49 protein-coding genes, 1 tRNA gene and 1 pseudogene (1 of these 51 running past the window's edge) are annotated in these 57,671 nt (G+C 39.9%); 36 read left to right on the top strand and 15 right to left on the bottom strand.

The window, feature by feature from the left end; genetic code table 11:
- From nirB to AC3WR0_RS19570, 7 genes are all read left to right on the top strand, one after another.
- On the top strand, positions 1-2,304 hold the 3' portion of the coding sequence (gene nirB / locus AC3WR0_RS19600; protein WP_492553893.1) for a nitrite reductase large subunit NirB. The gene continues 111 nt to the left of window position 1, outside the view; 2,304 of the gene's 2,415 nt are visible here — the last part of the coding sequence; its start codon lies beyond the left edge, outside the window; the stop codon is at positions 2,302-2,304.
- Between the two features lie 18 nt (positions 2,305-2,322).
- Positions 2,323-2,643 carry a nitrite reductase small subunit NirD gene (gene nirD, locus AC3WR0_RS19595; RefSeq protein ID WP_492553892.1) on the top strand — a complete coding sequence of 107 codons (321 nt, stop codon included), beginning with the start codon at positions 2,323-2,325 and terminating at the stop codon, positions 2,641-2,643.
- Between the two features lie 29 nt (positions 2,644-2,672).
- Entirely contained in the window at positions 2,673-4,106 is a 1,434-nt protein-coding gene (gene cobA, locus AC3WR0_RS19590; RefSeq protein ID WP_492553891.1) for a uroporphyrinogen-III C-methyltransferase, read from the top strand.
- Between the two features lie 61 nt (positions 4,107-4,167).
- Positions 4,168-4,785 (top strand): precorrin-2 dehydrogenase/sirohydrochlorin ferrochelatase family protein, encoded by a 618-nt coding sequence (locus AC3WR0_RS19585; RefSeq protein WP_492553890.1) that lies wholly within the window; start codon positions 4,168-4,170, stop codon positions 4,783-4,785.
- A gap of 144 nt (positions 4,786-4,929) precedes the next feature.
- Entirely contained in the window at positions 4,930-5,142 is a 213-nt protein-coding gene (locus AC3WR0_RS19580; RefSeq protein ID WP_492553889.1) for a hypothetical protein, read from the top strand.
- A gap of 633 nt (positions 5,143-5,775) precedes the next feature.
- Positions 5,776-7,053: an isocitrate lyase gene (aceA, locus tag AC3WR0_RS19575; protein ID WP_492553888.1), complete on the top strand. Its 1,278-nt coding sequence runs from the start codon at positions 5,776-5,778 to the stop codon at positions 7,051-7,053.
- A 350-nt stretch (positions 7,054-7,403) separates the two neighbouring features.
- Positions 7,404-7,850, top strand: a complete 447-nt coding sequence (locus AC3WR0_RS19570) for a YueI family protein (RefSeq protein ID WP_492553887.1) — start codon at positions 7,404-7,406, stop codon at positions 7,848-7,850.
- A gap of 335 nt (positions 7,851-8,185) precedes the next feature.
- Here AC3WR0_RS19570 and AC3WR0_RS19565 read toward each other — a convergent pair whose 3' ends face one another.
- Positions 8,186-8,539, bottom strand: coding sequence for a cupin domain-containing protein (locus tag AC3WR0_RS19565; protein WP_492553886.1), 354 nt, complete (start codon positions 8,537-8,539; stop codon positions 8,186-8,188).
- Positions 8,540-8,674: 135 nt separating this feature from the next.
- Between AC3WR0_RS19565 and gatC the strand changes: the two genes are divergently transcribed.
- The 8 genes and pseudogenes from gatC (at position 8,675) to AC3WR0_RS19525 (ending at position 16,930) form a co-directional block, all read left to right on the top strand.
- Positions 8,675-8,968: an Asp-tRNA(Asn)/Glu-tRNA(Gln) amidotransferase subunit GatC gene (gene gatC, locus AC3WR0_RS19560; protein WP_492553885.1), complete on the top strand. Its 294-nt coding sequence runs from the start codon at positions 8,675-8,677 to the stop codon at positions 8,966-8,968.
- Positions 8,969-8,980: 12 nt separating this feature from the next.
- The gene (gatA, locus tag AC3WR0_RS19555; protein WP_492553884.1) at positions 8,981-10,426 is read left to right on the top strand and encodes an Asp-tRNA(Asn)/Glu-tRNA(Gln) amidotransferase subunit GatA; all 1,446 of its coding nucleotides are present in this window, start codon (positions 8,981-8,983) and stop codon (positions 10,424-10,426) included.
- A 12-nt stretch (positions 10,427-10,438) separates the two neighbouring features.
- Positions 10,439-11,869: an Asp-tRNA(Asn)/Glu-tRNA(Gln) amidotransferase subunit GatB gene (gene gatB / locus AC3WR0_RS19550; RefSeq protein WP_492553883.1), complete on the top strand. Its 1,431-nt coding sequence runs from the start codon at positions 10,439-10,441 to the stop codon at positions 11,867-11,869.
- Positions 11,870-12,080: 211 nt separating this feature from the next.
- A tRNA-Pro gene (locus AC3WR0_RS19545) sits at positions 12,081-12,154 on the top strand.
- A gap of 394 nt (positions 12,155-12,548) precedes the next feature.
- Positions 12,549-14,039 carry a glycerol kinase GlpK gene (gene glpK, locus AC3WR0_RS19540; protein ID WP_492553882.1) on the top strand — a complete coding sequence of 497 codons (1,491 nt, stop codon included), beginning with the start codon at positions 12,549-12,551 and terminating at the stop codon, positions 14,037-14,039.
- A 161-nt stretch (positions 14,040-14,200) separates the two neighbouring features.
- Positions 14,201-15,865 (top strand): glycerol-3-phosphate dehydrogenase/oxidase, encoded by a 1,665-nt coding sequence (locus AC3WR0_RS19535; RefSeq protein WP_492553881.1) that lies wholly within the window; start codon positions 14,201-14,203, stop codon positions 15,863-15,865.
- A 245-nt stretch (positions 15,866-16,110) separates the two neighbouring features.
- A pseudogene (locus tag AC3WR0_RS19530) lies at positions 16,111-16,367 on the top strand (transposase zinc-binding domain-containing protein); the annotation flags it as partial.
- Positions 16,368-16,621: 254 nt separating this feature from the next.
- Positions 16,622-16,930, top strand: coding sequence for an MGMT family protein (locus tag AC3WR0_RS19525; protein ID WP_492553880.1), 309 nt, complete (start codon positions 16,622-16,624; stop codon positions 16,928-16,930).
- 144 nt (positions 16,931-17,074) lie between these two features.
- Here the strand turns inward: AC3WR0_RS19525 and AC3WR0_RS19520 are convergent, their stop codons facing one another.
- Positions 17,075-17,686: an alpha/beta hydrolase gene (locus AC3WR0_RS19520; protein ID WP_492553879.1), complete on the bottom strand. Its 612-nt coding sequence runs from the start codon at positions 17,684-17,686 to the stop codon at positions 17,075-17,077.
- Between the two features lie 271 nt (positions 17,687-17,957).
- Positions 17,958-19,436 carry a sodium/proline symporter PutP gene (gene putP / locus AC3WR0_RS19515; RefSeq protein ID WP_492553878.1) on the bottom strand — a complete coding sequence of 493 codons (1,479 nt, stop codon included), beginning with the start codon at positions 19,434-19,436 and terminating at the stop codon, positions 17,958-17,960.
- A 223-nt stretch (positions 19,437-19,659) separates the two neighbouring features.
- Here putP and AC3WR0_RS19510 point away from each other — a divergent pair, with 223 nt between their 5' ends.
- Both AC3WR0_RS19510 and AC3WR0_RS19505 read left to right on the top strand, forming a co-directional pair.
- A complete protein-coding gene (locus tag AC3WR0_RS19510) occupies positions 19,660-20,037 on the top strand; it encodes a thioredoxin family protein (RefSeq protein WP_492553877.1) in 378 nt (125 codons plus the stop codon).
- A 10-nt stretch (positions 20,038-20,047) separates the two neighbouring features.
- Positions 20,048-20,215: a hypothetical protein gene (locus AC3WR0_RS19505; protein ID WP_492553876.1), complete on the top strand. Its 168-nt coding sequence runs from the start codon at positions 20,048-20,050 to the stop codon at positions 20,213-20,215.
- 44 nt (positions 20,216-20,259) lie between these two features.
- Here the strand turns inward: AC3WR0_RS19505 and plsY are convergent, their stop codons facing one another.
- Complete coding sequence (plsY, locus tag AC3WR0_RS19500; RefSeq protein ID WP_492553875.1) at positions 20,260-20,877, bottom strand: glycerol-3-phosphate 1-O-acyltransferase PlsY; 618 nt, start codon at positions 20,875-20,877, stop codon at positions 20,260-20,262.
- Positions 20,878-21,316: 439 nt separating this feature from the next.
- On the opposite strand from plsY, the gene AC3WR0_RS19495 reads away from it, so the two are divergent.
- Positions 21,317-22,090 carry a class I SAM-dependent methyltransferase gene (locus AC3WR0_RS19495; protein WP_492553874.1) on the top strand — a complete coding sequence of 258 codons (774 nt, stop codon included), beginning with the start codon at positions 21,317-21,319 and terminating at the stop codon, positions 22,088-22,090.
- A gap of 335 nt (positions 22,091-22,425) precedes the next feature.
- Here AC3WR0_RS19495 and AC3WR0_RS19490 read toward each other — a convergent pair whose 3' ends face one another.
- Positions 22,426-22,869 (bottom strand): Lrp/AsnC family transcriptional regulator, encoded by a 444-nt coding sequence (locus AC3WR0_RS19490; RefSeq protein WP_492553873.1) that lies wholly within the window; start codon positions 22,867-22,869, stop codon positions 22,426-22,428.
- A 120-nt stretch (positions 22,870-22,989) separates the two neighbouring features.
- Between AC3WR0_RS19490 and AC3WR0_RS19485 the strand changes: the two genes are divergently transcribed.
- The 6 genes from AC3WR0_RS19485 (at position 22,990) to AC3WR0_RS19460 (ending at position 28,243) form a co-directional block, all read left to right on the top strand.
- A complete protein-coding gene (locus tag AC3WR0_RS19485; protein ID WP_492553872.1) occupies positions 22,990-23,469 on the top strand; it encodes a carboxymuconolactone decarboxylase family protein in 480 nt (159 codons plus the stop codon).
- A complete protein-coding gene (locus tag AC3WR0_RS19480) occupies positions 23,469-24,014 on the top strand; it encodes a cysteine hydrolase family protein (protein ID WP_492553871.1) in 546 nt (181 codons plus the stop codon). Before AC3WR0_RS19485 ends, AC3WR0_RS19480 begins: the two co-directional genes overlap by 1 nt.
- 90 nt (positions 24,015-24,104) lie before the next feature.
- The gene (locus AC3WR0_RS19475; protein WP_492553870.1) at positions 24,105-24,617 is read left to right on the top strand and encodes a DUF3231 family protein; all 513 of its coding nucleotides are present in this window, start codon (positions 24,105-24,107) and stop codon (positions 24,615-24,617) included.
- Between the two features lie 230 nt (positions 24,618-24,847).
- Complete coding sequence (locus AC3WR0_RS19470) at positions 24,848-25,789, top strand: diacylglycerol kinase (RefSeq protein ID WP_492553869.1); 942 nt, start codon at positions 24,848-24,850, stop codon at positions 25,787-25,789.
- 369 nt (positions 25,790-26,158) lie between these two features.
- Entirely contained in the window at positions 26,159-26,710 is a 552-nt protein-coding gene (locus AC3WR0_RS19465) for a cysteine hydrolase family protein (protein WP_492553868.1), read from the top strand.
- 63 nt (positions 26,711-26,773) lie between these two features.
- A complete protein-coding gene (locus tag AC3WR0_RS19460) occupies positions 26,774-28,243 on the top strand; it encodes a nicotinate phosphoribosyltransferase (protein WP_492553867.1) in 1,470 nt (489 codons plus the stop codon).
- Between the two features lie 74 nt (positions 28,244-28,317).
- On the opposite strand, the gene AC3WR0_RS19455 is transcribed toward AC3WR0_RS19460, so the two are convergent.
- Positions 28,318-30,051, bottom strand: coding sequence for a methyl-accepting chemotaxis protein (locus tag AC3WR0_RS19455; RefSeq protein WP_492553866.1), 1,734 nt, complete (start codon positions 30,049-30,051; stop codon positions 28,318-28,320).
- Positions 30,052-30,202: 151 nt separating this feature from the next.
- Between AC3WR0_RS19455 and rlmD the strand changes: the two genes are divergently transcribed.
- From rlmD to AC3WR0_RS19440, 3 genes are all read left to right on the top strand, one after another.
- On the top strand, positions 30,203-31,573 hold the full coding sequence (rlmD, locus tag AC3WR0_RS19450) for a 23S rRNA (uracil(1939)-C(5))-methyltransferase RlmD (protein ID WP_492553865.1): 1,371 nt from the start codon (positions 30,203-30,205) through the stop codon (positions 31,571-31,573).
- Between the two features lie 183 nt (positions 31,574-31,756).
- Positions 31,757-32,245, top strand: a complete 489-nt coding sequence (locus AC3WR0_RS19445; RefSeq protein ID WP_492553864.1) for a pyridoxamine 5'-phosphate oxidase family protein — start codon at positions 31,757-31,759, stop codon at positions 32,243-32,245.
- A gap of 636 nt (positions 32,246-32,881) precedes the next feature.
- Positions 32,882-33,859, top strand: coding sequence for a tRNA dihydrouridine synthase (locus AC3WR0_RS19440; RefSeq protein ID WP_492553863.1), 978 nt, complete (start codon positions 32,882-32,884; stop codon positions 33,857-33,859).
- A gap of 682 nt (positions 33,860-34,541) precedes the next feature.
- Here the strand turns inward: AC3WR0_RS19440 and AC3WR0_RS19435 are convergent.
- The gene (locus AC3WR0_RS19435) at positions 34,542-35,051 is read right to left on the bottom strand and encodes a ferritin (protein ID WP_492553862.1); all 510 of its coding nucleotides are present in this window, start codon (positions 35,049-35,051) and stop codon (positions 34,542-34,544) included.
- A 429-nt stretch (positions 35,052-35,480) separates the two neighbouring features.
- On the bottom strand, positions 35,481-37,532 hold the full coding sequence (locus tag AC3WR0_RS19430) for a S9 family peptidase (protein ID WP_492553861.1): 2,052 nt from the start codon (positions 37,530-37,532) through the stop codon (positions 35,481-35,483).
- Positions 37,533-37,990: 458 nt separating this feature from the next.
- On the opposite strand from AC3WR0_RS19430, the gene AC3WR0_RS19425 reads away from it, so the two are divergent.
- The 6 genes from AC3WR0_RS19425 (at position 37,991) to abc-f (ending at position 47,269) form a co-directional block, all read left to right on the top strand.
- Complete coding sequence (locus AC3WR0_RS19425; RefSeq protein ID WP_492553860.1) at positions 37,991-40,036, top strand: DUF4179 domain-containing protein; 2,046 nt, start codon at positions 37,991-37,993, stop codon at positions 40,034-40,036.
- 329 nt (positions 40,037-40,365) lie between these two features.
- Positions 40,366-41,493 (top strand): SGNH/GDSL hydrolase family protein, encoded by a 1,128-nt coding sequence (locus tag AC3WR0_RS19420; RefSeq protein WP_492553859.1) that lies wholly within the window; start codon positions 40,366-40,368, stop codon positions 41,491-41,493.
- A 46-nt stretch (positions 41,494-41,539) separates the two neighbouring features.
- Positions 41,540-42,040 (top strand): YehS family protein, encoded by a 501-nt coding sequence (locus tag AC3WR0_RS19415; protein WP_492553858.1) that lies wholly within the window; start codon positions 41,540-41,542, stop codon positions 42,038-42,040.
- A gap of 27 nt (positions 42,041-42,067) precedes the next feature.
- Entirely contained in the window at positions 42,068-42,775 is a 708-nt protein-coding gene (locus AC3WR0_RS19410) for a M48 family metallopeptidase (RefSeq protein WP_492553857.1), read from the top strand.
- 158 nt (positions 42,776-42,933) lie between these two features.
- Complete coding sequence (locus AC3WR0_RS19405; protein ID WP_492553856.1) at positions 42,934-44,595, top strand: SWIM zinc finger family protein; 1,662 nt, start codon at positions 42,934-42,936, stop codon at positions 44,593-44,595.
- A gap of 754 nt (positions 44,596-45,349) precedes the next feature.
- A complete protein-coding gene (gene abc-f / locus AC3WR0_RS19400) occupies positions 45,350-47,269 on the top strand; it encodes a ribosomal protection-like ABC-F family protein (RefSeq protein ID WP_492553855.1) in 1,920 nt (639 codons plus the stop codon).
- 358 nt (positions 47,270-47,627) lie between these two features.
- Here abc-f and AC3WR0_RS19395 read toward each other — a convergent pair whose 3' ends face one another.
- From AC3WR0_RS19395 to AC3WR0_RS19365, 7 genes are all read right to left on the bottom strand, one after another.
- The gene (locus AC3WR0_RS19395; protein WP_492553854.1) at positions 47,628-49,154 is read right to left on the bottom strand and encodes a glycine betaine uptake BCCT transporter; all 1,527 of its coding nucleotides are present in this window, start codon (positions 49,152-49,154) and stop codon (positions 47,628-47,630) included.
- Positions 49,155-49,226: 72 nt separating this feature from the next.
- Entirely contained in the window at positions 49,227-49,895 is a 669-nt protein-coding gene (locus AC3WR0_RS19390) for a hypothetical protein (RefSeq protein ID WP_492553853.1), read from the bottom strand.
- 523 nt (positions 49,896-50,418) lie between these two features.
- A complete protein-coding gene (locus tag AC3WR0_RS19385; protein WP_492553852.1) occupies positions 50,419-50,919 on the bottom strand; it encodes an aldose epimerase family protein in 501 nt (166 codons plus the stop codon).
- 2 nt (positions 50,920-50,921) lie between these two features.
- Complete coding sequence (locus tag AC3WR0_RS19380) at positions 50,922-51,215, bottom strand: hypothetical protein (RefSeq protein ID WP_492553851.1); 294 nt, start codon at positions 51,213-51,215, stop codon at positions 50,922-50,924.
- A 94-nt stretch (positions 51,216-51,309) separates the two neighbouring features.
- Positions 51,310-52,077 carry an ABC transporter permease gene (locus AC3WR0_RS19375; protein WP_492553850.1) on the bottom strand — a complete coding sequence of 256 codons (768 nt, stop codon included), beginning with the start codon at positions 52,075-52,077 and terminating at the stop codon, positions 51,310-51,312.
- Between the two features lies 1 nt (position 52,078).
- Entirely contained in the window at positions 52,079-52,708 is a 630-nt protein-coding gene (locus tag AC3WR0_RS19370) for an ABC transporter ATP-binding protein (RefSeq protein ID WP_492553849.1), read from the bottom strand.
- 229 nt (positions 52,709-52,937) lie between these two features.
- Positions 52,938-53,783 carry an aldose epimerase family protein gene (locus AC3WR0_RS19365; protein ID WP_492553848.1) on the bottom strand — a complete coding sequence of 282 codons (846 nt, stop codon included), beginning with the start codon at positions 53,781-53,783 and terminating at the stop codon, positions 52,938-52,940.
- Positions 53,784-53,963: 180 nt separating this feature from the next.
- On the opposite strand from AC3WR0_RS19365, the gene AC3WR0_RS19360 reads away from it, so the two are divergent.
- The 3 genes from AC3WR0_RS19360 (at position 53,964) to AC3WR0_RS19350 (ending at position 57,540) form a co-directional block, all read left to right on the top strand.
- Entirely contained in the window at positions 53,964-54,107 is a 144-nt protein-coding gene (locus AC3WR0_RS19360; protein ID WP_492553847.1) for a hypothetical protein, read from the top strand.
- Between the two features lie 170 nt (positions 54,108-54,277).
- On the top strand, positions 54,278-55,738 hold the full coding sequence (locus AC3WR0_RS19355; protein WP_492553846.1) for a protein adenylyltransferase SelO: 1,461 nt from the start codon (positions 54,278-54,280) through the stop codon (positions 55,736-55,738).
- Between the two features lie 242 nt (positions 55,739-55,980).
- Positions 55,981-57,540 carry an alkaline phosphatase family protein gene (locus AC3WR0_RS19350; protein ID WP_492553845.1) on the top strand — a complete coding sequence of 520 codons (1,560 nt, stop codon included), beginning with the start codon at positions 55,981-55,983 and terminating at the stop codon, positions 57,538-57,540.
- Positions 57,541-57,671: the final 131 nt, after the last annotated feature.

Below are 57,671 nucleotides of genomic sequence, written 5' to 3'. Positions count from 1 at the left end.
GAACCACATCCAAATTACAATAGAATAAAATTGTCCACTCTTCTTCAGGGGGACACAAATTTTAATGACATTATTATGAACCCGCTTGATTGGTACGAGAAAAACAATATTAATCTATATACTGGCGAAGCGGTTACTGAAATTAGTACAGAAGACAAAACGGTTTTTACAGATGCAGGACGAAAAGTAGAATTTGATGAGCTTATAATTGCCACTGGCTCAAATTCTATTATATTACCTATTCCAGGTGCGGAGAAAGAAGGAGTAACTGGTTTTCGAGATATAGATGATTGTGAAAAGATGATCAAAGTCTCAGGCAGCTATAAAAAAGCAGCTGTTATCGGCGGAGGACTTTTAGGTCTTGAAGCAGCAAGAGGGCTGTTAAACCTCGGAATGGAAGTTAAAGTAATTCACTTAATGGCCGACCTAATGGAACGGCAGCTAGACCCAACTGCTTCCGGGATGCTGAAAAAGGAATTGGAAGCTCAGGGAATGGAATTTTTAATGGAAAAACAAACGATTGAAATCCTTGGGGATGACCGTGTAACAGGGCTTCGCTTTAAAGATGGATCCGAAATAGATGTCGACCTCGTGGTGATGGCAATTGGAATAAGGGCAAACACTGCAGTAGCCAAGGAAAGTGGCATTTATGGCAATCGCGGTATTGTTGTGAATGACTTCATGGAAACAAATATACCGAACGTATACGCAGTGGGGGAATGTGCCGAACACCGTGAAATTGTTTATGGACTCGTCGCTCCTTTATATGAACAGGGAAAGGTTCTTGCAGCCCGCCTTTGCGGCAAGGAAAGTGCTCCATACCAAGGATCTGTAACAGGAACAGGTTTAAAGGTTTCAGGTGTTGACCTGTATTCTGCTGGTGAAATCCAGGATGATGAAACGACAAAAGCAATCAAGGTCCACAATGAATTCGATGGTGTATATAAGAAAATTTTAATTAGGGACAACAAGATTGTCGGCATTGTGCTATACGGCGATACAAACGACAGCAATAAGCTGTTCAGAATTCTTTCCAAAAAAGAAGATATCAGCGGCATGACAAGCGTTTCTCTTCTTCAGTCGGAAAATAGCGGTGAAGAGGGAGAAAATATAGCAGCGATGCCAGAGGATGAGTTGGTTTGCGGCTGTAACGGCGTAACAAAAGGTACAATTGTAGAAGCCATACACACTCAAGGCTTGACCTCGGTCGATCAGGTAAGCAGCTGTACAAATGCCGGACGCTCTTGTGGAAGATGCAAAGGGATGGTTGGAAAGATTCTTTCTCATACCTTAGGAGATTCCTTTAAAGCAGATCTTCAAAAAATCAGCCTTTGCGGTTGTACCACGTTAACTCGCGACGAAGTAGTAGCGGAGATGAAGGAAAAAGGCTTAACAAGTATTAAAGAAGTCATGAATGTCCTGGGTTGGAAAAATGAAGAGGGCTGTACAAAATGCCGTCCTGCCCTTAACTATTACCTGGGCATGATTTATATGGATGAGTACAAGGATGACCGTGATTCCCGCCTTGTTAATGAAAAAATGCACGCTAATATTCAAAAGGATGGAACATATTCTGTTGTTCCAAGAATGTATGGCGGTGTGACAACTGCCGAAGATTTGAAAAAGATTGGCGAGGTTGCGGAGAAATATAATGTTCCGCTTGTAAAATTAACTGGCGGACAGAGAATTGGGCTTTTTGGAGTAAAAAAAGAAGACCTGCCAGCCATTTGGGAAGAGTTAGGAATGCCTTCTGGCTACGCTTACGGCAAAACACTGCGTACCGTTAAAACTTGCGTGGGTGCTCAATTCTGCCGATACGGCACACAGGATTCCATGTCAATTGGAATCAGGCTGGAGAAAAAATTTGAACGCCTTGATACTCCACACAAAGTAAAAATGGGTGTATCTGCTTGCCCAAGGAACTGTGCAGAGGCTGGTATTAAAGATATCGGTGTTATCGGTATTGATGGCGGCTGGGAAATGTATGTTGCGGGAAATGGCGGTGTCGACCTGAGAGCAGGTGATCTATTGTGTACCGTGAAAAATGAAGATGAAGTGATGGAAATGGCCGGTGCCTATCTCCAATACTATCGTGAAACCGCAAGCTACATGGAAAGAACTTCTAAATGGCTGGACCGGGTGGGACTCAAGCATGTGCAAGAGGTGCTTGCAGACGAAAAAACACGTAACGCCCTGAATGAACGAATGGATAAAACACTTCAAAAATACATCGAGCCATGGAATGATGCCATCGAGCATGAACAAATACTTGAAAAGTATTATAAAGTTACTGAGAAAAATTAATAGACGGGAGTGGCTAGTATGATAGAAACAATGACAAGAGTAGCAGCTGCAAGGTATTCTGAACTTGCAGCCCGCTCCGGAAAAGAAGTTAGGATCGGTAACAAAAGAATTGCTCTTTTTAAACTGACAAACGGCGATGTTAGAGCGATTGAAAACCAAAGCCCGCATCCAAAGGGCGGGGTTCTTTCAGAAGGTCTTGTCAGCGGTGAATTTGTCTTTTGCCCGGTTTATGACTGGAAAATCTCTTTAATTGATGGTAAAGTTCAGGCACCGGATACTGGACAGGTTAAAACATATGAGGTATTGATAGAAGATAATCAAGTTTATATATTGCTATAAAATAAACACCAGGCAGGAGTGCTATCAGGATGAAAACAGGAAAAGTATTTTTAGTGGGAGCAGGACCGGGGGACGTATCACTAATTACCGTTAAAGGAATGGAGTCAATCAAGCAGGCAGAAGTCATTTTATATGACAGGCTGGCAAATCCAAAGCTTTTGGACTTTGCGCCCGCAGACTGCGAACTCATTTATTGCGGTAAATTGCCGGACCGCCATATTTTACGCCAGGAGGGAATTAACAGCCTTCTGGTGGAAAAAGCGCTCGAAGGCAAAATAGTAGTCCGCCTAAAAGGCGGAGACCCAGGTGTCTTTGGCCGGGTTGGCGAAGAAGCACAATCCCTTGTTGAATTTAATATCCCATTTGAAATCGTTCCTGGTATTTCATCCGGCATTGCCGCTCCCCTTTATGCCGGCATACCTGTTACACACAGAGAATTTGCTGAATCCTTTGCCGTTGTTACTGCACACGATAAATCGAAGGAAGGAAAGCCGCTTTTGGATTGGGAAGGACTTGCTCGCGGAGTAGATACAATCGCTTTTTACATGGGTGTTGGTAATCTTCCTTTTATCTGCGAGAACCTGATTCAGCACGGAAAAGCAGCTGAGACACCTGTTATTTTAATTCAGTGGGGAACCTTCGGACGACAAAAAACACTCCAGGGAACACTAGTTGACATTGCTGAAAAAGCTGTTAAAGAACAGTTCAGAAATCCTTCGATCATCCTGGTTGGTGAGGTAATTTCCCTTCGCAAAAAATTAAAATGGTTTGAGAATAAGCCTCTTTATGGCCGGCAGATCCTTTTTGCCAGAACTAGTACAGGTCAAAGCAGCCTGGCGAAAGAGCTGATGGAACAGGGAGCCGATGTTATCGAATTTCCTAAATGGAAAAGAGAATCGGTTGCTGCTGATTTAGGTAAAGCAATTGCAGCGGACAAAATATTATTTACTTCCACTGAAAGTGCTGAAGAGTTTTTTAAACAGCTTATAGAAAAAGATATGGATGTACGCAGGATTACTGCTGAATTCTATGTACTTTCAGGAAAAACGAAAAGATTTTTAAATAGTCGAGGATTTGTGGCAAAGGTTGTGGAAGAAGTCCCTGGATCAGGAAATCTCCTTGTTGTTGGTGATGCTTCCATTTTGAATACAACCCAGTATGGAAGCTTTGGGCCTCTTATTACTGTAAAAAAAGAAATTGACCAAAGCTACAATTTTCTTTTTAAAAGAATGCTTGAAGAAGCTGAGGTAAACACAGTATTGTTTCCTAGCGCTGCATCCGTCAAGCCTTTCCTTAAGGAGATTGAATCTGCAGGCCTCAATGTAGACGAATTGCTTGCAGGAGCGGAAGTTGCTTGCCTTGGGAATGAAACTAGGAAAGAACTTGGAGCGGCTGGATTGAAGGTGGGCATTATACCTGCGGAGCCGACAAAGGATAGCCTGATTAAAAGCCTTCAATATTAGTAGTTATGATGTGTGAGATTTAATGATAGACTTATTTCTTTTAGAAAAGCTAGGTGGCAAAATGAATTCACAGTATCCTATTATGCTCCATTTAAAAGAAAGGAAGGCAGTTGTGATTGGGGGCGGTAATGTCGCCGAGAACAAAGTAAGAGGGCTTCTGGATAGTGGCGCACATGTAAAAGTCGTGAGCCCTGAGATAACGGTGGGGCTTGATGAACTTCACAAGTCTGCTGAAATTATTTGGTTTCCTAAAAAATTTTCCCCTGAAGACCTTGAGGGTGCCTTCCTTGTTTTTGCTGCGACCAATAATAAGGAGGTTAATCAATTAGTCGGCCATTATGCGAGCAGTAAACAGCTTGTGTTGATTGCGGATGACCCCGCAAAATCCGATTTTCAGCTCCCGGCAACAGTAAGGCGCGGACATTTATGCCTGGCTGTTTCAACGGGTGGGGCGAGTCCTGTTCTGGCAAAAAAGATTCGCGATCATTTGGCGGAGGAATACGATGAACGGTACGAGGCCTACCTTGACTTTCTTTTTCATGCCAGACAGCAGATTATAAAGGAGATCAAGGATTCTGGGGTTAAGAGAAAACTACTGGCGGCGTTGGCCGAAGGACATTTCCTAAATAGTAACAGCAGGGAAGAAGACTTTTTAAAACTGTATCAGCAATTCCGCTAAGCACTCACCTTCATTGGAGAGTGTTTTTTAGTCCCAAGGAGTCATTTGTCCTAAGCACATTTTTATCATTCCTTCTGATATAAGCAATGATATTAACTGTAACTCATACGATAAAGAAATACCCTTTGAAAGAGGTGAACAAAAATGACTTATACGATTGTAACAGGCCCGCATCATGGACAATCAGGAGCTTGTAAAGCCAAGTATTATCAAAACTCTACTCCTTATAATCTGACCTCTAAGATACCCTCCCAATACCAATCTTCCTTCCACAACCCAATTATCCCATCTATACAGCAGGCTTATGGAGGTCCTTACGGAAGGCCGCCAGGAACTTACTATCCTACTTATTATTAAAAACAGATTGTGTTACCCCGTGGCGTGTGTCAATTCACACGTCATTTCTTTTGATATTTGTTCCAACTTTTTATTTAAATTTAACCAAAAACTGCTGTTAAGAAGACTTTTAACCCCATATTTACTTCCTGTGATTCCCCTCAAAGCCCGCTCCGTCGCCAGATTGGACTCCTGTCGAAAAACTAAAATAAAAAATTCTAAAAATTTTATTCAAATTAGTTTCCTTTTTGAAAACTCTGTTATATAATACAAACATATAAAACATACTGTATTATAACAGGGGGTGAGGAAAAGAAACGAGTTATATAAATAGGGCAATGCACAATCATTGAGCGCTGTTACAAAACAGAAAGCAAGGCTGAAAATTTTTATAAAAGGAACAGACTTTATACCACTACATCTTCAGAGAGACATCTCCTTTAAATCATCACCGAATTCGAGCAGTTTTTTAGATTTTGGAATGTAATTTTTCCATAATGCAAAAAAACTGATTGAAAATGGCACATGCCTATACTTCTGCTTACCTACACCTTGAAAACCACCTTTAGATCAGACTGTGGAAGAGGGATAACATTTTCAACTTCAGCAGGGCAATTAAAAATTGTTAAATTAATATATTAGGAGGAAAATCAAATGACAAATTCAAGAGCTCAACAATTACAGGAAAATTGGGAAATGGATGCGCGCTGGATGGGAGTAACCCGTCCTTATACTGCCGAGGATGTTATCAAACTCCGTGGCTCTATTGATATCGAACATACATTGGCTCGCAAGGGATCCGAAAAGCTTTGGAAGCTTCTTAAAGAGGAAGATTACATCAATGCTCTTGGAGCTTTGACTGGCAACCAGGCTGTTCAGCAGGTAAAGGCTGGCCTAAAGGCTATATACTTAAGTGGGTGGCAGGTTGCTGCGGATGCCAACCTATCAGGCCATATGTACCCTGATCAAAGCTTATATCCAGCAAACAGTGTTCCAAATGTCGTTAAAAAAATTAATCAGGCACTTCAGCGTGCTGACCAAATTCACCATTCTGAGGGTGACAACTCTGTTGATTGGTTTGCACCAATTGTTGCTGATGCTGAAGCAGGTTTTGGCGGCCAATTAAACTGTTTTGAGCTAATGAAGGGCATGATTGAAGCTGGGGCATCTGGTGTTCACTTTGAAGATCAGCTTTCTTCCGAGAAAAAGTGCGGACATCTTGGAGGAAAAGTACTGCTTCCTACACAAACTGCCGTACGCAACCTGATTGCAGCCCGCCTGGCTGCTGACGTAATGGGCGTACCAACTGTTCTTGTTGCCCGTACAGATGCAAATGCTGCTGATTTGATTACCAGTGATATAGATCCTGTAGATGCTCCATTCATTACAGGAGAACGTACAGCGGAAGGATTTTTCCGTGCAAAAGCAGGATTGGATCAGGCAATTGCAAGAGGCTTGGCCTACGCTCCATATGCAGATTTAATCTGGTGTGAAACTTCCGAGCCAAACATTGAGGAAGCCCGTCGTTTTGCAGAAGCAATCCATGAACAGTTCCCTGGCAAAATGCTTGCTTACAACTGCTCTCCATCATTTAACTGGCAAAAGAAACTGGATGCAGAAACCATCGCTCAATTCCAGCAGGAGCTTGGACAAATGGGCTACAAGTTCCAATTCGTTACACTTGCAGGCTTCCATGCTCTAAACCACAGCATGTTTGAACTTGCACGCGGCTATAAAGAGCGCGGTATGGCAGCTTACTCTGAGCTTCAGCAGGCTGAGTTTGCCAGTGAGCAGCACGGATACACAGCAACCAGGCACCAGCGTGAAGTGGGAACAGGCTATTTTGACCAGGTTTCCATGGTTATCTCTGGCGGAACATCTTCAACAACTGCACTGAAGGGATCAACCGAAGAAGCCCAATTCACTGCGTAATATAAACCAAATAGGCCTTCTCCTTAGGGAGAGGGCTTTTTTAATGGAAACAATGATTGAAGTTCAAAACTTAGTGAATAGGCCGCTAAAACTTATCGATAAAGGCCAAAAACCACAAAAATTTATCGATAGAATTGATCGCGCCTAACAAACAGGTTAGTACTTTTGTAGGTAAACAGCAAAGTAAGGTATTATAATCAAGCTAGTGTAAAAATGTCTCAAACGGGTTGCCCAATTCATTAATCAAGTTGAGAAAGCCTCACTTTTCCACTGCATGTAACGATACTTTTTGCGCACGCTTAATAAAGAAGATTCATACATAGTATTAGTTCCGTTAAGGAGTTGAAGAGATGGGGAAACAGACAGTTGATGAGATTTTGCAGCAGGGGATCCATGGGCAAAAGGAAATTAAGCCCGAGGAAAGGCGCAAATTTTTAGGCACACTGAGGGAAAGAATTATTTTGGTGCTTACCCAAAGCCAGGTAAGAGAACCAGGTGTGTATGGGGAAGTTGAGCAGCAGATGAAAACCAATCCGAATGCCCTTCTTTTTCTAAATGGAAACATGGACTACCATGAATTTTCAAAGTATAGAAAGATGGCAGATAAGAATAAAATCAAATACAAAATCGTAGCGAACAAAGAACACGAAACCGATATTGGGCTTGTTCTGGCGATGGAACATGCTATTGATAAGGAAGAAATCTATGTAAAAAAAGTCGAGACTCCAACGCAAAAACCTGTTAAAAAGAAAAACGTTTTTTCACTTTTTAGGAAAATGTTCAAAAATAACTCTTAGTTTTTATTTTTCTCCTTATTTTAGCTGGCTGCGGATTAGAAAACCAAGGGCTTCAACACTATTATCAAAAAGACATTGAGAGGGTTACAAAGGATGTTATTGTGGATGGAAACTCAGGGATACAAAAGTCTTTTCTCGGAAAAATATTAAATTCAATCCACACAAAAATTTTAAAAAAGGAAGGCCTTTTGCTAGTTTATTACGCTTTTTCAAAGAGAAAAATAGATCTTCCAATTAGGAAGGCCTTTAGTATGATACTAAACCTGAAATTAAGTCTTTTGTAGAAGATTATTTACAATAAGTTGTAAAAGCTTGAGGAACAAATCCCCAAGCTTTTACTTTTTCAAATATTGTTCTGGGTTTAAGTCCGGGCCTTCAATTATAATAGCTGCCATTCCTGTTTCTGAACCGGATTCATGGTTTTCACCAGCTGTCCAGAACACGGCAGTTCCTTTTGAAACTGGAACTTTATCTTCCCCTTCAACCCTGACCCAGCCTTCTCCGTCCACTACTAAAAAAAGCTGCGGACCAACTGCTTCATGCATCCCAAGTACACTCACTGCATCAAAATGCATGCAGCCTGCAGAGGTAAAACCTTCTTTACGAATAATTGGTGTAATCCCCACATTTTTGCTATCGAATGCCTGTATGTCTCTGCGCATTTCACGATCAAACCGATAAAATTCCATTTTCTCAACTCCTATATTCCACATTATTCCTTTTTTTTTACGGCCTTTGGCCACCTTGAATCCCAATTGCGTTGCAGTAGCGAGGAAAACTCTGTTATTATCATTAATAATAATGACAGAACAGGAGGGAGAAAAATGTCCCGAATTACGATTGAAGAAGTAAAGCATGTGGCTAACCTGGCGCGGCTGGCAATAACGGAGGAAGAAGCAGAAATGTACAGGAAACAGCTGGATGAAATTATTCATTTTGCGGAACTGATAAACGAGCTGGATACAGAGAATGTTGAGCCTACCTCTCATGTGCTAGATATGAAAAATGTCCTTCGTGAAGATGTTCCGGTGAAAGGCCTTCCGAGGGAAGAGGTACTTAAGAATGTTCCAGAGCATCAGGACGGCTATATAAAGGTCCCATCCATTATGGGAGAATAGGGAGGGAAAGCAGTGGGTTTATTTGAACAAAGTGCAGCTGATCTGCATGAACTATTACATAAAAAAGAAATCCGAGTTTCAGACCTAGTGGATGAATCCTATAAACGGATCAGCGCGGTCGACTCAAAGGTACAGGCCTTTTTAACACTTGATGAAGAACGTGCAAGAGTATCTGCCAAAGAGTTAGATGGGAAATCACCTCAAGGTTTGCTGGCTGGGTTGCCAATCGGCATTAAGGATAATATTGTTACGAAGAATCTTCGGACAACCTGTGCAAGTAAAATCCTTGGCAGCTTTGATCCAATATATAATGCAACAGTTGTTGAAAAGCTCGAAAAGGCAGGAACCATTACGATCGGAAAATTGAACATGGATGAGTTTGCGATGGGATCTTCCAATGAAAACTCAGCCTTTCAAAAAACACGCAACCCATGGAACCTGGAAACCGTTCCTGGAGGTTCCTCTGGTGGATCGGCGGCAGCTGTGGCTGCTGGAGAAGTACTTTTTTCGCTTGGATCGGATACAGGCGGATCCATCCGCCAGCCAGCCGCCTTTTGTGGAGTGGTTGGGTTGAAGCCTACTTATGGAAGGGTATCCCGTTTTGGGCTTGTAGCATTTGCTTCATCTCTTGACCAAATTGGACCAATTACGCGTACAGTTGAAGATAATGCCTACCTGTTAAAGGCAATTTCCGGATTGGATCCCATGGATTCTACCTCTGCGCCAGTGAATGTTCCTGATTTTTCTGCAGCTTTGACGGGGGATATTAAAGGATTAAAAATTGCTGTTCCTAGGGAATATCTTGGTGAAGGTGTAAGGGAAGCTTCAAGACAGTCCGTTCTGGATGCCTTAAAAGTGCTTGAAGGAATGGGCGCTGTATGGGAGGAAGTCTCTCTCCCTCACTCGAAGTATGCCCTGGCCACTTATTATCTGCTGTCATCGTCCGAAGCGTCCGCCAACCTGGCGAGGTTTGACGGGGTACGTTACGGTTATCGTTCTAGTAATGCAGATAATCTCCTGGATTTATATAAAAACACAAGGGCAGAAGGCTTCGGTGACGAAGTAAAACGGCGGATTATGCTAGGCACCTTTGCTCTGAGTTCTGGTTATTATGACGCCTACTATAAAAAAGCTCAAAAGGTAAGAACATTAATTAAAAAAGACTTTGATGATGTGTTAAGCAAGTATGATGTCATTATTGGGCCAACAACTCCAACTCCTGCTTTTAAAGTTGGAGAAAATACGGAAGACCCTCTGACCATGTATGCGAATGATATTCTGACAATACCAGTTAACCTGGCAGGGGTTCCTGCTATATCCGTTCCATGCGGATTTTCGGAAGGATTGCCTCTTGGATTGCAAATCATAGGAAAACATTTCGATGAAGCTACAGTTTACAGAACTGCTCATGCTTTTGAACAGTCAACAGACTTTTATAAACAAAGACCGGTGTTATAGGGGGTGAAGGAAATGGAATTTGAAACAGTAATTGGTCTCGAGGTTCACGTTGAATTAAAAACAGATTCAAAGATTTTTTCTGCCAGCCCTAACCACTTTGGGGCGGAGCCAAATACAAATGTTACGGTAATTGATCTTGGTTATCCAGGTGTTCTGCCAGTTTTGAATAAAAAGGTAGTTGAATTTGGAATGAAGGCATCAATGGCACTGAATTGTGAGGTTGCCAGCCACACTAAATTTGACCGTAAAAACTATTTTTATCCTGATAATCCTAAAGCCTATCAGATTTCTCAATTTGATAAGCCGATTGGCGAACACGGCTGGATCGAGATTGAAACAGAAAACGGCGGGAAAAAGAGAATCGGCATCACTAGAATCCATTTGGAAGAGGATGCAGGAAAGCTCTCACACGGCAAGGGGTATTCGCTCGTTGATTACAACAGACAAGGAACCCCTCTTATTGAGATAGTTTCTGAGCCGGATATCCGCACCCCGGAGGAAGCGTATGCTTATCTTGAAAAGTTAAAGTCTATTATCCAGTACACAGGTGTATCGGATTGTAAAATGGAAGAGGGATCACTTCGCTGTGATGCGAATATTTCCATACGTCCAGTTGGACAGAAAGAATTCGGTACAAAGACCGAGTTGAAAAACCTGAACTCTTTTAACTTTGTAAAGAGAGGTCTTGAATTCGAGGAAAAGAGACAGCGTGAGGTTGTTCTTTCCGGTGGGAATATTGATCAGGAAACCCGCCGATATGATGAAGCAACTAATTCTACGATTCTCATGAGGGTAAAAGAAGGATCCGATGACTATCGTTATTTTCCGGAACCTGATTTACTCGATCTCTTTATTGATGACGAATGGAAAGCAAGAATACAGGCCGAAATCCCTGAGCTTCCGGATCAACGTCAAAAGCGGTATATGGATGAGCTGGGATTGCCAGCCTATGATGCAGGAGTACTCACAGCTACTAAAGAGATGGCGGACTTTTTTGAAGCCACCGTTGATGCCGGTGCTGAGGCAAAGCAGGCCTCAAACTGGATCATGGGTGAATTATCAGCCTATCTAAACGCTGAACAAAAAGAATTGCAGGACATAAGGCTTAAGCCAGAAGGTCTTGCGGAAATGATTAAGCTTATAGAGAACGGCACCATCTCCAGCAAAATCGCTAAGCAGGTCTTCAAAGAACTATTGGAGGAAGGCGGAAGTGCAGAGGAAATCGTTAAATCCAAAGGACTTGTACAGATTTCCGATGAAGGAGCACTTCTTAAAATTATTGGGGAAATTATCGATGCGAACCCGCAATCTGTTGATGATTTTAAAAGCGGTAAGGGAAAAGCAGCAGGCTTTCTGGTTGGTCAAATCATGAAAGCAACAAAAGGGCAGGCAAATCCTCAGCTTGTAAACAAGCTGTTAAATCAGGAACTGGCTAAAAGGTAATTTATAAAAGCTGTCGAAAAAGTGATGAACTTACTTCGACAGTTTTTTTCTATTTCCCGGGAAAAATAGATGATTAAATCAACTTTAAATCAAAAATTAATCAAACGTTTGATTAAATTTGTGTATGAGGATTTAGATTGAAAATTGTCAGCTTTTGCTTTCAAAAGGGTATTAAAAATGGAAACTGGGCAGTGATATAATTAAATAGTAGCGGGATATAGCTCAGCTTGGCAGAGCACTAGCATGGGGTGCTAGGGGTCGCAGGTTCAATTCCTGTTATCCCGATAAATTATCTAAATCCACTCTCCATTTGACTAAATGGGGGGTGGTTTTTTATAAAGGGAGGAGGATGATAATGGAAGTATTCAGACAGAAAGGCACTTTGGTTTCACCAAACTGTCCGGATGAACCGCTTATTCAGACTAGAAATCCCTCTGGTTTCCCTAAACTGTCCGAATGAACCGCTGATACAGACAGGAAGGTGCTTCGATTTCCCTATACTGTCTGAATGAACCGCCGATTCAGACAGAAAGGTAGAAATGCCATTTTATTTGGTTTCTAATGCATTTGGGGAAAAAGGTAAAATTGCACATGATCCCAAATCTGCTAAGCTGAATAGTTAAGTTAATAGTAAATATTTTTCTAGGTATCTATTAAAATTAGAAATGAGGGACGTATCATGGAAAAGTACATTTTATCTTTGGATCAGGGGACTACAAGCTCTCGGGCCATACTTTTTAATCAAAAAGGAGAAATTTTTCACACTGCGCAAAGAGAATTCACACAGTATTTTCCAAAACCGGGTTGGGTTGAGCATGATGCAAGTGAAATTTGGGGTTCTATTCTAGCCGTTATCGCATCCTGCCTTTCCGAAGCAGATGTAAAACCAGAGCAAGTAGCTGGTATAGGAATTACAAACCAGCGTGAAACAACAGTTGTCTGGGATAAGGAAACAGGTAAACCTATTTACAATGCTATCGTGTGGCAATCACGCCAGACAAGCGGGATTTGTGATGAATTAAAGGCTGCCGGCCATAATGATCTCTTCCGTGAAAAAACAGGTCTCCTTATTGATGCCTATTTCTCCGGTACAAAAGTAAAATGGATTCTTGATAATGTGGAGGGAGCACGGGAAAAAGCTGAAGCGGGAAAACTCCTTTTCGGTACGATCGATACATGGCTTATCTGGAAATTATCTGGAGGGAAAGCGCATGTTACCGATTATACCAACGCTTCCCGGACCCTCATGTTTAATATCTATGACCTTAAATGGGATGACGAGCTGCTTTCAATACTGAATGTGCCAAAGCAAATGCTTCCTGAAGTTCGTCAGTCTTCGGAAGTATATGCTAAGACAGCAGACTATCACTTCTTTGGCCAGGAAGTGCCAATTGCCGGAGCAGCTGGTGACCAGCAAGCAGCATTATTCGGCCAGGCATGTTTCGAGTCTGGGATGGCAAAAAACACATATGGCACTGGCTGTTTTATGCTTATGAATACGGGAGAGAAGCCGGTTCCTTCCAAGCATGGTTTGTTGACTACCATTGCGTGGGGATTGAATGGAAAAGTAGAATATGCACTAGAAGGAAGTATATTTGTTGCTGGTTCTGCAATTCAGTGGCTGCGTGATGGACTAAGAATGTTTAGAAATGCCGCTGACAGTGAGGAATACGCAGCAAGAGTAGAATCTACTGACGGCGTCTACGTTGTTCCTGCATTTGTAGGCCTTGGAACTCCCTATTGGGATAGTGATGTCAGGGGAGCAGTATTCGGCCTTACTCGTGGCACATCCAAGGAGCATTTTGTACGTGCAACTCTTGAATCACTCGCATACCAAACAAAGGATGTATTATCCGCAATGGAATCAGATTCTGGAATCGAATTGAAAACACTGCGTGTGGATGGTGGGGCAGTTAAGAATAATTTCCTAATGGAATTCCAAAGCAATATATTAAATGTTCCTGTTCAACGTCCGCAAATTAATGAAACAACTGCACTTGGTGCTGCATATCTTGCTGGTCTTGCGGTTGGTTTCTGGAGTGGTCAGGAGGAAATTGCAAAACAGTGGGCAATTGATAAATCATTTGATCCTAAAATGGAAGAAGCAACAAGAACCGGCCTCTATGATGGTTGGAAAAAAGCCATCAATGCAACAATGGCATTTAAATAAAAGCTGCATTTTAAATGACAGTACAGTATTGTTATGATATACTTAAATTAAGTTAATAACTGGTTGGAGATTTGGAGAGGCCATGGAAACATTTTGAGAAAAATGTATTCTATGGCCTCTTTTTGTTCTTCTTTCGCTTTACTCTCAGGGGGGATTAAACAATGGACTTTACAAATAATAATCGGGAAGAAATAAAGGAAGCAATGGCTCAAATACATCAGGATGTACTCATTATCGGAGGGGGCATTACTGGAGCTGGCATCGCTTTGGATGCTTCTTCTAGGGGAATGAAAACTGCTCTAGTGGAGATGCAGGACTTTGCTGCGGGTACATCTAGCAGATCAACGAAACTCGTGCACGGAGGATTGCGCTATTTAAAACAACTGCAGGTTGGTGTGGTTGCTGAAGTAGGAAAAGAAAGGGCGATTGTTTATGAAAACGGCCCTCATGTAACAACTCCTGAATGGATGTTATTGCCGTTTCACGAAGGAGGGACATTCGGTAAATACAGCACTTCTCTTGGTTTAAAAGTCTATGATTTTCTGGCAGGAGTAAAAAGATCCGAGCGTAGGAAAATGCTATCAAGAAAAGAAACCCTTGAACGTGCTCCACTTGTAAAAAAAGAAGGTCTTATTGGCGGTGGCTACTATGTGGAATATAGAACTGATGATGCACGTTTAACGATAGAAACAATGAAGGAAGCTGTAAAATTCGGCGCTAAGGCGCTTAATTATGCAAAGGCAGAAGAGCTATTATACGATAACGGGAAGATTACCGGGGTATTGGTCCGTGATCTTTTAACAGATGAAACTTTTAAAATTACAGCGAAAAAAATCGTGAATGCAACAGGGCCATGGGTAGATGATATCCGCGCGAAAGATCATTCAAAAAAAGGGAAGTTCCTTCAATTATCCAAGGGGGTGCACCTTGTGATTGACCAGTCTAAATTCCCTTTAAAGCAGGCAGTTTATTTCGATACTCCAGATGGACGGATGGTATTTGCTATTCCCCGTGAAGGAAAAGCATATGTCGGAACGACAGATACTTTCTATAATGAAGAGACTGCACATCCGCGAATGACGATAGCGGACAGAAGCTATATTATTAATGCCATAAATTATTTGTTCCCAACTGTCCACGTAAAAGAAGAAGATATTGAGTCAAGCTGGGTAGGAGTTCGTCCGCTTATTTTTCAAGAAGGTAAGAACGCTTCGGAAATTTCGAGAAAAGATGAAATTTGGGAGTCACCATCTGGATTAATTACCATCGCAGGCGGTAAACTGACGGGGTACCGTAAAATGGCTGAAAACGTTGTAAATTTGATCGCGAAAAAATTTGTTTCCGAAGGAAATATCCGCTTTTCTGAGTCAAAAACAAAACATCTTCCTTTGTCAGGCGGTGATGTCGGAGGATCAAAAGGTTTTAAATCTTTTGTGGAGAATCAAACGAAAAGGGGGATGGAAGCCGGTTTAACAGAAAATGAGTCCGCAAATATTGCCCGTAAATATGGCTCTAATGCAGAGATCTTGTTTGATATTGCTCGCGATAGGAGACAGGAAGCAAAAAACGTTGGCTTGCCTCTCGGCCTTTTTACTATGCTGGTCTATTCAATTGAGCACGAAATGACAGTTACGCCACTCGATTTTTTCCTAAGAAGAACGGGCCTCCTGTTGTTTTCAATAAATACTGTTAAACAAACAAAAGAAAATGTCATAACCTATATGAGTAGTGTGTTTAGATGGTCTGATGAGGAAAAGGACCGTCTTGTAAATGAGCTAGAAACAGAAATAAAATATGCTGTTGTTCCAGTTGATTTACAAAATTAAGTGTTTAGACAATGTTAATAGTTGAATAGAGAGACAATCTGGAAAATCAGGCTGAGGCCGTTCACTCTCTCAATAATCCAACGCTTTATATTAATGCGCTATTCAACAGACTATTAAGCTCAACCCACCTTTCATTAAAGTGTTTTAGCCGGTTTCTCCTATTGAGAAAACCGGCTTTTTAGAAAGATAAGAAATTATATAATTTTTTTCCACCACAGTCCTTGATACTGTGGTATTTTTTTTGTATGGAAAACAATATTTTAAAACGGATTTTCTTTGATGGAAATCAACATTGGGAAAAATTCAAAAATAAATATAAAAGAAAAATCAGGCCTATCGTCACAAAAGAAGTAGAGAAATTTTGCGATTGCGGAAGTCACAAAAAAGGTCTTAAGCTCTTTGTTTGTGAAGGCTGCCATGACGTTCGGAAAGTTCCTTACCGGTGTAAAGGCGTTTTTGTACAACGTGCTCTGTAGGTGAAAGTGAAGAATGGAGCCGATTATAGTTTTCCAAGTGATTTAAATGGTGAGTATGAAAAATCGATAGAAGAATTTAACGGTTTGTCAGATAAATATAATGAGATGTTAAGAGAATATAACCAAAATTAGATTACATATAAGACAGGTATTAAAAATTTTAACCAGAAAACCAGTGAATATAATGCACTGGCTGAAGAGGCTGAAAACGCCTTGATATTCCTCCCTGGCTTTGGTAAAACATTGAGCTGGAAGATGGTTGAAGGGAAAGTGACATACTTTGGAACGATTTACAGAAAGGGCTATAGCAATTATAAAGGAAATCCCGCCGGGAAAAGTGATGACATATGGACAGGTTGCACACTTTGCAGGAAGCCCAAGAGCAGCAAGACAGGTAGTTCGGATTCTCCATTCAATGAGCAAGAAATATCAGCTGCCCTGGCATCGGGTGGTGAACTCAAAAGGGGAAATTGGCTTGAAAGAGGAAGGCCAGTTCATCCAAAAAATGTCCCTGGAAAGCGAGGGAGTAAAGTTTAAAGGAGATTTAATCAACCTTGAGGTTTACCAGCACTGGCCTGAGATAGATTAAGAATAAAAAGGCACGGAACTCCGTGCCTTTTGTTTTATGTTGGTATACAAGTTTTTAAGGGTTTCTTTTTAAGAATAGTATGTGATGAGTTTATCCAGACATTTAAAGTCAAACTGCCCAAAATCCTCCACTGTATCTCCTATACTAAAAAGCTGAGACCTTCTCTATAATCTCTTTAAGGATATCAATTGATTGGAGAATATCATCATTCTTTTCGAGAGAGTGGTTAACACCCTCAATTAAATGACAATCCAGATTTCCCTTTTTACCGATTACACCATATCTTTCAGGCGAATAATTGGGATCCTCCGTGCCTATATAAACCTGTCCCTTGTTGCCTGCTTCCATTAAAGCTTGATAAACAAAGTCTTCGCTGATTAGCGGGGTGAACCAGATTAGTTTTGCAGAATCAAAGATTGGATTTTTTAGAAGACCAGATAGAGCAATCGTTCCAATTGATTTGGCTGCAATATAGTAATGATCATAGTGGTGCTCGGATAATACTGAATTGACCACTGTTTGTACATCCGCAGTAAATGTTTCATCACTTAGTGATTTGGGATACTTGTAATTAACCTGAAGAACATCAATCCCTCTCGTAAAAAAGCTTCCGGCAGTGTAGTGCAGCAAAGGGGCCTGGGCTGTATATCCGGCCCCAGGAAGGATAATGGCTAAGGTGTCTGACTCTGTTCTCTGCTTGAAAAACGTATAGGGAATCTCTATTGAAGCCTTAACTGTATTACTAATAATCTTCAAATGTATCACTCCTCTTGAAAAAATTATACGATATTTCAGGAAACCCGCTAGATAAATTTGTAAGTTTTTATTAGTGCTAAAAATTGGGCCACCAAAGGGAAAAGGGGTAACTAAAGCTCCTGTATCGTTAACTTAAAAGGTTTAAAGGGAAGGGAGCGAACCAAAAGAGCCCCAATAGTGACCCTTATCAGGTCCCAAAAAAAGAAAAGGAACTAACCTTGCCTCAAAGTAAAAAACTGTGCCGGTGACACTGGCACAGCCTTCCAATATATTATTCGTGTTTTAGTAATCTCACGCTTTCATTGAATTCTTTTTCAATAGCATCATTTTTCTGGTAGGTGAGCATGCTGACAACCACAGCAACAATTAAGTTGAACGCAAAGCCTGGTACGATTTCATAGAGTGTTTTTCCAAGCCCAAGATTGCTCCATAGAATAACCGTTATAGCTCCAACCACCATACCCCAAAGCGCTCCCCATTTGGTGAGCTTTTTCCAATACAAGCTTAGAAGGATGACAGGACCAAAGGAAGCCCCGAATCCGGCCCATGCATAGGCAACAAGATCTAAAATGGTATTGTTTTGCTTAAAAGCTAGTGCAGCGGCAATAAGAGCCACAATTAATACCGCCAGGCGGCCAAGAGTAACCAGTTCTTTGTCTCCGGCATCCTTCTTTACAACCACTTTGTACAAATCCTCTATCAAAGCACTGGAAGTAACAATTAATTGGGAAGATACTGTACTCATAATTGCAGCCAATACAGCAGCCAGAACAAAGCCGGCCACAATTGGATGGAAGAAGATTTGTCCAAGCTGGATAAAGATAGCTTCAGCAGTATCTAATTTATAATGGGTGTTGTTGTGGAAGAAAGCTATCCCAATTAATGCTGTAAAAATCGTACCAATAAGTGAAAAAATCATCCAGCCCATACCGATACGGCGGGCGCTTTTTATTTCCTTAATGGAAGTGATAGCCATAAAGCGAACAATGATATGTGGCTGGCCAAAATACCCGAGTCCCCAGGCCATTGCTGAAACAATTCCTAGGAAACTAGTCCCTTTAAAGAAATCAAGAAGTGTGGGATCAATAGCCCGGATTGTATCAAAGGTTTCCCCAGGGCCACCGGTTTTAAAAATCCCGATGATAGGAACGAGCAGAAGCGCGATAACCATCATTAAGCCTTGGATGAAGTCAGTGTAACTGACAGCAAGAAAGCCGCCGAACAAAGTATAGGCGACAACGACACCGCCTACAATATAAAGTCCCGTATGGTAATCCACGCCAAAGGAGCTTTTGAAAAATACTGCTCCAGAAACCAAACCGGATGAAACATAGAAAGTAAAGAAAATAAGAATAACAATACCGGATACAATTCGCAAAAGCTTTGTATCATCTTTGAATCGGTTTTCAAGGTAACTTGGAATTGTAATTGAATCATTTGCCACCTGGGTATAAGAGCGTAAGCGAGGTGCTAACAATCGCCAGTTAATATAAGCACCAATGGTAAGGCCAATAGCAATCCAAGCTTGGGCAAGACCTTTCGAAAATATTGCTCCAGGCAATCCCATTAGCAGCCATCCGCTCATATCAGCCGCACCTGCACTCAATGCTGTAACGGCAGGGCCTAATGAACGTCCCCCAAGCATGTAGTCCGTGAGATTGCTTGTTTTTCGATAGGAATACCAGCCGATAAAAAGCATTCCGGCCATGTAGATCCCAATCGAAATCATTTGAAGAACCTCATTTGACATATACTTTCCCCCTTTGTCACGATGGAATAGGTTTAAATAATATTAATTTTCTAAAAATGATTCCGCCTTCTTTATTTATATACAATACTAATTTTTCTGTCAATTTTAATATTTTTTTGGAATAGTAATTAGTTATCAAGGTAGTGAAAAGTTTTAAAGATAGCAAATAATTGTAAAAAAGGAAGGGAAAGCGATATCATTTAAATAAAGGAGGAGTGCAAAAATGAGTCTGAATGAATGGTTTCAAAAAGGTATGACAGCAGAAGAATATATCAGCGGAATGTCAAAAAATAAAGAAGAAATGCAATCTATCTACAGACAGTTTGAACTGAACAAAGTGGAGAAGGGGAAGCTTCAAGCTTTCAGGGACAAGGGTTTAAGAGCAATGGTTTTAACAGAGGATTGGTGCGGTGATGCTCTGCTAAATAATCCAATCCTAATGAAGGTGGCAGAGGAAGCCAATATGGAGGTGCGCTTTTTACTGCGCGACCAGAATCTTGAATTGATGGATCAATATTTAACAAACGGAACTTCAAGGGCTATTCCTATTTTTATTTTCATTGATCAGGAAGGTAATGAAGCCGGCGTATGGGGGTCCTAGAGCACCGCAAATGCAGGAAATGGTTGATAAGGGACGGGCAGAGCTTCCTGATAAAGAAGCGCCTGATTTCCAGGAAAAGCAGATGGCTATGTACAGAGGTCTTATGTCCTCTTATTTAACAGAAGAACATATTTGGCGGGCAGTAGCTGCAAGCATCATTAATAACTTATCTAAATGAAAAAAGACCCCGTGGAATGTGAATCCAGCGGGGTCTTAATATCTCTACAAGTTTTTAGGCGGAATTCTATCCTTTTTTAACTTTTTATCATTAATTTTCGGTTCAATGCCAAGAATGAGATTACGAATATTGGATCGGTGTAAATAAAGAAGTAACAAGGAAAAAAGGAGGAATAGTATTTCAAACCCTAAATTTTGCGACCAAAGGGAATAAGCCAGCAGGGAAAACCCTACTGAAATAGATCCCAGAAAAACATACTTTGTTAAAAAGAGGACTGCAAAGAAGGCAAGATAAGCAGCAGAAAACAGCGGAAGGCTGGTGAAAATAAGAGTGCCTGCCGTTGTTGCAATTGCCTTTCCTCCACGGAAGCCGGCAAAAATCGGAAAGCAGTGGCCAACCACCGATGCCATCCCAAAATATAGGGGCTCATATCCGAGGTGAAAAAGAGCGGGCAGGCTTGCGGCAAGTATCCCTTTTCCAACGTCAAAAATCAGTACCACTATCGCAGCTGTTTTTCCGAGAACCCGAAGCGAGTTGGTTGCACCAGGGTTTTGGCTCCCCAGTTCACGAATATCTACATCAAAAGCTATTTTTCCAACAAGAAGACCCGTCGGGAAACTTCCAATCAAATAGGCTGTAAGCAATAATCCCAGGAACATCATTATTATCCCTACTTTCTAAAACAAGCTCTGACAAGAATAAATATATTCATTTGTAATAGGACAATATGCTTTTTTAAAAGGCTCTTTTATAAGAGAATGCAATTTGAAGAAACTGTGAGCAAAAATAGGCGAGTTCTCGAAAATGCTTTTGCACTTCCTTTGTGCGGTGACAACTCGGGATGCCTTTTCGATGCCTTGCGGGAAAAGTAAGCCAGGCGGAGACACTGCAGGTCGTTAGCGACTGAGGATGCGTGCTCCTGCGCCACAGAATATTTGAAGTAGCCAACCTTCAGCTCGTCGCAAAGCTCCAAGTGGCTTTACACAGATGTTTACCAAGAAGTTATTGACAGTCAGTAGCTTGATTGCCCGCGGATAGCGAGTCTGTTTTTACTTTTATTAACAACAAAGTTTACGAAAGCTAAAGAGAGGAGCGAAATAAATGACAAACTTTGGTGAGGTTGCAAAAAGCTATGCAAAGTCAAGAAATGATTTACCGGATAACCTGATAAGCAGTCTTAATGTCCGGGGAATTGAATTAGAGGGGAAAAAAGCAGCGGACATTGGCTGTGGCACAGGGGTCCTAACAAGGAAACTGGCTCAGAGCGGTGCGATTGTAACCGGAGTGGAACCTTCTGAAAAGCTGCTTGAACTGGCAAAGAAAGAAAACAGCGAAATCATTTTTAAAAAGGGAAGTGCTGAAGAGTCAGGACTTGAATCAGGAGTCTATGATATTGTTACGGTTATGCGTGCCTGGCATTGGTTTGACCGCGGGAATACCATTAAGGAAGTGAAAAGGCTTCTTAAGCCAGAAGGTATTCTTATTGTAATAGACTCTGGGTTTTTAATGGGTCATCCTGTGGTGGAAAAAACGTTTGGAGTTATGAGGGAATTTATTAAAGAGATTAAACCGGCAGGGTCTAAGGCTGAATCGAGACAGCGGATTAATGGAGTGCCTGTTGAGTGGTTTGAGGAATGGCGCCAAAGCGGCTTGGAGACAAGCGATTTTTACAGGCTGAAGTATGAAGTAGAGTTTTCAAATTCTGAATGGGTGGAAAGAGTAGCTTCGCTTTCCTATTTGGCTGATTTACCTGAACGGAAGCGAGAGCAGGTTCTGGAAGCACTTAAGGAAGCTCTAGGGAATAAGTGGGGAGAAACGGACCTTCATATTATCGCCCATGATTGCAATATTTGTGTTCTCCAAATGAAAGATTAAGAGAGGGGCCTCCGTGGCCCTATTTTAATGGATAGGAAAGTAAAGTTTTCCGTTTTAAATTGTCTAGCTCCAGCGTCCAGCGAGTTTTCAACCTTGAAAAGCATCTTTGAATATCTTGCATCAAGTATGACCGTAGGTGATACTTGGTGCAGCAAGTGTCCATCCCGCTTCTCCCTACGATAAGTCAACATCGAACTCAAGTGCTCCTGCACCACAGCTTTTTCAAAGAGGCTTATGTTCAGCTCGTCGCAAACCTGCAAGTCGGCTATTCAGAGAAGCCGTTACAGGAAGTTTACTCAGGTAGTAGCTTCGCTGAACGGGCGCTTGCGCTTTTCTTAACTTTCATCTAATAAGCTTTTGTTAATTTCAACCTTTGAGAGAGCAATATGAGTGACTGTTTCTGCATATCCGGTAATCTGATTAATAAAAATCTCAAGATCCTGCAGGGCTTTAACCCTTAATTTAACGATATAGCATGCCCGACCTGCTATACGGTAGCAAAATTCGGCATTTGGATTTTCGGCAATAACCCGGCGGAACTTTTCATACTCTCCCTGTCTCAGCGTTACCTCCATAAAGCAATCTACCCCATAGCCCATCTTTCCATAATCAATTGAAATGGTGTACCCGTTTATAACCCCTTCGCTTTCCATCTTTCGGACCCGCTCTGTAACGGAAGGCGCGGAGAGATTAACTTTTTTGGCCAGCTCCCGCATCGACTGGCGGCTGTTGGCCGAAAGTTCAGCAAGAATCCTTTTATCGGTAGCATCTAAAATCATTTGGAAGGTCACCGCCATATTTATCGTTTTATTTTAAAAGTATTTTCTGAAAAATTGTTTCACGTGAAATACCATTTCTTTTACCAGCATTATACTATAAAAGGGAAAGGATGGGATGAAATGCCAAGAATTTTTTTACCGGAAAAAGGAATGTCCAACTTTGATACTGCACTTTCGCTTGTACCAGAAATAAAAGACCTTTATGACAGGCTTTATCATTTTTTATGGGAAGAGGTTGACCTGCCAAAAGAGGTGAAGGAAAAAGTTCGCCTTCTGCTTGCTAATATCAATGGCTGCCAAACCTGCATGAGCCTTTCCTATACAGGGGATTCTACATGGAACGAGCTAATAAAGGATGCTGTAAATCGCGGTAATTACTCTGGATTATCAGCTTTCGATCAGAAGATGTTCTCCTTTATAACAAAATACCGTTGGGATCCTAAAGGGATAACGGATGAAGAAACCGCCTGGCTGGGAATGCACTTTACCGAAACTCAGATTATCAAACTGTTGGCACTGATTAATTTGTTCGATGGATTCCATAAGATCATTGTAAGCCTTGACCTTTATGATTTTTGTTCAATAGGAGGAAGAAGATAATGAAAAGAGGCCTTTTATTAATAGATATTCAAAACGCTTTTTTAAATCCCTGGTGGGGAGAAAGGAATAATCCTAGAGCTGAACAGAATGCCATAAAGCTTTTGAAAAATTGGCGGAACAAAGGCTGGCCTGTTTTACATGTTCAGCATACCTCTGAAAATCCGGAATCTCTTTTTTATAAAAATGGGCCCGGACACAGCTTTAAAGAAGGGTTTATCCCTATTGATGGCGAGCCGGTCTTTCAAAAGTCAGTCAACAGTGCGTTTATTGGCACTAACCTGAAGGAGTATTTGGATGCAAGAGGAATACAGTCACTGGTTATAGTCGGTCTTACAACTCCCCATTGTGTTTCTACCAGTACCAGGATGGCAGGGAATTATGGATACGAGGTTTATTTAGTTGCAGATGCTACAGCTGCTTTTGAACTTAAAGGGCCGAATGGTATCCGGTTTGACCCACAAACGATTCACGACACAGAGCTTGCTATCCTAAACGGCGAATTTGCAAAAGTAACAACAACAAAAGACATACTGAATACACTCTAGACAATGCATATCTTTTGGAAAATGCCCGCAAACTATAAACTGTGGTCCTTTTAAGGAGCTGCGTTTGAATATAGTTTGAGGAGTGTAAGCATGGGAATTTTAAGTGGAAATCCAAAAAATGAACCCCTTCATTACGGTGAGGTCTTTGGGATTTGGAGCTATCTGTCTACATCCAAAATGTGCAGAGCTGGATACCAAACTGTTCTTAATCATGCTGGTGATGGTGATTTGAAAAAATTGATTGAGGAAGCAATTGGCGGACTTAGTCATGAAATCAGCCAGACAGAGCAGCTTTTGAAAGAAAATGGCGTCGGCCTTCCGCCAACTCCGCCAGATCGCCCGGCGGCAGACCTGGAGAGTATTCCTGCAGGTGCAAGAATCTTGGATCCTGAAATTAGTGCCGGAGTATCTATGGATATTGCCGCTGGCCTTGTAGGCTGCAGTACGATCATTGGTCAATCCGTTAGAGAAGATGTGGCAATAATGTTCGGCCAATTCCATACGGCAAAAGCCATGCTTGGAGCGAAATTTCTAAGGCTTAATAAAGAAAAGGGCTGGCTAGTACCGCCGCCACTTCATCTGAATTCACCAGGAAAAGAATAAGCTTAAGCTAAACGATTAAGAAAGTCTTCCGCCGGAATTTTCAGCCGGCGGATTTTCCTTTTTTGCAAAAAAAGAGTATGATAGTAAACGGGTTTTTAAAAGGGAATAATATATTTTATGTCTTGTGGAGCATTGCAGGAAGTCTCCCTATGAGATAAGATAATAATTGGAAGAATATGCAATTGACCAGGCATCCAATGAATAATATATCGATAATAGGATGATGAAATGTGAAAAGAGCAAGAATTATTTACAATCCAACATCGGGCCGGGAGGCATTTAAGCGCAAGCTTCCTGAGGTTCTGCAAAGGCTTGAAGAAGCAGGTTATGAAACATCCTGCCATGCAACAACCGGAGCAGGTGATGCTACTGATGCTGCAAAAATAGCGGTTGAACGCCATTATGACATTGTTATCGCAGCAGGTGGGGACGGAACCATTCATGAAGTGGTTAACGGCCTGGCAGAACAGGAGTACCGTCCAAGAATCGGGATTATTCCAATGGGAACAACCAATGACTTTGCACGTGCTCTTCAAATTCCAAGGGATATTGAAGGAGCAGTGGATATTATCGTTAAAGGTGATACCATTCCAGTGGATATAGGAAAAATTAATGAAAAATATTTTATAAATATTGCAGGTGGAGGCAGAATTACGGAGCTTACATACGAGGTGCCGAGCAAGCTAAAGACCATGCTTGGCCAACTTGCCTATTATTTAAAAGGGATGGAGATGCTGCCGTCCATTAAAGCTTCTAACGTCAGAATTGAGTACGATGGAAAGCTGTTTGAAGGGGAAGCGATGCTTTTTCTTGTGGGACTGACCAACTCAATCGGCGGATTTGAAAAATTGGCGCCAGATGCATCAATCAACGATGGACTTTTTTCTTTACTCATTTTGAAAAAAATTAATTTGGCTGATTTTATCCGAATTGCTACTCTTGCAATCCGCGGCGAGCATGTTAATGATGAGAATGTGATCTATACACAAGCCAATAGAATTAAAGTAAGCACAAGTGAATCTGTTCAGCTTAATCTTGACGGTGAATTCGGCGGGTTTCTGCCTACTGAGTTCGAAAACCTTTACCGCCATCTGGAGGTATTTGTTCCAATCGAAGATATCAGGCCGCTCGATAAGCCAACTGACTGGGTGCCAGGTACAAGATACAGCTAAAAAAAGAAATGCAAGGCCCGTTCTGCTATAGAACGGGTTTTTTGTATGATAGTTGGTAATCGAAAAACTCATCTAAATAGGAAAAATCTTTTTAGTCTTAAATATGGATAAAAACACATTGATAAAATTAAAAAGGTCAACGTAAAACCCAAAACCATAGCGGAAGAACTGAAATCTAATGATAGGTCCGCGAATAATATCTATACCGCAATTGTCCTTGATCAGAAATCAATCACACTGCCGAAGGGAAGAAATTGTTAAAAGCGCATATGCTTTAAAAGGAAATATTTATATAAATAGAGAATTAAATGGTATAATGACACCATTCAAGACAGGGTACATATTTACTGCGGATAAGGGGGATTTAGTTTGGAAAAACGGGCTTTAATCAACATTGATTATACATTCGATTTTGTTGCAGATGCAGGGGCGCTCACATGCGGTGAACCAGGGCAGGCTATTGAAAAAAAGATTGTGGAACTGACAGAAGAGTTTATTAAAAATGGAGATTATACGGTTTTTGCCATTGATGTCCATGACAAAGGTGACGAATACCATCCGGAAACCAAACTGTTTCCGCCTCATAATATTCGAGGTACCAGCGGACGAGATTTATTTGGTGAATTGCAGCCTCTTTATGATGCTAACAAGCATCTTCCAAATGTACACTACATCGATAAGACCAGATATTCAGCATTTGCCGGAACAGACCTTGAAATTAAGCTGAGAGAGCGCGGAATTATCGAGGTGCACCTTGTTGGAGTCTGTACAGATATTTGTGTTCTTCATACAGCCGTAGATGCTTATAATAAGGGCTTTAAGATCGTTGTATATAAAGATGCAGTAGCTTCTTTTAACCTTCCTGGCCATGACTGGGCACTGGGTCATTTCGAGCAATCGCTCGGCGCGGTGGTTAAATAGGCTAATTAATGTTAAAATGGGTTAAAATGTTGAAAAACCTGGTTAGCATTCTGGAGGTCAGTCATGAAACATATATACTCGGACGATAGTTTTACCTTACATACGGATTTATATCAAATCAATATGGTAGAGACCTATTGGAGAGACGGAATCCATAATAGAAAATCAGTCTTTGAACTCTTTTTCCGCAAGCTGCCGTTCGGAAACGGCTACGCTGTGTTTGCCGGCCTGGAAAGAGTAATTCAATATATAAAAGATTTCCGTTTTACGGAAGATGATATTCATTATTTAAGAGATGAACTCGGCTACAAGGAAGATTTTTTAGAATATCTGAAGGATCTTCGCTTCACCGGAAGTATCCGCTCCATGAAGGAAGGCGAGCTTGTTTTTGGAAACGAGCCAATCCTTCGAGTTGATGCTCCCCTTGCCGAGGCACAGCTTGTTGAAACGGCTTTGCTAAACATTGTGAATTACCAAACATTGATTGCAACCAAAGCCTCACGCATTAAGCAGGTTGTTGGAGACGCTGTTGCAATGGAATTTGGGACACGCCGGGCTCAGGAAATGGACGCAGCTATTTGGGGAACACGCGCAGCTTATCTTGCTGGTTTTCAGGCAACGAGTAATGTGAGGGCAGGTAAGCTCTTCAATATTCCTGTTGCCGGTACGCATGCCCATGCAATGGTGCAGGCCTATAGGGATGAGTACCAGGCATTCAAAAAATATGCGGAAAGCCATAAGGACTGTGTTTTCCTTGTTGATACCTATGACACTCTTCATTCCGGAGTGGTAAATGCAATTAAAGTAGCCGATGAAATGGGCGATAAAATCAACTTTAAAGGAATCCGCCTCGATAGTGGAGACCTTGCTTATCTTTCAAAGGAATCACGCAAAATACTAGATGCAGCCGGATACAAGGATGCTATGATCGTAGCATCAAGTGATTTGGACGAGTATACCATCTTAAACCTTAAGTCCCAGGGTGCTAAAATTGACAGCTGGGGAGTCGGTACAAAACTAATCACTGCTTATGACCAGGCAGCTCTTGGAGCCGTCTATAAATTAGTTTCGATCGAAAGTGAGAAGGGAGAAATGGAGGATACGATTAAAATTTCCTCCAATCCTGAAAAAGTCACAACACCGGGCTTGAAGAAAATTTACCGGATCATCAATAATGTTAATCATCATGCAGAAGGGGACTATATCGCCCTGGAAAACGAAGTGCTTCCTGAAAAGCGTCTGAGAATGTTCCACCCAACGCATACTTATATTAACAAGGTTGTTACGAATTTCACTGCAAGGGAACTGCATGAGAATATTTTCGAGAATGGCGAGCTTGTCTATGAAATTCCTTGCCTTGAAGAATCAAGGGAATACCTGAAGGCGAATTTAGATTCACTTTGGGATGAATACAAGCGAACCATGAATCCGGAGGAATATCCAGTTGACCTCAGCAAAACCTGCTGGGAAAACAAAATGCGCAACATCGAAGAAGTAAAAGAAAAAGTAGATGCAATGAAAAGCGAAGATTAATCAAAAGCTGACCTGAATGGGTCAGCTTTTTGTTTTAAAAAAGCATGAAGCCCTGGCTTCATGCTTTTCGGCAATTAATTGAATTTCTCAATCGAGCCTTCGAGTTTGGTTGATAATGTTTTCAAAGCAGTTGCGAGATTGGAAAGGTCCGTAATAGCATCTGCCTGTTTGTCAGTTGCTGCGGCTGCTTCCTTTGATATACTCGCCGTCACTTGCAAGGAATTTGAAAACTCTTCCATAGAAGAGGAAATCTCCTCTGAGCTTGCAGACATTTCCTCAGTTATGGCTGAAACTTCCTGGATTTCTCCGCTCACAGATTCCACGGCACTAAGGACATGGGAGAAGGTTTCGCCAGTTAAGTGGATAGACTGAGTTCCCTGTTCCACATCTTCAGCACTTTGATTCATAGATTTAACAGCAGTAGAAATCGTTTGCTGGAAATGATTTATAAGTTCGGATATCCTTGTTGCTGAATTCTTGGACTCTTCCGCAAGCTTCCTTACTTCTTGTGCTACAACGGCAAAGCCTTTACCATGCTCACCCGCTCTCGCAGATTCAATAGCAGCATTTAAAGCAAGTAAATTTGTTTGTTCAGCAATACCTGAAATCAAATTAATAATCGTCTGGATTTCTCCTGCCTGGTGACCAAGGTTTCTTACCATGTCAGTTGAATGGTGAACGGAATTTTTAATACCTTCTATAAGAGAAATGATGCCCCCCAGTTCATTAAATCCATCTTTAGCCTGCTCTGTTACCCGAATAGAGGACTCATTCACTTCAAGAGCAGCTTCTGCAATCCGGTTGATACCCAAAGCCATTTCTTCTATTGTTCTCGCAGATTGAGTGCTAGTTTCCATTTGTGTTTCAGTTCCGGCTGCAACATGCTGAATTCCCTGGACAACCTGCGAAGTGGATGAATTGATATCCTCCATTTTTAATTCTATTTCTTTAGAAGCTGCCAAAAGCTCGGTAGATGATCTTTTAATCTCCTCTACGATCCGGATGGTAGTGGTGGTCATATCTTTAAACGATTTAACTAATACAGGAATTTCATCTTTACCTTTAGTCTTAATACCATTTGCAGTTTCTAAAGCCTGATAAAGCTGACCGGTTGCCATTTCACCTGATGCCTGGCTAATTGTGAAGAGGGGCTGAAGCTTTCTTTTTAAATACCAATTTAAAAATCCAACAGTCAACAGTATCATTAGTGCAATTAATCCGGCAGTTAAAGGCAGAACCTTCAAATTTACTTGATTTGTAATCGCGCCTACTTTGCGAGCGTCAATATCTATGCCCAGTGTACCAATTACCTTATTGTTTTTATCTTTGATAGGAACAAAAGCACTTAAATAATCTCCGTACGTTTTGTCCTGAACCACCGGTGTGTTAGAAGTTTGCCCTTTTAGAGTCGGTACAATATCTTCGTATGTTGTAGTAGATGTTGTATCCCAAATATTACTTGCCATTTTCGAGCCTCGGGGCTGGCCGTCGATAAGAATATGAACAGATTTATCCTCTTTTAGGCCGATAGTATAAACATAGAGAGCACCTGTTTCTTTACGGATTCGGTTTAATTGGTTTCGAATCTCCCAATACGTTTTCGTTTTTGAGGTATCTGATAAAAATTTCTCGTACTTATTAGGATCAATGTTTTTTGAAATACTTTTGGCGGTTTCAACACTGAAATTGGCAACAGAGCTTTCTACAGAATCAGAATTGCTTTTAATGATGATACCCACTGTCCCTAGCAGAATGATAATCATCGCAATCGAGATGACAAGGGAAATTTTACTGCTTAACTTCTTCATAGTCTTCACCAGCTGTCTATAAATTTTGGTATTTACACTATAATGTATATCGACATATTACTTCTTAATTTTTAGAGTGTTTCGCCCCTTTCGCATTGTTTTTTCTTTTATGTTAAAATCCTTTTATCCAATCAGGAAAAGGAAGTAGAAAATGACTAGAACCATTCCAGTTCAAAAAAATGATTATATAGAAGCTGTTTTTGAGGATTTGACCCACGATGGTGCAGGTGTTGCCAAGGTTGATGGCTATCCGGTTTTCGTTCCGGGAGGACTGCCAGGAGAAAGGGCTAAAATTAAAATTATAAAAGTTAATAAGGGCTATGCGGCAGGCAAGCTAATTGAAATCCTTGAGAGAAGCCACTTTCGCGTAGAGATTTCGAGCGAAAATGCTCATAAATACGGAGGCTGTCAAATCCAGCATATCAGCTATGAAGGACAGCTGAAGTATAAGGAGAACATGGTGAAACAGGTTCTTACCCGAATCGGGAAGCTCAAGGATGTAAAGATCCATCCTATATTGGGGATGGAAGAGCCATGGCATTATCGGAACAAGGCGCAGGTTCCAGTCGGAGAGAAGGATGGAAAGCTGATTGCAGGGTTCTTTAAACCGCGGAGCCATGAAATCGTCGATACAGATGAAAGCTTAATCCAGATTCGTGAAGTGAATGAGGCCATTCAGGCTGTAAAAAATATAGCTGACAAGCTTGGTATTCCTGCTTACCACGAAGAGTCTCATAAAGGTGTACTTCGCCATATTATGGGCCGTTACGGAAAACAAACTGGTGAGCTAATGGTTGTTCTGGTTACCAGAACACCTGATATTCCGAATAAGAATCAACTGGTGGAACAAATTATAGAGCGTCTTCCTCATGTGAAATCTATCGTTCATAACGTTAACTCCAAGCGGACCAATGTTATTATGGGAGATAAAACAACCGTCCTTTGGGGAAATGAAGTAATCTACGACTATATAGGAAACGTCCGCTTTGCTATTTCCGCACGTTCCTTTTATCAGGTAAACCCGGACCAAACAAAGGTACTTTATGAAAAGGCCCTTGAATATGCAGAGCTGAGTGGAGAAGAAAGTGTAATTGATGCTTATTGCGGAATCGGAACCATCTCGTTGTTTTTGGCCCAAAAAGCGAAGCAAGTATTTGGAGTTGAAATCGTGCCGCAGGCTATAGAAGACGCTCGCCGAAACGCAGAATTGAACAGAATCGAAAACGCCGAATTTGCAGTGGGAGAAGCCGAGGTTGTCATTCCTAATTGGTACAAGGAAGGAAACACAGCTGATGTCCTCGTCGTCGACCCGCCACGCAAAGGCTGCGATGAAGCATTGCTCCAGACCATCATTGAAATGAAACCTAAAAAAGTCGTTTATGTATCCTGCAATCCAGCTACCCTTGCAAGGGATCTTCGTATCCTTGAAGACGGAGGATATAAAACAATTGAGGTTCAGCCTGTGGACATGTTCCCGCAAACCACACATGTTGAGTGTGTAACGCAGCTGATATTAAAATAGACAAAAGAATAATCAATAAAATAGTGCCTGTTACTCCCCCATCTTTGTTGTGTTGTTTCGATAGAATTCTGGGAGTGACAGGCATTTTCATTTAAATGCAACGTAGTTTTAGTGATCCGCCAGCCAGAATAAAAGTTGGTGTAAAGGGTAGTATACCTTTGTAAACTTTAATGAGGTGGTGGAATGTCTAACATGATGAAACAAGAAGAAATGGAAACATTAAGAGAGTTAATCAAAGATGTAGACACGGCCATGTTGACTACGGTAACTGAAGAAGGTCTAGTTTCCCGTCCTATGAAAACACAAGAAGTAGAGTTTGATGGTGACTTATGGTTTTTCACTAAAAAAGAGACTAATAAATATGAGGAAATTTTAAATGATCAGGATGTTAATGTGGCTTATGCCGGTAAATCTTATGTTTCCGTCCGTGGAAGAGCGGAGATTGTAGAGGATTTAAACAAGAAAAAGGAATTGTGGAGCAAAGCTTATGAAAAAATTATGCAAACTTCCTATGATGACTCTAGTGTTATCTTGATAAAGGTAAAGGCAGAAGCAGCCGAATATTGGGAAACCGGTAATTTTGTAAAGAAAGTCGCCTTTATGTACCAACGCATGACAGGGCAAAACTCCGAATCGGCAGATGTTAATAAAACGGTTGAATTGGATGAATAACAGTAATGCTCTGTTAAACCATCCATTAAAATTGCTCTTTTAAAGTAGTCTTAGTTAATAAACCCACCAACATTTCCTTGTGTTGTCAATTGCAGTCCAAGCGCGTTAAAGCAGTAGCGAAAATGGAACTACAATATAACGTCAAAATAAATTCTGATGATTAACATAGAGGGAAAATGCAAGAGGAAATGGAAGAATTTGAAGGGTGGGAGCAGGAATCCCATCCTTTTTTGTCCGATCAAATTTTAGTGGCATTGAAAACGAGTTGGAGAAGATAGTTTGCCAGTTAAAGAGTGAGTCATTTCTAAAGGTAGAATCCTAATAATTTGTGATAATAGCATCAGGAACTGTTCCTTTTGTTTATTAAAATTTCAGGGGGCTATAAAGTAAATTCACCAGCATCCTGTGTTGCCACATACACTCTTCACTTTGCGAGGCAGTTTCAGTAATAGGATTAAAATAAGCAGAAGCCGAACCAGGTTTCTGTTTGTTTTTTTGGGACTTGGGATTTTATTCAGTTTGATAAAATGTGCTTAAACATGGTATAAGTGTAAAAGAAGCAGGGACATTCTGCTTTTTAATTTTGGGATTAGGGGTTGGCATGGTATCCCATAATGAGAGGATTTGAGTTTTAATATGATAGATAATTTTTGGCGTGATTTACCACGACCTTTTTTTATACTCGCACCAATGGAAGAAGTGACGGATGTTGTTTTTCGCCATGTAGTAAGCGAGGCAGCAAGACCTGATGTGTTTTTTACAGAGTTTACAAACAGTGAGAGCTACTGTCACCCAGAGGGTATCAAAAGTGTGCGGGGGCGTTTGACGTTTACAGAAGATGAACAGCCCATGGTGGCGCATATTTGGGGAGACCAGCCTGAAAACTTTCGGCAAATGAGTATTGGTATGGCAAAACTTGGGTTTAAGGGTTTGGATATCAATATGGGCTGTCCTGTACCTAATGTGACACAGAACGGGAAGGGAAGCGGCCTTATCCGCCGCCCGGATGTTGCAGCAGATTTAATACAAGCTGCAAAAGCAGGAGGATTGCCGGTAAGTGTAAAGACAAGGCTTGGTTTCACAAATGTAGACGAATGGCACGACTGGCTAACACACATATTGAAACAAGACATTGCTAATCTTTCCATTCATCTGCGTACAACAAAGGAAATGAGCAAAGTAGATGCTCATTGGGAGCTGATCCCGGAAATCAAGAAGCTTCGTGACAAGGTGGCACCAGATACCCTTTTGACAATCAATGGAGATATTCTCGATCGTCAAACTGGCTTGAAGCTCGTCGAGGAATATGGTGTGGACGGGGTTATGATTGGGCGTGGTATTTTCCATAATCCCTTTGCCTTTGAAAAAGAACCGAAAGATCATAGCAGTGAGGAATTGCTTGATCTCTTAAGGCTGCATCTGGATCTCCATGATAAATATTCAGGTTTGGAGCTGCGTCCGTTCACTGCTCTTCATCGCTTTTTTAAGATATATGTCAAAGGATTTCCAGGAGCAAGCGGATTAAGAAATCAATTAATGAACACAAAGTCAACAGATGAAGTGCGTGTATTGCTCGATAACTTTGGGTCAACGAATGTTGATGTGGAACAGTAGAAGTGTCCCAATTCAAGGTAAAAGCGGAGTAGGGCGTTAAACCCCAAAAACTTCGTTGGTTTTTTGGTGAAATCACCAATAGGCCTTGTGTTTTCAATTGCAGTCCACACATGTGGAGTATGTTGTGCAACTTAAATTAAAATTGTAGCCCGCAATAAACCAACGACATTCATAACAAACCCTTTTGCACGTCATAAAATAGTTTTTGTAAAAGGGTTAACAGGGTCAAGCTGGGTTCGGTGTATTATCTTAACTGAGAGCAGATTTTAAATTTTTTATGTAGGCAGGCTAAAGTTGAATTTCCTTTAGCCTGCTTTTTATTTGGCACAATTAATCAATATAACGAACGGAGGCATATCTTCAAATAAATACTTCCGCAATTGGGCCCATATCAGGAATAGGATTGCACCGTTTATTAGCACATCGGTCCATTTTGTTGAATATTTTCTCATATAGTGATTTTTAAAACTTGTCCTTCAATCCTCAACTACTGTTGTTAACTAATTATCAACAAAACAGTAGTTTCGTCCTTGAACTCCCTGAACTTAAATTATTCATGCTCAAAAAACTCTTAAAAATATTCTGTAGCGGCGTGGGATTTATTTTATAAGAGGTGTATTAACTGTTATACAAAAAATTTAATTGTATTTGTTAAATCTACTTATGTTTTTTATTTCTTTTATTAACCTGCTGCTGGGGCATTGACTGTATTTTTCCTGTTGCCCAACTCTTGATCTAATAATAAAAGAGCGGAAGGGTTGTTTTCGGCTAGTCTAAGGCGGTCAATAATCGTTTTAGCCTGTGCCTCTTCATCTATTTGTTCCCTTAAGAAGTCTTGTATGATGACAGCGGCTTGAGGATCTGCTTGATTTACATAATTATAGGCTTGGCGGTAGGAATTAGTAACAAATTGCTCATGTGCAAATACCTTTTGAAAAGTTTCTAATGGCGTACCGAAGTCACTTGGTTGAGCAGGAAGGCTATTGAGTTGTACAGTACCATCCCGATCCACAACAAAATCAATTAGTTTAAGCATATGAGTTCTCTCTTCTTCTGATTGTAACCTTAGCCAATGAGACATACCTGTTAAATTCAGTCTTCCCATATATGCAGACATGGCAAGATATAGGGTCGTTGATACATGTTCAACTTGAATTAAGTTATTGAACAACTTTTGAAGTTCCTCATTCATATTTTCTCACTCCTATTTCAAATATCGCTTCAGTTTAGTGTATAAACAAAACAAAGAACAGTACCTTGGATTACACCTTTTGGCAAAAAAAAACAGTGTTTTAAATTATCCCATAATGGGGTTATAACCAGTCATACTCATCAATAATTCACAAGGAAAAATACAGGTTTTATTACAATTAATAATAATAGAGGTTAAGATGATGAATAATGAAGGCACTTTGCATATATCGAGTGTGTATCGCAAATTAATTTTTAAAAATGTAACCCCAATAAAACATTATCGTTCAATCCTGGTTTTATGAAAAGGTATTTTCTGTAATCGGGGCTGTTCCTGTAAAACCCAATTTTTTCACACCTTACGATTTGAGTGTTAGTGGTTTTCTATTCAACCAAAAAAACCCCCGATTGCCGGGAGTTAGGAATTTTTTTATTTGGTAGTGCTGCCGAGCTTATCTAGAATGAATGCATAGCAGGCGGCGGCTTCTTTTAAGTGATTGAAACGTCCTGATGCTCCGAAGTGGCCCGCACCCATGTTAGTTTTGAGTACAAGGACGTTATCATCAGTTTTTAAGGCTCTTAAGAGTGCAACCCACTTGGCCGGTTCCCAATAAGCAACCCTCGGATCGTTCAGTCCGGTTGTGACATACATATACGGATAGTCTTTCGCTTCTACATTGTCGTATGGGCTATATGACTTCATATAGAAATAGTCTTCTTGATTTTGAGGATTGCCCCATTCGTCCCATTCGAGGGTGGTAAGGGGAATCGTGGCATCAAGCATCGTCGTGACTACATCAACGAACGGTACTGCTGGAACGATGACCTGAAATAGCTCACCAGCCATATTGGCCACTGCGCCCACGAGCAAACCTCCCGCACTGCCTCCGCGGGCGGCCATTTTACTTGGGGTTGTGTATTCCTGCTCAATAAGATATTTTGCTGCAGCGATGAAATCTGTGAATGTGTTTCGTTTATTCTGCATTTTTCCGTCTTTATACCAACTCCGTCCCATTTCGGAACCGCCACGCACTTGCGCCGTGACAAATATAATTCCTTTCTCCAGCAAAGGAAGACGATACGGGTCAAAATGCGGATCGCTGTTTGCTCCATACGATCCATATGCATGCAAAATTAACGGCGCTGGTCCATGGTCAAGCGCTCCTTCGCGATAGACGACGGCCATCGGCACTTTGACTCCATCCTCAGCTATAGCCCATAATTGCTCTTGACGAAAGCAGGAAGGATCGTATTCACCGCTGACAGGAGCAATTTGCAAACGATGCTTCTCTCCGGTAAGCGGATCTAGCCCATAAGTTGTTTTTGGGGTGAGCAGGGACTCATACTGGATTAATACCTCAGCTGTCTCATAGCTTTGATTCGATAAAATCGACACAGTATACAGGGGCTCATCCCATTCAATTCGCGCCAACTCACCGTCCTGCAGTACCCAGATTTGCGTCAACCCATTCTCCCGGCCAAAGATAAGCAATGCGTCTCGAAACGGGTACATGGCTTGAAGAAAGCGATCTTCACTATGTTCAACGACTTTTACACGTGAGTTAAGGTCATTAAGAGGACACCGGTATAACTCAAAGTTTAGCGCCCCTTCGTTTGTGAGTATAAGCAGGTCTTCCCCCCAATGCTCGGCATCATATTCTATTCCTTCACGCCGGCCATCTAATAGCTGCAAAGGGGTTAATGGGGAATCAGCATCTAACAGGCGAACCTCGCTTGTCGTTTTCGATCTTGATTGTACAAAAATAAATTTTCCACTTTGTGATTTAGACACGACCAATGTAAACGTTATGTCTTTTTCTTCAAAGATCAGCTCATCATTTGCCACGCCACTTCCCAAACGATGTCGCCACAACCGGTATGGGCGTTGATTCTCATCAACGGTTATGTAAAAAATATATTTACCGCACCGGCTCCATTCCATACTGCCATATAAAAAGACATCAGGAATCCGGTCGGGCAGAAGCTCGCCCGTCTCCAGGTCCTTTACGTGGATTGTATATCGGTCAGTGCCATCCCGATTCTCCAAATAAGCGAGACGGTTATGGTCGGTACTTATACGCTGTACCGTGACGCTTAAATATTCACCATCTTCGGCTAATTCATTTAGATCGAGTAACACTTCCTCTTTCGCCTTTGGCAGAAGCACGCGGTTTGCCGTCTGCTTACGTGCATAGATTGGATATTGCTTATTTTTGTCCAAAAGGGAATAGTAGAAGAACTGTCCATGCTGCACCGGCACTTTCACTTCTGAATCTGGAACACGGTCCACCATGCTTTGATAAATTTGCTCGGTTTGTTCTTCTAATGGCTGCATGATTTCATCGTAATAACGATTTTCTTCCTCTAAATATTGGATGACCTCCGCATTGTTGCGATCCTTCAGCCAATAAAAGTCATCTTCACGCACATCATCATGCAATTCATGAGGATGGGGAATGCGTAATGCTATAGGTGGTTTCATAAGATCCTCCTTTCGTTAATAGGATTAGTTTCGTGATATGGTCAGTGAATTCCTCTTTTATTTAGACTATATTTGGGAAGGGCAGTTACAATACGTTTAATCTCGCTTATTATTGTGGGGCAATGAATATTACAATTTTAATAGCTTAACTTCTTGTATATTGTAATCTTGGCTTTTTGAAAAATTATTAGGGTGTTGATTTGCAATAATACTAGATTTATGTCCAAATGCTCGATTTTAGAAATACTATCACACGAAATATGTACAGTGATTTTGTCTAGTACTATGTTAGTTAATTTTAAAAAAGAAGCAGGCTCCAGATAAGGGATTGCCTGCTTCTTTTCAATTTAGAGAAGCGGGTCATAAAATCTAGAAAGTCCATAATTTATGCGTATTGCCAATAATTGGATTAGCCTATATGATTAGGTATAAAGTGAAATGTTTAAGGGGGGACCTTTATGATCCCAACAAAAATAGAGCCCGTTTCAATCGCTCCGATAAGAGAAAAAGATATGGAATCTATCATTGATTGGTTCAATCAGCATAAACAATCATTCTATATTCTAGGTTGGGTCTACCTTCGGAGCCAGCAGCAAATGGAAGAGCTTTTTTACCGTTGCATCATAAAAGTACACAAGGAGTTTCCAAGATATAAGAGAGAAACATCGTTCGAAATGTGGGTTACATCTATTTTTATACAAACCTGCCAGGAGCTTTCTAACGATTTAAGTTTACAAGCACCAGAGGAACCACGCCAGGATTTATTTAAGGCGCTTGATAGGTTGAATGAGGAAGAGAAAGAAGCGATGTCCCTTACATATATAAAAGGAATTCCTCGAGAGGACGCAGCGCATCTTCTTAATGTTTCCAAGGAAAAACTAAAGGAGCTTTTGTTCTCCGGAATCCAGTCACTAAAAAAAGGACTGGGATATGTGGAAAGCTTAAATGGCTGTAAAGAGTATCAAAAGAATTACCTGGATTACTTGGAAAGAAACCTGGACCGGCCGGAAAAGGTTGAATTCGAGATACATGTTTATCATTGCCAAAATTGTCAGGAGGATTTGGCTGCCTTTCAGGATGTCATGTTGGCTTTGGTGAATTTTATTGAAAGAGTTGGAGATTTCCCTTTGCCAGCCGGTTTCATGGTAAACGTCAAAGCCAGGCTGGCAGAAAGGGAAAAGCAAAGGCTGCTGAAAAGCAAGAAACGTCTAAAAATAGGAATTGTTTTTTCAGGTACCTTCGCATTATTAATAAGTTTAGAAGTTTTTACGGGTTATTTTACCAATTTGTACTCTTCATATACCGAAGAAGATCAGCAGTTGCGTGGCTTTTTGCGTCAGGGCATGGGGGAAATGCTGAACCTTGAAGCAGAAAGTGATGGTGTGAAAATTACCATCAAGAGCGCGATTGCAGATGATGTTCAGACGCTTGTTTTTTATGAAATAGAAGATACAGCTAAAGATAGTCAATATATGATAGATGTTAATGATGGAGTATCTGTGGAGAACCGACTTGAATTTATGAGTAATGGTTCTTATCCAAGAAATTATCCTCCTGATCTGGAATCACTTGCAAATAACCAAGAAAAGAACGTATATCGGGGAAAGATTAGTTTATTGCCATTAAGAGAGAATAAAGGGACAATCAAACTTAAAATCTCAAAGCTTCAGAAATTAATGCGGGCTTCCTCTGTCCGGAATACTATTAATCCTACTTCTATGAGCATGGAAAAAACGGGGGAATGGAACTTCAAATTCCCTGTAACTAAACAGCCCTCTGCCGAATACGCATTGAATAAAGAAATAAAAGTTGAGGGAATACCGGTTCGATTTGATAAAGTAACCATCGCCCCGACAGCAACGATCCTGCAATTTAATATTACTAATGATCAGCCGAAGAAGCGAATTGAAGCTCTTAATATTGATCATCTTGAAGTAAACAGTAAAAAAGTGAAAGCTGATAGGAATGGCAGCACTTTTTCAAGCGGAAATATGGATTCAACTACTTTTCAAGCCAGCTTTGATCCGCTTTTTGGAAAAAAAACAAAGGAGGTCAATGTTCAATTAGAATCAGCCATTTTAACGGTTGAAGACAGGAAAACCATCGAACTCAATGCTTCACAAAAATATCCCCAGACCTTTGAATATGCAGGCAGCACAATCTCTATAGAAAAGTATGAAATCGGACAGCCTACCAGAATTGTGATAAGCAATCATGAAATTAAGAACAGGGCTTATGAGTCGCTTCAATTCAATATTATGGGCGAAGAGACAATGGATATCTATAATGATGGAGTACTTGTCGATAAAAACGGAAAAGAATACAAACCGAATGGATGGATTGACTATGAAAAACTGGATCATCCCCGTTACTTCGATACAGTTCAGAAGATAGAGTTAAACAGTAACAGCGATGAAGATAAAGTGACACCAAAAATGCTTGAAATACATGGCTATAATACAACAAAGTATCTGGATGATATAGTGAAGTTATCGTTGGAATAACACATGCAATTGCTGGATATTATTTAAGGGCTTAAAAAGTCCCCCCGAGTGTTGCCATAAACTCTGCACGCTGTAAAAGCGGTTGCGGAAATAATACTTAAAGAAGGCAGCTGACCCTATTTGGGGAGTTGCCTTTTATGATTAGAAAAACAAACAAATCCCTATGGCAGGCAACCATGACCAAAGAGAGTCTTCTCATATATATATAGCATTTTAAGCTTCCTTTTCATTATGAAATGTGTCGGGCATTTCTGTCCTTTTTAAGAATTTTAATGTTATGATTTGTAGAAGTGATATATTCAGACGGGAAAAATTCGGAGGGGAAATAAATGAAGGGAAATGATAAATTAAAAGTACATACATTGCCTAATATAAAAAATTTAAAAGTTCATGGCAGAACAACAGGGCATCTTTCGCCCTTAACATTGTTTTGGACAGGAAGTGCTATTGAATTAAATGCTAAGGGCTCTGAACTATGGATTGAAGTAGAGGTAGATTATGATAACTACGAGCCTTGGATCAGTATAGTTATAAACTCTTTTCCTATAAGCAGACAAATGCTAACGGCAGGAAGGTACTGGGTTTGTGTATTTAGGGGCATGAATGAAAATGTTATAAAGAATGTTCGTATTGTAAAAGATGTACAGGCAATGAGCGGAGATGCCGGGTGCTCTTTCCAAATCCATGCAGTGAAGTTTGATGGGGAGTTTTTGCCTATTGAAGAAAAACCATATAAGTTAGAGTTTATAGGTGACAGCATTACCTCCGGAGAAGGAGCATTAGGAGCTAAAGCTGAAGAGGACTGGATATCTATGTGGTTCAGTGCCTTAAACAATTATTGTACAATGACAGCTGAAGCGTTGAATGCAGAATACAGAATTATATCTCAAAGTGGCTGGGGAGTCTTCACGAGCTGGGATAATAATCCAAATGCCAATATTCCTGAATCCTACGAGAAAGTTTGTGGTCTTCTTACTGGAGAAAAAAATGAAGCTTTAGGAGCCTCTATAGAAAATGATTTTAATTCCTGGCAGCCAGATGTTGTGGTAGTTAACCTGGGAACAAATGATGGAGGAGCTTTTTTTTCACCAGAATGGAAGGATGAAGTAACTGGGAAGACTTATAAACAAAGATTAAATGCAAATGGAACCTTTAATGAAGAGGATTTAAGATCCTTTGAGGAAGCAGCAGAGAAATTTCTTATCAAGCTCAGAAAATATAATAAAAATGCACATATTATATGGGCATATGGAATGTTAGGTTTGTCAATGATGCCTTCTATTTACCGGGCTGTAGATATGTATACCAGGAAAACTGATGATAGGAAGATTTCAGTTTTTCAACTTCCAAATACCACAGATGAAACAGTAGGGTCAAGAAGTCATCCGGGAACATTAGCTCATGAAAATGCTGCAAAAGAATTAACTGGATTTATAAATCAAATTTTTAAAAAATAATGTGAAGAACTTGGGGCGAGAAATTCCCAAAGCAGGAGGTTTATTAATGGATAATAATGATATTTTAATTCGATTGAGATACGCTTTAGAAGTAAAAAATAAAGAAATGGCAGAGATATTTAAGCTTGGCGGCGAGGAAGTATCCGTGCCGGAAGTGATAAAGATCCTCACAAAATCAGATGATGAGGAAGAAAATGGAAATGACTTTCAAATAAAGTGTAATAACAGTATGTTCGATTCCTTTTTAAACGGCTTGATTATCTTTAAAAGAGGAAAACAAGAGCCCAAACCAGGACAGCCTGATACACCAGAACCGGCTTCAAAGAAAAGTGCAAACGTGAATAATCTCCTGTTAAAGAAAGTGAAAATAGCACTATCGCTAACTACCGAGGATATGCTGGATATATTCGAAAAGGCAGGAATCACAGTAACAAAAGGAGAGCTCGGTGCTTTATTAAGAAAAGAAGGGCATAAGAATTATAAAGAGTGCGGAGATAAATTCGCCAGAAACTTCTTAAAAGGACTAGCTATCAAATACAGGGGATAACAGCATAAAGGATTCATAGGTGAAGATATGATACATACCTACTTAGGCGAAACAATACGTTTTGAGATCAAGTACAAAAATCGAACGTCCTTCGGGATTACGATTGATTCGTATGGAGATGTTGAAGTACAGGCGCCAAAAGGGACAACTGAAGACAAAGTGATTCAATTAATAGAGGGAAAATGGGAACAGCTTCAGCAGAAAATAAAAGAGATGAAGGATAGATTGAACGGGCCGCAGGAAAAGGTCTATGGGCATGGCGAGAGCTTTCTCTATTTAGGAAAAACCTTTCCAATACGGATCTTTCAAGAAACGAGTATTGAACAAGATTATGTAGTTTTTGATGGAGAGCAGTTAACCATTAATGTAAGTCAGCTTGAAGATGAAAAAATAAAACAAGCTCTAAAACGTTTTTATTATCAGCAGTGCAAGGCTCTTGTGGAAAAAAGTATTCAGTTTCATCAAAGCCACTTTAAAACCAAACCTCGTTCTATCCGTATTTCTGACAGTAAAAAAACTTGGGGAACCTGTGATTCAAAACTCCAATTAACATTTAATTGGAGGCTGGCGATGGCACCACAGAAGGTGATTGACTACGTGGTCGTCCACGAAATGTGTCATATGGTCCATCTCAATCATGACAGATCCTTCTGGCGCCTTGTTGGGAGTATAATGCCGGACTACAAGGAACTGGAGAACTGGCTGGCCATATCAAATTGGAAAATGACGGTTTAGGATGCACATTTACTTTCTAATATAAATGAAATTGAAAAAATAGGCATCCACACAAAAGTGTGGTGCTTTTTTTATTGGTTGGAGAGAGGATTTTGAAGTTATATTAGGTAATATTTAAGAAAGGTAACTTGATACAAGTTAATCAGGAGGAACTGAACATGAATATTAATAATTTTTCTCAAGATATAAATAAGACCATTTTAGAAAGGGGTTACAGCTACTTCGAAGAGGGAAATATTAAAGATTCCTATAAAAAAGGAAATAATGAATACGTCTTTGTAATTGAAGGAACTGAAGACTACGAGGTTATTGTACAGATCGGCGATAAGGGAGAAATACTGTATTCATATTGTGATTGCCCTTTTGACTTTGGGCCTGTATGTAAACATCAGGTGGCTGCCTATTTTGAACTTTTAACTCTTCTAGATGCAACTCACAATAGAAAGCCAAAAGCAAAGAGGCCAACTCTAGATGAAGTCTTAAACAATCTTTCCAAAGAGGAACTGGTTAGAATTATATTAGAAATCATTGATGATAATGATACATTAAAAAGCAGCCTTATCGTCAGATACTCAAAAGGTGATACAAAAAATGAATTTGAGAATTGTAAAAAACTAATCGATTCTATCGTCCGAAAGTATTATCATAAGGAACGTTTTATTCATTATAAAGAAGTGTCTCTTTTTGTACGTGAAATGGAGGCTCTTTTAGAAAAAATCGAGAACACAGAAGATGTATTTTTAGCACTGGATATTGCTTTTTTATTGCTGGAAAAGTCAATAGGTGCTTTTCAATTTGCAGATGATTCTGGTGGATATATTGGCTTTTTAGTAAGAGAAACGATATCGGTTATAGGAGAGACAGTAAATAGAAGTATAGAACAAGAGATGGAACAGCAAAAAGCAGTTTTCAATTTATTATTAAAGCAAATTGATAAAAAGTATTTTGAAGGGTGGGAAGATTACAAAGTCCAATTGGTAGGGATTTGTGCTGAATTTGCTCATGATCCTGAACTTAGGGAAAAGCTAAAAACAAAAATTGACTCCTTAATAGTCCAACAGTCCGAAAATCAATATATGCATTACAGTAATGAAGAGCTGCTTCAAATATTGTTTAATATAATTGAAAGGTTTGGTACGAAGGAAGAAGCGGACCAATTTATTAATGACCATCTTAATTTTACCTCTTTTAGAGAACGATTAATTAATAAATTCTTTCAAGATAAGAACTTCCAAAAGGTCATTGAATTGGCTGAAGAAGGAGAGAAAAAGGATACCCAATTAGCAGGCTTAGTATCGAAGTGGAAAAAACTAAGATACTTGGCGTATAAAGGGCTATCACTAAAAGCAGAGCAAGAAAAGCTGGCAAAGGAACTCCTCTTTAAAGGAGACTTTGAATATTATAAAGAGCTTAAGGAATTAGCGGAAGGAGACAAATCAGTTTTTTACAGCAGCTTAAAAAATGAAATGAGAAAAGAAAGAGACTGGCGAATAACCGATATGTTCCGTCGCTTAATAGAGGAAGAAAATGATCTGGATGAAATCATGGAGTTTGTCAGAAGGAATCCAGAAACAATAGAGACTTATGCGGATATGTTACTGGATCAACATAAAGAAGAGGTCATCGAAATATATAAGGAAATTATCAAATCCTCAGCAAAGTCCTCCTCCAATCGGAAAGAGTATAAAGTTATTTGTAGAAAAATAAAGGCTTATGAAAAAATAGCAGGCAAGCAAAATCAAACGGATCTGATAAATGAACTTAGAAGCATGTATTTAAAAAGGCCTGCCTTTATAGATGAATTGGGCAAAATTAAATAATATTCTCATGGTAGCCGAAGGTAAATCATGGTTGATTTAGAGAGAATACTGGAGTACCCAGGATACGTGGTTAAATTAAAGAATTATAGTAAATATTTACAAAATAAAGAAATCATGGGATAATAAAGAAAATTCCGGAGGGGGAAAGTAAGTTTATGGAACCAACTAATTGCTAATTATTAATTCTTTAAAAATTAATAAGGATTTTGTAATGAGTGTTATTTTACCTAAAAAACTAGGTTTATTTGTCATACGCTCCTATGGGATCAGGCATTAGAAGGTAACTTACTTTACTGAAACCGAGATTATAATTTATTTGGATCCTGCTGGCTCTAGATTATAAGCATTATAATGTGCTTTTTTAAATGCGCTTTTTTGCTTAAATTCTTTAATAAATTATATTCACTAAGTATTCAAGACTGTAAGAAGACACCATCTTCTTATGGTCTTTTTTATTATTTAAGCTTTGATAAACAATATGGATAATCCTAAGGGAGTCCACGAGACTACTCCAAAAGGCATTCGCATTTCCTTAGAGCGGTGTTATTCGAGGTTGTGATAGTTCATTGTCCGTGGAAAAACGGGCTGGCAAGACTCCGCAGTGAGGTGCGAGCGACCTGGCTTGGCAGTTCGTCCGCGGACAGGGAGTGGATTCCCTCAAAAAACAGTAGAGCTTTTTTAATAAAAGAACAGTATCAAAAGTCTTCTTTGTCCTGTCCATAAAGCGTAAATATGGATGAAAGCAGGTATTTATATGTTAGAAATGAATTTAAATGGTATTAAAAAGTTTATGGAAGCCACACTTGTGGTTAATAATATAACCTTTGAAGCATATGAAGGAGAGAAGATCGGAATCGTAGGGGCGAATGGAAGCGGAAAGAGTACGATTCTTAAATTAATTGCGGGAATTGAACCGATGAATTACTATCCGGGTTACCCGCAAACCTCAAGCCCAGGCTATGATGAGGGCCTTATTCACTTACCGAGAGGTGCCACTAAGGCTTATCTGGAGCAAGCGCCTGTTTATCCGGAAGGAATAAAAGTGATTGATGTTTTGAATTTGGCCTTTGAAGAGATCGACACCATTGAGAATCAAATGCGTGAAATAGAGAAGCAGATGAAGACTTGGGAAGATGCTGCACTCGAAAAAGCGCTAAACAAATATAGTGACTTGGTTCAATTATTTGAAGTAAAGGGCGGATACGAACGGGAAGAAAAGTTAAGCAGGGTATGCACAGGTCTTCGTTTTACCGAGAGCTTTTTAAATAGGAATTTTGATTTATTAAGCGGTGGTGAAAAAACTACAGTCGTGCTTGGGAAGCTCCTGATTCATAATCCGGATATATTGCTGCTGGATGAGCCAACGAATCATCTCGATATGGAATCTATCGAGTGGCTTGAGAACTATCTTAAAAGCTATAAAGGAATTGTCATTATTGTATCCCATGACCGATATTTTCTCGACAATGTAGTCTCTAAGATTGTAGAAATTGAGGATAAGGAATCCATATCCTATAAAGGAAACTACTCCTCTTTTATCAGCCAAAAAGAAGAAAATATGCGGATTCAATATGAGCATTTCAGAGAGCAGCAAAAAAAGATTAATAACATGGAAAAGCAAGTAATGAGCCTAAGAGACTGGGCGATGAGGGCGGATAATAATAAGTTTTTTAGAAGAGCTGCCTCCATACAAAAAAAGCTCGATAAAATGGAGCGTATGGATAAACCCATTTTTGAAAGACGGAATATGAGACTGGACCTCAAAGCCGCTGAACGGTCAGGAAATGAAACCATTAAGGCAATCGGGCTCTCTAAAAGCTATGAGGATAAAGTGATTCTAGAGAATGCAGATGTAATGATTCATTATGGTGAAAGAGTAGGGCTGATTGGGCCGAATGGAAGCGGGAAAACTACCTTTTTTAAAATGCTTTTAGGCGAGGAGCAGCCTGATAATGGAATAGTGGAATTAGGCGCTAATGTGAAGGCAGCCTATTTGCCACAAAAGATCAGGTTTAATGATGAAGAGTTCACGGTTCTCGAAGCTTTTCGAGAGGATATCTCTATTATGGAGGGAAAAGCCCGTGAGTATCTTGCCAAATTCATGTTTTATAAAAAGAGCCCATTCAAAAAGGTAAAGCATTTGTCAGGTGGAGAGAGAATCAGGCTGAAGCTTGCGATGCTGTTATATCAGGACATTAACTTATTAATTCTTGATGAACCAACAAACCATCTAGATATCGATTCTATTGAAACCTTGGAGGAAGCATTAGAAGAATTTAAAGGCACGATATTTTTCATCTCTCACGACCGATACTTTATCAATAAAATCGGTGAAAGAGTCATTACTGTAGAAGGCTGTTCCTTAAAAAGCTACCCTGGGAATTACGATTATTACAAAAGTGAAATAGAAAAGTTAATCAAAGAAGAGCCAGTTGCAAAAGCTGAAAAAGTGAACAAACCAAGAAATAAGCCTGATGACTCAAAGAAGCAATCAGCAGAGGCGGCTAAGGCCCTCACAAGAATTGAAAGCATTGAAAATGAAATAAGGGAAATAGATTTAGCTATGGCTGATGAACAAATAGATTATGAGAAGCTTAATAAGCTGTATGAAAGGAAACAAGACTTAAGTAAAGAGCTGGATATACAGATAGAGTTGTGGCTAAAACAAAATTAATTTGGCTTGATGAAAAGAGTAAACAAAAAAGACCTGAAAAAAATTAAGGGCATACTTGAATCATAATAATTTTTCCAAAGAGGTCATATAGTGAAGGACTTTTCCTGTAACACTTCTTTTCATTAATCACTTAACCCTTGGAATAAGCAAAAAAGGCGTCATATAATGGTAATTGAATTGAATATTAAATAAAAACAAAATGCTTAAAACCTTATTTATTTATGGTACGGTGAACTGTATCACAAGTAAATGAAGATTTATTTTAGTAAATAATAATAGAGGCTAAAACCGTTTTTTAAAATCAAAAATCTTCCTGATCAATGACACACTCAGGAAGATTTTTACGTTTTAATTCCATTTATGAATGTTGCACGCTTCTTTTATTGCCTCTTTGTACTTCTACTTCATTTTTTAACCCTCTCAATAATGAAAAGCACATGACGACCATGATGATTGCAAATGGAAGTGCGGCTGCAATGGAAGCTGTTTGCAATACGTTCAAACCGCCGGCAAAAAGCAATACAGCAGCTAAGGCAGATTGTATGACACCCCATGTCATTTTAATTTTGTTCGAAGGATTAAGCGTTCCGCCTTCACTTAACATTCCCAGTACAAAGGTTGCGGTATCAGCAACAGTTATATAATAAATTGCTACCACGGCAAACCCTAAAATGCTTAATAGTGAACTTAATGGAAGATAGTCAAAGAATGTAAAAATCGACAAGTTTACGTTTTCGGCGATACTTTTTGCCAAATCACGGTTTCCTGGTTTTTGAACTAGTTCAAGAGCAGAACCGCCGAATACTGACATCCAAAGACATGTTCCGAGGGTAGGAACAATCAATACCCCAATAACAAACTCTCGAACGGTTCTTCCTTTTGAAACACGGGCAATAAACATACCGACGAACGGTGCCCAGGCAATCCACCATGCCCAGTAAAATAAAGTCCATGATGCAATCCATTTTCCTTCACCAAAGGGATTTAACCTTAAACTCATATGTAAAAAGTCGCTAATATAGAGGCCGGTCGTATTAAAGAAGACTTTAATAACAGTCAAGGTAGGACCGACAAACAAAATCAGCAGCATAATTGCAACTGATAGGATTATTGCTGCGTTGGATAAGTGCTTTATTCCTTTTTCCAAACCTGTATTAATTGAGATGATAAAAAGGAATGTAGCAACAACAATGACGACCAGCTGGATCACTAATGTATTAGGAATGCCAAAAATGGCATGCATTCCTGCTGTAACCTGCATTGCCCCTAGTCCTAATGAGGTTGCAATGCCGAAGACTGTTGCGAAAATAGACAAAATATCAATCGTTTTTCCAATCGGTCCGTAGATTCTATCTCCTAAAATCGGATGGAACGCTGAACTTATGGCCGCGGGAAGCCTTTTGTTGTATTGAAAAAAAGCAAGGGCTAGGCCGATAACCGTATATATTGCCCATGGATCCAGGCCCCAATGAAAAAAGGTATATTTCATAGCAGTGTTCGCTGCTTCAACAGTATAAGCTTTTCCATAGGGAGGTGCTGTATAGTGGGTCACAGGCTCAGCGACACTCCAATACACAATTCCAATTCCCATACCCGCACCGAACAGCATTGAGAGCCAAGAGCCGGTAGTGAAATCAGGCTTGTCTGTTTTCCTGCCGAGCCGTATATCGCCATACTTTGAAAACAGTAAATAGATGGAGAAGACCACAAAGAATAAGGTAGCGCCAAGATATACCCAGCCAAGGTAATCAATTGAGCTTTTATAAACGGAGTTGGTAAGTTTGGTTAGATTCTCTGTAAAAAAAACTCCCCATATGATAAAAATGAGGGTAAGCAGTAAGGAAATAATAAAAACACTATTTTGTTTAAATTTATTACTATCCATAGAAACCTCCTGGCAGTGTGGAAGAAAATTGTGTTTGGTTTAATTAGAAATTGGTTGTTAAGAAAAGACAATTCAATTATCAAAGGGATTATATTGAAATTCCCACTTATCAGTATCCATTAATTCTTCCTGGGACAGTTCTAATCCCCCTCCAAGGAAAATGGTTTGGCCTATGATTGCGATCACCATGGCTTCAACTAAAAATTCACTGTCCCTCTTTTTATAGATATCCCCGAGCTTTGACGGTAGCTCACCGGAAGGATTAATGATTTGGCGACCTTTGTCGTCAAAGTATTCTTCTTCCACATTTTCCATTCCTAGATAATCGATAGGGTGGCTGCCGGGAGCACGGCCAGGTGCCATTAATAAATACTCATTGTGCTTGATTCCGTTCAAATCACTTGTTATTACCCCTTTGTTATCAACAGTTTCTACTACTTCAATCTCATTTAGGGAATAGTGATCGAGGGTATCAGGGGCCGGATTGTTAATTAGAATAAAGTCGCCTGCTTCGGCTTTTCGATTATCTTTGAGCGTATATACCTTATGGTCAAAAATAAAACTATCATTTTCCCTTGGAATGTATCTTTCCACACTCGCTGCATTAGTTATATGCTGTGTTAAATCCCTCAGCTTAATAAGATGAATGGATAGTTTATACATTGGCTTTACTCCATATACCTTGTGCAGCTCATTGTTATAGTATACAAATTGCCCTTTTCTTACTTGATACAGTTTCACAACTAAATCTCCCTTCACGCATAGGGTTTTAAGACATTCTGAATTTGAATGGAATTTATCTTCTTTAGGGTGTCACTTTCCAGAAAAAATATGAGGTTATACGTGGAAAAGTTTTAAACACCATTATAGCGCTTGGGTTAGCCTATGAATGAGGAACTATAGTAGTTAAATAAAAAATATAAGAAATACTAAATTAAATAGATGTTTAGTCAAAAAGGAAATTATCGTTCAAGTAATATATAAGAAAATTATAAGAACTAAAGAAAATAATGATCCGTTAAATGGAGGATAATGCAGCAATTTAATTGTTTTTTTTTATTGATATTTAAAGACTCATTTAGCCCCACTGCTGTGAATTGCATCTTAAGTGATTGGAAAAAGACCAATCGTCATCTTCAAATTTCAAGGCACAACAAAAATAAAGTGTAGGCATCTCAAGTGGATATGGTCTACTTGGCTGCCTAACACTTAACTTTAGCAAAAATTGAGCCTAATTCCTCAAAAGGATTAGGCTCTTTGATAGCTAAATCGAAATCGATATCGCTGTATGAAGTGATTTTTTGGGTTTGATCATTCTCAATGCTTCCTTACTGTTTAAAGCGTCATTTTTTGCCATCCAGGGTTCAACACAAACAAAGTCCTGTCCTTCTTCAGACCAAAGTACAACATAAGGGAAATCCGAACCATATGTTATGGTGATGAGGTCTTCAAAGAATTGAACAGTTCCCGAATTGGTTTTTAATGTATAGGATTCTTTTTGATTAATTGGAATAACCTTATCAAATTTTTTATATTCCATGTCATTATAATCATGGTATTCGGTTGCATCGGTTTCAATTTTAAGCTGTTTAGTGGTTGATTTAAAATAAGGATGGAACCCGGCGTAGATAGGCATCTCTTCATTCGATTCGTTTCGATAATCCTGTTCAATTGTAAGTTTGTTTTCTTGCAGTATATATTTAAATATCAATGAAAATTCAAAAGGGTATGAGGTAAAAGTTTCTTTAGTGCTTTCTGCCTTCAATGTTATAGAAGCTTCTGCTGATCCAGTGTTAATATCAACAATTCCCAGTGAAGGTCACGGGCAAATCCGTGGTTTCTCATTTTAAAGACAGTTCCATTCCAATCGTACTGGCCATTTGTTAGCTGGCCAGATATAGGGAAGAGAATAGGAATCCCGCCACGAATGTTTTTTTGTTTATCGTGTAAGGTTGTTTCATTTAAGAATAGAAGCTCTTTACTCTGAAGGCCGAGGCTTGTAATAATCCCGCCGCGCTCCGGTATTACCTTTAACCAGGAAGTCTTATCATCGCTTTGCAATTCGATACAGGTGAGATCTCCTTCTTTATATTCCTTTTAAATGTACATCTAATTTCACTCTTATAATAGATTATTACTCGTATTTACGATGTTATTAAAGAAATTGTTTTCTGCTGTTATATAAAGATTTATAACCCATATTAAGGGATAAAAACACGCTTAAACAAACGGACGTACAAATGGCAATCATGATCGCAATTTGGTACATAATTGCGGTTGTAGGCAATGTGCCGGATAATATTTGCCCTGTCATCATTCCAGGCAGAAAGATTATTCCCATTCCAACCATCGAATTAAGTGTAGGTATTAAAGCGGTTTCCAATGCATTATTCGCGAATGGCTTCAAAATATCTTTTGGATCGATACCTAAATTGAGTAAAGTGGTAATTTTACTTTTTTCTTTATTAATGGAATCCATGAACGTTTTTATGCCAATATTTATTCCTGTCATGGCATTGCCTATGATCATACCGGCTAAAGGTATGGTATACTGCGGGTTGAAAATTGACTTATTAACCACTATTGTTACAAAGAAAATCAGAACAAACAGGCCGGAAAGGGTTAAAGAGGTACCTATTGCAAATTTAAAGTTATTGTTTAAATCTTTTCTTCCTCTTATTGCCCGGTCAATAGAAAAGGCAATCATGATGACAAGAAAAATCACTGTTAAAATAGGGTTTGGATTTTTGAATATATATTGAAGTACATAACCCACAATAACTAGCTGAACGGTCATTCTTACGCTAGCTATTAAGAGCAGTTTAGTTTGATTTATTTTGGATTTTTTCATTACCAGTAAAACGATAATAAGAAGTAAATATATAAGTAAAAACTGAGAAATTCCGAGTTTGGCTATGCCCATATTAGCCCTTCTTTACAATTTCAATTTTATTTTCACAGAACTGATCCACGATATCTTTGTCATGGCTTACAATAACCATCTCAATGTCGTTTTCTTTGCAAAAATCTGTTATATTTTTTATTACTTTAAAGCTGGTTTCCTCATCCAGTGCTGAAGTGGGTTCATCTAATAGCAAAACTTTTGGACTAAATGATAAAAAAATAGATATGTAAACTCTTTGGCGTTCTCCCCCTGAAAGGGTAGATGCATTTTGATCTAAAGGCACATTTACGAAGCAAAGGTCAGTAATGTATTGGATATATTCTTTATCAGGCATAGGCATTTGCCTTAGAGAATAGAAGGTTTCAAAATTACCCAAAATAGTTTCATCAAAGAGAAAAGGCTCCTGAGCAACCAAGCTTACTTCACGTCTTAGGGTAACCGGGTCATATTCTTCTATAGCTTTACCGTTGTATAACAATTCTCCGGATGATGGACTAATAGAATGGTTCAACAATTTAAAAAGAGTACTTTTACCGCTGCCACTCTCACCAACAATAAAATTGATTTTTCCCTTCTCAATCCTCACCCTATCATAAGTTAAATTGGATTGATAAATAAGATTAGTTACTTGAAATAATGGTGAATTCATTATGCCGTCACTTCCCCTGAACAATTAGAAGTTAAAAGAAACTGAAGTTTTATTAATGGGTCCGGGATTCGGACAGGATGGCCCTAGGATTTGAAAAATCAGTCCGTATGAACTCTGCATTCGGACAGGAAGGCCCTAGGATTTAATAAATCAGTCCGAATGAACCCGGTATTCGGACAATAAGCCCCCTGGATTTACGCAAGCAGTCCGAATAGCCCCTATATCCACCCTAAAAAGAGATTGATATTGATGTATGCATGGTTGTTCCTGGCTGAATCATGGTCAACTCTTCTTTACTGTTTAGCTCGTCTGTTTTTGCCATCCAAGGTTCAACACATATAAAATTCTGTCCTTCCTCAGACCATAGTACAACATAAGGAAAGTCGGAGCCATATGTTATGGTAATTGGATTTTCGAAAAATTGAACTGTTCCAGAGTTGGTTTTCAATGTATAGGATTCTTTTTGATTAATGGGAATAACCTGTTCAATTTTTTTAAACTCCATATCATTGTAATCAAGGTATTCGGTCGCATCAGTATCAATGATCAAATCCTTAGTAGTTGATGTGAAGTAAGGATGAAAGCCAGCGTAGATCGGCATAGCTTCATTTGATGTGTTTTGATAATTCTGTTCAATAGTCAGTTTATTTTCCTGCAAAATATATTTAAATACCAATGAAAATTCAAAAGGGTAAGAGATATAAGTTTCTTTAGTACTCTTTAATTTCAAAGTTACAGATGCCTGGTTTGATTCAGTATTAATATCAATAACTTCCCAGGGAAGATCACGGGCAAATCCGTGGTTTTTCATTTTAAACACAGTTTCGTTCCATTCGTACTGGCCATCTGTTAACTGTCCAGAGATTGGGAAAAGAATAGGAATGCCGCCTCTGATGTTTTTTTGCTTATCGTGTAACGTTGCTTCATTTAAGAAAAGGAGTTCCTTTCCCTGAAGTCCCAGACTTGTTATAATCCCGCCTCGTTCTGGAACGACCTTTAACCATGAATTATTATCTTCACTTCTGAGCTCAATAAATGTCAGGTTCCCATCCTTGTATTCCTTTTGAGTGTACATCCCTTTTCTCCTCCTTTTGTTTTCGTGTTCTTTAAAACCCATTAAACCAAAGAATGTGTACGATATCTATTATTCTGTTTGTATAAAATCCTATACTTTACAGCAGCATTAATTATGCGAATATCCGAACTGCTTCGGTGAGATAATAGGTAAAAAAATGTGAAAAAGGAGGCGGACTAGGTGAAAAACCAACAAAACAAGCCTGAAAATCAAGTAAATGAAGAACTACAGAATAAAACAGATAATAGGCAAACAAAAGAGGGAGTTCCTGCTCAAGAGGATGGATTCCGGTATGACTATGATGATTCTTCTGATTTAAGATAAAATTTAGATCCCTCAGACTATCTGGTTTGGGGGACTTTTATTAGTTCCTTATTTCGATGGTTGAAAGAGGCCATCATTGCTGAGAAATGGGTATAATAAATGGACGAGAAGAATGTTTGTTAAAAACAAAATGGAAATTCATAAAATTTGATAAAAGGAAAGGAGATACAATGACAAGAGAAATAGGATGGAATTTTGACAACAGTTATGCTCGACTGCCGAATTTATTTTTCACAAGACAAAATCCGACTCCAGTAAGCTCACCAACACTGGTCATTCTAAATGATTCACTGGCAGAGTCTTTAGGCCTGAATGCTGATGAGCTTAAAAATGGGAAAGGCGCAGCTGTATTTGCGGGAAATAGTATACCAGATGGTGCTTCACCTCTTGCCCAGGCTTATGCAGGGCACCAGTTTGGCCATTTTGCCATGTTAGGAGATGGCCGGGCTGTGCTCCTTGGAGAGCAGATGACACCAGAAGGGGAACGGTTTGATATTCAGCTCAAGGGTTCAGGGAGAACGCGATACTCCCGTGGGGGTGATGGCCGTGCTTCCCTGGGACCGATGCTGCGTGAATATATCATTAGCGAAGCTATGCACGGTCTTGGTATTCCTACAACTAGAAGTCTGGCAGTAGTGACATCGGGTGAAACCATTATCCGTGAAACTAAACTGCCAGGTGCTATTCTTACCCGGGTGGCGGCCAGCCATATTCGCGTAGGTACTTTTCAATACGTTTCAACTTGGTGTAGTGTTGACGATCTTCGGGCATTAGCGGACTATACTATTAAGCGCCATTATTCGGAAGTTGAAAATGATGAAAATCCGTATCTTTCGCTGCTTAAGGAAGTAATCAAGCGCCAGGCGGAGCTTATTTCGAAATGGCAGCTGGTTGGTTTTATTCATGGGGTAATGAACACCGACAATATGGCCATTAGTGGTGAAACCATTGATTATGGCCCTTGTGCCTTTATGGATACCTTTGACCCGGCAACCGTATTCAGTTCGATTGACCGGGAAGGACGCTATGCATTTGGAAATCAGCCGTATATTGGTGTGTGGAATCTATCGTGCTTTGCGGAAGCCTTATTGCCCCTGCTGCATGAAAACGAAGAGAAGGCTGTTGAATTGGCAGAGGCCGCGCTTTCTAGTTTTTCTGATTTGTTTCAAAAGTATTGGCTTGATGGAATGAGAGCTAAACTTGGACTCTTTAATAAAGAGGAAAACGACCAGGCACTTTTTGCTGATCTTCTGAAAATGATGCAGAAATATAACGCGGATTATACTAATACTTTTATAGCATTAACTTTTGATAAGCTGGAGGACACAGTGCTGAGTGGAACACCGGAATTAGCTGAGTGGTATGAGCGATGGCAGTCTAGGTTGAGCAGGCAGGAGGAGTCTAAGGAAACCTCCCAACAATTGATGCAGAACAGTAATCCCGCAGTGATTCCCCGAAATCACCGGGTGGAAGAGGCACTAGAAGCAGCCGTGAAAAAGGGTGACTACAGCGTCTTGGAGCGGCTGCTTAAAGTTCTCTCTTATCCTTATGCCCACTCTCCTGAGCAGGTTGATTATTGTACACTTCCACCTGACTCAGATCATCCTTACCGAACCTTTTGTGGTACATGATAACCGTCTTGCAGATTTTGTAAAATATATGAAATATAATATTCCTAAAAAAACATGCCTAATCCCTTAGTGGATTAGGTTTTTTTATGCAATAGAGGAATTTTTTTATATATTTTTAAAGAATTTTTTGTAATAATTTTTAAAAATTAATTTTCAATAATGTAACGCTACGTTAACACGGGCTTTACATAAATCTATTAAATTATAAATGATAGAGACGACAATCTATAGGAGGCTTTTTTATGGAACGGAAGAAATTGGCCAAAGTTATTAACGTTCTGAGTGCTGCAGCTTTAGGTACTATTTTAGCGGTATCTCCTGCAGTGAATAAACAAGTTAATGCCCAGGACAATAAAAGAGAAAGCGTACATTCTAAGGAAGCAAAGGTGCAAACAAAGACACCGATTAAACACGTGGTGGTTATTTTCGGTGAGAATGTATCATTTGATCATTACTTTGGTACATATCCCTACGCCTTAAACATTAAAGGTGAACCGAAATTTACTGCTAAAGATAATACCCCAGAGGTTAATAATTTAATAACTCCAAAGGATTATAACGGAACCCAGCCAAATATCTCGAAAACCAATTTAATTACCAATAATCCCAATGCTGCAAACCCTGTCCGTTTAGACCGCTCACAAGCTATGACTGCCGATATGGACCACGCGTATCATGATGAAATTGCTTCTGTCGATGGCGGAAAAATGGATAAGTTTGTTGAAACAGTAGGAAGAGGGAACGACCCAAAAATCGTAATGAATTATTATGATGGGAATACGGTCACTGCAATATGGAACTATGCCCAAAACTTTGCAATGAGCGATAATTCCTTTGGAACCGTATTTGGTCCTTCAACACCTGGCGCACTAAACCTTGTTTCGGGTGAAACACACGGGGCAACCTTATATGACAAGAACGGCCAAAAAGAAACCAGTGATGTTTTAAATGAGTATGAAAACAGAACGGTGACCGGTGATCCAAATCCCTATTTTGATAAGGCTTCAACGGGTGTTACTGCTGCAATGGATGATACAAACAAAAATGTTGGCAATTTACTTAATGTAAAAGGTATTACTTGGGGCTGGTTCCAGGGGGGCTTTGCAGATCCAACTCACAAGAGTACAAATATAGGCGGAGCACAGGTGACTGATTACAGCCCGCATCACCAGCCATTCGAATATTACAAGTCCACCGCTAACCCGGATCATAAGGCTCCAAGTTCTCCTGAAATGATAGGAAAGCAGGATCAGGCTAACCACCAATATGATATGAAGGATTTCTGGACTGCAGTTAATAATGGGAATATGCCAAGTGTGAGCTATCTTAAAGCTCCTATGTATCAGGATGGCCATGCGGGTTATTCAGATCCATTAGATGAGCAGCAATTCATTGTCAATACGATTAACCATCTGCAAAAAACACCTGAGTGGAAAGACACTGCGGTAGTGATTGCATATGACGATTCAGATGGCTGGTATGATCATGCATATGGTCCAAACAACGGACAAACGGTTGAATCAGGGAAGGCAGGATATGGCCCTCGATTGCCATTGTTAGTAGTTTCTCCATATGCTAAAAGTAATTTTGTAGATCATACATTTACGGATCAAACCTCTATCCTTAAATTTATTGAGGATAACTGGAATCTGGGGCGTATTGGCGGAGAATCCCTTGATGCGAAAGCTAGCAGCATTGAAAGTATGTTTGATTTCAAAAAGGGACCACATACTCAAAGACTTTTCCTTGATGAAAAAACCGGTGAGCCTATTAAAGGAAGTTTAGATCGGGATAAAAAATAACAAAACGATCTGCAATAAGAATAAGCAACCGATAATACAAAAGGGCCTCCCGGTTTGTACTGCACCCCAAAAGTTAGAGCTAAAATCTAACTTTTGGGGTGTTTATTTTTGGCTAAATATAGTGAACGATT

It is taken from the genome of Neobacillus sp. FW104-15D2, from assembly GCF_058790155.1.
Note: the sequence above shows the minus strand (reverse complement) of the source record. Positions and strands in the feature narration are given on the sequence as shown.

Bases quoted from the DNA above. Each gene is read 5' to 3' on its own strand.
- nirD (WP_492553892.1), top strand. From the start codon at position 2,323: ATGATAGAAACAATGACAAGAGTAGCAGCTGCAAGGTATTCTGAACTT.
- AC3WR0_RS19490 (WP_492553873.1), bottom strand. From the start codon at position 22,869: ATGATTTTAGATGCTACCGATAAAAGGATTCTTGCTGAACTTTCGGCC.
- AC3WR0_RS19370 (WP_492553849.1), bottom strand. From the start codon at position 52,708: ATGAATTCACCATTATTTCAAGTAACTAATCTTATTTATCAATCCAAT.
- AC3WR0_RS19420 (WP_492553859.1), top strand. From the start codon at position 40,366: ATGAAGGGAAATGATAAATTAAAAGTACATACATTGCCTAATATAAAA.
- AC3WR0_RS19565 (WP_492553886.1), bottom strand. From the start codon at position 8,539: ATGGAATTTTATCGGTTTGATCGTGAAATGCGCAGAGACATACAGGCA.
- AC3WR0_RS19570 (WP_492553887.1), top strand. From the start codon at position 7,404: ATGGGGAAACAGACAGTTGATGAGATTTTGCAGCAGGGGATCCATGGG.
- AC3WR0_RS19375 (WP_492553850.1), bottom strand. From the start codon at position 52,077: ATGGGCATAGCCAAACTCGGAATTTCTCAGTTTTTACTTATATATTTA.
- AC3WR0_RS19460 (WP_492553867.1), top strand. From the start codon at position 26,774: ATGAAACATATATACTCGGACGATAGTTTTACCTTACATACGGATTTA.
- aceA (WP_492553888.1), top strand. From the start codon at position 5,776: ATGACAAATTCAAGAGCTCAACAATTACAGGAAAATTGGGAAATGGAT.
- plsY (WP_492553875.1), bottom strand. From the start codon at position 20,877: ATGATGTTCCTGGGATTATTGCTTACAGCCTATTTGATTGGAAGTTTC.
- abc-f (WP_492553855.1), top strand. From the start codon at position 45,350: ATGTTAGAAATGAATTTAAATGGTATTAAAAAGTTTATGGAAGCCACA.
- AC3WR0_RS19585 (WP_492553890.1), top strand. From the start codon at position 4,168: ATGAATTCACAGTATCCTATTATGCTCCATTTAAAAGAAAGGAAGGCA.
- gatB (WP_492553883.1), top strand. From the start codon at position 10,439: ATGGAATTTGAAACAGTAATTGGTCTCGAGGTTCACGTTGAATTAAAA.
- AC3WR0_RS19510 (WP_492553877.1), top strand. From the start codon at position 19,660: ATGAGTCTGAATGAATGGTTTCAAAAAGGTATGACAGCAGAAGAATAT.
- cobA (WP_492553891.1), top strand. From the start codon at position 2,673: ATGAAAACAGGAAAAGTATTTTTAGTGGGAGCAGGACCGGGGGACGTA.
- AC3WR0_RS19405 (WP_492553856.1), top strand. From the start codon at position 42,934: ATGAATATTAATAATTTTTCTCAAGATATAAATAAGACCATTTTAGAA.
- AC3WR0_RS19475 (WP_492553870.1), top strand. From the start codon at position 24,105: ATGGGAATTTTAAGTGGAAATCCAAAAAATGAACCCCTTCATTACGGT.
- AC3WR0_RS19440 (WP_492553863.1), top strand. From the start codon at position 32,882: ATGATAGATAATTTTTGGCGTGATTTACCACGACCTTTTTTTATACTC.
- AC3WR0_RS19580 (WP_492553889.1), top strand. From the start codon at position 4,930: ATGACTTATACGATTGTAACAGGCCCGCATCATGGACAATCAGGAGCT.
- AC3WR0_RS19445 (WP_492553864.1), top strand. From the start codon at position 31,757: ATGTCTAACATGATGAAACAAGAAGAAATGGAAACATTAAGAGAGTTA.
- AC3WR0_RS19495 (WP_492553874.1), top strand. From the start codon at position 21,317: ATGACAAACTTTGGTGAGGTTGCAAAAAGCTATGCAAAGTCAAGAAAT.
- AC3WR0_RS19535 (WP_492553881.1), top strand. From the start codon at position 14,201: ATGGACTTTACAAATAATAATCGGGAAGAAATAAAGGAAGCAATGGCT.
- AC3WR0_RS19480 (WP_492553871.1), top strand. From the start codon at position 23,469: ATGAAAAGAGGCCTTTTATTAATAGATATTCAAAACGCTTTTTTAAAT.
- AC3WR0_RS19365 (WP_492553848.1), bottom strand. From the start codon at position 53,783: ATGTACACTCAAAAGGAATACAAGGATGGGAACCTGACATTTATTGAG.
- AC3WR0_RS19505 (WP_492553876.1), top strand. From the start codon at position 20,048: ATGCAGGAAATGGTTGATAAGGGACGGGCAGAGCTTCCTGATAAAGAA.
- AC3WR0_RS19430 (WP_492553861.1), bottom strand. From the start codon at position 37,532: ATGAAACCACCTATAGCATTACGCATTCCCCATCCTCATGAATTGCAT.
- rlmD (WP_492553865.1), top strand. From the start codon at position 30,203: ATGACTAGAACCATTCCAGTTCAAAAAAATGATTATATAGAAGCTGTT.
- AC3WR0_RS19410 (WP_492553857.1), top strand. From the start codon at position 42,068: ATGATACATACCTACTTAGGCGAAACAATACGTTTTGAGATCAAGTAC.
- AC3WR0_RS19355 (WP_492553846.1), top strand. From the start codon at position 54,278: ATGACAAGAGAAATAGGATGGAATTTTGACAACAGTTATGCTCGACTG.
- AC3WR0_RS19425 (WP_492553860.1), top strand. From the start codon at position 37,991: ATGATCCCAACAAAAATAGAGCCCGTTTCAATCGCTCCGATAAGAGAA.
- AC3WR0_RS19435 (WP_492553862.1), bottom strand. From the start codon at position 35,051: ATGAATGAGGAACTTCAAAAGTTGTTCAATAACTTAATTCAAGTTGAA.
- AC3WR0_RS19350 (WP_492553845.1), top strand. From the start codon at position 55,981: ATGGAACGGAAGAAATTGGCCAAAGTTATTAACGTTCTGAGTGCTGCA.
- putP (WP_492553878.1), bottom strand. From the start codon at position 19,436: ATGTCAAATGAGGTTCTTCAAATGATTTCGATTGGGATCTACATGGCC.
- gatC (WP_492553885.1), top strand. From the start codon at position 8,675: ATGTCCCGAATTACGATTGAAGAAGTAAAGCATGTGGCTAACCTGGCG.
- AC3WR0_RS19455 (WP_492553866.1), bottom strand. From the start codon at position 30,051: ATGAAGAAGTTAAGCAGTAAAATTTCCCTTGTCATCTCGATTGCGATG.
- AC3WR0_RS19395 (WP_492553854.1), bottom strand. From the start codon at position 49,154: ATGGATAGTAATAAATTTAAACAAAATAGTGTTTTTATTATTTCCTTA.
- glpK (WP_492553882.1), top strand. From the start codon at position 12,549: ATGGAAAAGTACATTTTATCTTTGGATCAGGGGACTACAAGCTCTCGG.
- AC3WR0_RS19415 (WP_492553858.1), top strand. From the start codon at position 41,540: ATGGATAATAATGATATTTTAATTCGATTGAGATACGCTTTAGAAGTA.
- AC3WR0_RS19485 (WP_492553872.1), top strand. From the start codon at position 22,990: ATGCCAAGAATTTTTTTACCGGAAAAAGGAATGTCCAACTTTGATACT.